The 42,845-nt window shown below is 34.5% G+C and carries 31 protein-coding genes; 22 read left to right on the top strand and 9 right to left on the bottom strand.

Going from position 1 to position 42,845, the window contains the following annotated elements; translation table 11 throughout:
• Both EYY60_RS00800 and EYY60_RS00795 read left to right on the top strand, forming a co-directional pair.
• Positions 1 to 1,588, top strand: a 1,588-nt coding sequence (locus EYY60_RS00800) for an HYR domain-containing protein (protein WP_132987516.1), incomplete at its 5' end; no start/stop codon positions are given.
• A 3-nt stretch (positions 1,589 to 1,591) separates the two neighbouring features.
• Positions 1,592 to 2,509, top strand: coding sequence for a PorP/SprF family type IX secretion system membrane protein (locus EYY60_RS00795; protein ID WP_132987515.1), 918 nt, complete (start codon positions 1,592 to 1,594; stop codon positions 2,507 to 2,509).
• Positions 2,510 to 2,702: 193 nt separating this feature from the next.
• Here EYY60_RS00795 and EYY60_RS00790 read toward each other — a convergent pair whose 3' ends face one another.
• The 4 genes from EYY60_RS00790 to EYY60_RS00775 form a co-directional block, all read right to left on the bottom strand.
• Positions 2,703 to 3,344: a response regulator gene (locus EYY60_RS00790; RefSeq protein ID WP_132987514.1), complete on the bottom strand. Its 642-nt coding sequence runs from the start codon at positions 3,342 to 3,344 to the stop codon at positions 2,703 to 2,705.
• Between the two features lie 30 nt (positions 3,345 to 3,374).
• The gene (locus EYY60_RS00785) at positions 3,375 to 5,558 is read right to left on the bottom strand and encodes a tetratricopeptide repeat protein (RefSeq protein WP_132987513.1); all 2,184 of its coding nucleotides are present in this window, start codon (positions 5,556 to 5,558) and stop codon (positions 3,375 to 3,377) included.
• A gap of 175 nt (positions 5,559 to 5,733) precedes the next feature.
• Positions 5,734 to 6,453 (bottom strand): AAA family ATPase, encoded by a 720-nt coding sequence (locus EYY60_RS00780; RefSeq protein WP_132987512.1) that lies wholly within the window; start codon positions 6,451 to 6,453, stop codon positions 5,734 to 5,736.
• 91 nt (positions 6,454 to 6,544) lie between these two features.
• The gene (locus EYY60_RS00775) at positions 6,545 to 7,438 is read right to left on the bottom strand and encodes a dienelactone hydrolase family protein (RefSeq protein WP_132987511.1); all 894 of its coding nucleotides are present in this window, start codon (positions 7,436 to 7,438) and stop codon (positions 6,545 to 6,547) included.
• A 210-nt stretch (positions 7,439 to 7,648) separates the two neighbouring features.
• Here EYY60_RS00775 and EYY60_RS00770 point away from each other — a divergent pair, with 210 nt between their 5' ends.
• Positions 7,649 to 8,884, top strand: a complete 1,236-nt coding sequence (locus EYY60_RS00770) for a PQQ-dependent sugar dehydrogenase (RefSeq protein WP_132987510.1) — start codon at positions 7,649 to 7,651, stop codon at positions 8,882 to 8,884.
• Between the two features lie 68 nt (positions 8,885 to 8,952).
• Here the strand turns inward: EYY60_RS00770 and EYY60_RS00765 are convergent, their stop codons facing one another.
• Positions 8,953 to 9,723 (bottom strand): DUF2490 domain-containing protein, encoded by a 771-nt coding sequence (locus EYY60_RS00765; protein WP_132987509.1) that lies wholly within the window; start codon positions 9,721 to 9,723, stop codon positions 8,953 to 8,955.
• A gap of 193 nt (positions 9,724 to 9,916) precedes the next feature.
• On the opposite strand from EYY60_RS00765, the gene EYY60_RS00760 reads away from it, so the two are divergent.
• Genes EYY60_RS00760 through EYY60_RS00730 form a run of 7 tightly spaced genes read left to right on the top strand, consistent with a single transcriptional unit; the run spans position 9,917 to position 16,646 of the window.
• Positions 9,917 to 10,546: a TetR/AcrR family transcriptional regulator gene (locus EYY60_RS00760; RefSeq protein WP_132987508.1), complete on the top strand. Its 630-nt coding sequence runs from the start codon at positions 9,917 to 9,919 to the stop codon at positions 10,544 to 10,546.
• 19 nt (positions 10,547 to 10,565) lie between these two features.
• Entirely contained in the window at positions 10,566 to 11,807 is a 1,242-nt protein-coding gene (locus tag EYY60_RS00755; RefSeq protein WP_132987507.1) for a TolC family protein, read from the top strand.
• A gap of 12 nt (positions 11,808 to 11,819) precedes the next feature.
• On the top strand, positions 11,820 to 12,722 hold the full coding sequence (locus tag EYY60_RS00750; RefSeq protein WP_132987506.1) for an HlyD family secretion protein: 903 nt from the start codon (positions 11,820 to 11,822) through the stop codon (positions 12,720 to 12,722).
• Between the two features lie 11 nt (positions 12,723 to 12,733).
• Positions 12,734 to 13,684, top strand: coding sequence for an ABC transporter ATP-binding protein (locus EYY60_RS00745; protein ID WP_132987505.1), 951 nt, complete (start codon positions 12,734 to 12,736; stop codon positions 13,682 to 13,684).
• Positions 13,674 to 14,417: an ABC transporter ATP-binding protein gene (locus EYY60_RS00740; RefSeq protein ID WP_132987504.1), complete on the top strand. Its 744-nt coding sequence runs from the start codon at positions 13,674 to 13,676 to the stop codon at positions 14,415 to 14,417. Before EYY60_RS00745 ends, EYY60_RS00740 begins: the two co-directional genes overlap by 11 nt.
• A gap of 1 nt (position 14,418) precedes the next feature.
• A complete protein-coding gene (locus EYY60_RS00735) occupies positions 14,419 to 15,525 on the top strand; it encodes an ABC transporter permease (protein WP_132987503.1) in 1,107 nt (368 codons plus the stop codon).
• Complete coding sequence (locus tag EYY60_RS00730; protein WP_132987502.1) at positions 15,522 to 16,646, top strand: ABC transporter permease; 1,125 nt, start codon at positions 15,522 to 15,524, stop codon at positions 16,644 to 16,646. The genes EYY60_RS00735 and EYY60_RS00730 overlap by 4 nt, the downstream gene beginning before the upstream one ends.
• A gap of 1 nt (position 16,647) precedes the next feature.
• On the opposite strand, the gene EYY60_RS00725 is transcribed toward EYY60_RS00730, so the two are convergent.
• The gene (locus EYY60_RS00725; protein WP_132987501.1) at positions 16,648 to 17,535 is read right to left on the bottom strand and encodes a DMT family transporter; all 888 of its coding nucleotides are present in this window, start codon (positions 17,533 to 17,535) and stop codon (positions 16,648 to 16,650) included.
• A 15-nt stretch (positions 17,536 to 17,550) separates the two neighbouring features.
• The gene (locus EYY60_RS00720) at positions 17,551 to 18,072 is read right to left on the bottom strand and encodes a GNAT family N-acetyltransferase (protein WP_132987500.1); all 522 of its coding nucleotides are present in this window, start codon (positions 18,070 to 18,072) and stop codon (positions 17,551 to 17,553) included.
• Positions 18,073 to 18,133: 61 nt separating this feature from the next.
• Here EYY60_RS00720 and EYY60_RS00715 point away from each other — a divergent pair, with 61 nt between their 5' ends.
• Positions 18,134 to 18,997, top strand: a complete 864-nt coding sequence (locus EYY60_RS00715) for a LysR family transcriptional regulator (RefSeq protein WP_132987499.1) — start codon at positions 18,134 to 18,136, stop codon at positions 18,995 to 18,997.
• Positions 18,998 to 19,000: 3 nt separating this feature from the next.
• On the opposite strand, the gene EYY60_RS00710 is transcribed toward EYY60_RS00715, so the two are convergent.
• Complete coding sequence (locus EYY60_RS00710; RefSeq protein WP_132987498.1) at positions 19,001 to 19,447, bottom strand: GNAT family N-acetyltransferase; 447 nt, start codon at positions 19,445 to 19,447, stop codon at positions 19,001 to 19,003.
• A gap of 364 nt (positions 19,448 to 19,811) precedes the next feature.
• On the opposite strand from EYY60_RS00710, the gene EYY60_RS00705 reads away from it, so the two are divergent.
• The 11 genes from EYY60_RS00705 to EYY60_RS00655 all read left to right on the top strand — a co-directional run bounded on the left by EYY60_RS00705 (position 19,812) and on the right by EYY60_RS00655 (position 42,240).
• Entirely contained in the window at positions 19,812 to 22,922 is a 3,111-nt protein-coding gene (locus EYY60_RS00705) for a glycoside hydrolase family 2 TIM barrel-domain containing protein (protein ID WP_132987497.1), read from the top strand.
• A gap of 177 nt (positions 22,923 to 23,099) precedes the next feature.
• Entirely contained in the window at positions 23,100 to 27,194 is a 4,095-nt protein-coding gene (locus tag EYY60_RS00700) for a hybrid sensor histidine kinase/response regulator transcription factor (protein ID WP_132987496.1), read from the top strand.
• 86 nt (positions 27,195 to 27,280) lie between these two features.
• Positions 27,281 to 28,522 (top strand): DUF2264 domain-containing protein, encoded by a 1,242-nt coding sequence (locus EYY60_RS00695; RefSeq protein ID WP_132987495.1) that lies wholly within the window; start codon positions 27,281 to 27,283, stop codon positions 28,520 to 28,522.
• Positions 28,523 to 28,547: 25 nt separating this feature from the next.
• The gene (locus EYY60_RS00690) at positions 28,548 to 29,702 is read left to right on the top strand and encodes a glycoside hydrolase family 88/105 protein (RefSeq protein WP_208749441.1); all 1,155 of its coding nucleotides are present in this window, start codon (positions 28,548 to 28,550) and stop codon (positions 29,700 to 29,702) included.
• Positions 29,703 to 30,080: 378 nt separating this feature from the next.
• The gene (locus tag EYY60_RS00685) at positions 30,081 to 33,413 is read left to right on the top strand and encodes a SusC/RagA family TonB-linked outer membrane protein (protein ID WP_132987494.1); all 3,333 of its coding nucleotides are present in this window, start codon (positions 30,081 to 30,083) and stop codon (positions 33,411 to 33,413) included.
• Positions 33,414 to 33,426: 13 nt separating this feature from the next.
• Positions 33,427 to 35,409 (top strand): RagB/SusD family nutrient uptake outer membrane protein, encoded by a 1,983-nt coding sequence (locus EYY60_RS00680; protein ID WP_132987493.1) that lies wholly within the window; start codon positions 33,427 to 33,429, stop codon positions 35,407 to 35,409.
• 290 nt (positions 35,410 to 35,699) lie between these two features.
• A complete protein-coding gene (locus EYY60_RS00675) occupies positions 35,700 to 36,566 on the top strand; it encodes a glycoside hydrolase family 16 protein (RefSeq protein ID WP_132987492.1) in 867 nt (288 codons plus the stop codon).
• Entirely contained in the window at positions 36,563 to 37,690 is a 1,128-nt protein-coding gene (locus EYY60_RS00670; protein WP_132987491.1) for a glycoside hydrolase family 43 protein, read from the top strand. The genes EYY60_RS00675 and EYY60_RS00670 overlap by 4 nt, the downstream gene beginning before the upstream one ends.
• An 80-nt stretch (positions 37,691 to 37,770) precedes the next feature.
• Positions 37,771 to 38,799: a glycoside hydrolase family 43 protein gene (locus EYY60_RS00665; protein ID WP_235832261.1), complete on the top strand. Its 1,029-nt coding sequence runs from the start codon at positions 37,771 to 37,773 to the stop codon at positions 38,797 to 38,799.
• 2 nt (positions 38,800 to 38,801) lie between these two features.
• Positions 38,802 to 40,817, top strand: coding sequence for a DUF2264 domain-containing protein (locus EYY60_RS00660; protein WP_132987490.1), 2,016 nt, complete (start codon positions 38,802 to 38,804; stop codon positions 40,815 to 40,817).
• Positions 40,818 to 40,884: 67 nt separating this feature from the next.
• Complete coding sequence (locus tag EYY60_RS00655) at positions 40,885 to 42,240, top strand: serine hydrolase domain-containing protein (RefSeq protein ID WP_132987489.1); 1,356 nt, start codon at positions 40,885 to 40,887, stop codon at positions 42,238 to 42,240.
• A gap of 8 nt (positions 42,241 to 42,248) precedes the next feature.
• Here the strand turns inward: EYY60_RS00655 and EYY60_RS00650 are convergent, their stop codons facing one another.
• Positions 42,249 to 42,608, bottom strand: coding sequence for a hypothetical protein (locus EYY60_RS00650; RefSeq protein WP_132987488.1), 360 nt, complete (start codon positions 42,606 to 42,608; stop codon positions 42,249 to 42,251).
• Positions 42,609 to 42,845: the final 237 nt, after the last annotated feature.

The raw sequence follows: 42,845 nt of genomic DNA, 5'->3' as shown, positions 1-42,845 counted from the left end.
AGTTCAAAATCCAGTTGCAGGAACCGCCTTTGTTGATGGAATGTCAATAACAATTACAGCAACAGACGCCTCAGGAAATTATTCGGATTGCAGTTTTATAATTAACGCTTCCGCGGATGTTACAAAGCCAATAATTACTTGTATTGGAAATCAGACTTTGGCTTGCAACGCTACAATTCCAGATTATAGAAATTTAATTTCAGTTACAGATAATTGCGATGCTTCGCCAATTCTGATTCAAAATCCAGTTGCAGGAACTGCTTTTGTTGATGGCATGTCGATAACAATTACAGCAACAGACGCCTCAGGAAATTATTCTGATTGCAGTTTTAAAATTAACGCTTCCGCAGATGTGACCAAGCCTGTAATTACGTGTCTTGGCAATCAAGAATTGTCATGTGGTAGTGTAATTCCAGATTATACGCCTTTAGTTACAGCAATTGACAATTGCGATGCCTCGCCAATAATTACACAAAGTCCAGCTGCGGGAAGTGTTTTTACATCGGGAATGACGGTAAAATTAACCGCGACGGATATTTCGGGAAATTATTCAGATTGCAGTTTTGTTATTAACGCTTCCGCAGATGTTGTAGCTCCAATTATAACTTGCATCGGAAACCAAAATCTTAATGTGGGAACTCTTTTGCCAGATTACCGTTCAATGATTACGGTGACCGATAATTGTGATTCAGGTTTGACAGTTACACAAACGCCGAGTCCGGGAATACCAATCACAAACGGAATGAGTGTTGTCATGTCAACAGCAGATAATAGCGGAAATTCTAAAAGCTGTTCATTTATCATTAATGTCGTGCAAGATAATGAAGCGCCAGTTTTCACTTGTCTTTTGGATCAGTTCGTGTCTTGCAATACTAAAGTGATTCCTGATTTCACGAAAATGATTACGGTGACTGATAATTTCGATTCAAATCCGCAAGTGACACAATCTCCCGTTGCGGGAAGCGCTTTCACAGAAGGAATGACGATAGAAATACAAGCGGTTGATAAAAGCAACAATACCAAGAAATGTTCTTTTAAAATCCAATCAAATCCTGTAGTTGTAGACGCGGGAGAAGATAAAGAAACAGCCGAAGGGCAATTAGTGACCTTGGATGCAATGGCGTTAGAATTAGGTTCATATTCTTGGTCGCCTTCAAAAGGACTAAGCAATAGCAAAATCGCAAATCCGTCATTTTTTGCTTCTGAAACAACAACTTATACGGTAACCTTTAAAAATGCACAAGGTTGTGAAGCGACAGATGAGGTTACGATTACAGTAACGCCATTAGATAAAGATGAAACAAAATACGGCTTTTCGCCAAATAACGATGGAATAAATGATTTCTGGGAAATTGATGATATCACACAATATCCGCAGAATCAGGTTTTGATTTACAGCCGTTGGGGAGATTTGGTTTTCCAAATGGATAATTACAACAACTCCACAAACGTATTTGCCGGAATTGCAAACAGAAGCCGAAAATTAGGCGCTAATGAACTTCCAGAAGGAACTTACTTTTTTGAAATCCGTGTCAATCAGCCTAATCATTTTAAGAAAACCAAGGGCTACCTTGTTTTAAAACGTTAATTCATGAAAAATAAACTAAATATATTCATTGCCTTATTCATCATTATTATATTTATAGATGGCGCTTATGGCCAGCAAACTCCAGTTTTTTCAAGTTACAATTATAATGCAGTTTTAATAAATCCGGCGCATGCGGGTTATTATCCAGATACTGATATTGTGATGACAACAAATGGTTATTTCAATTCTGTTGATGGAAGTCCGAAGAATTTTGATCTTTCTTTCAATACACTTTCTTGGAATGAAAAAATAGGATTGGCCGCCGGAATTTCGAACGATCAAATTGGTGTGACAAATACAACCACAATTTTTACTTCGTATTCTTATAAAATCAAATTTGATTCAGATTATAAATATGGAAAATGGTGGGCATATGATCCAAATGTCATTTCGTTTGGAATTACCGCTGGTGCAATGATTTATAATGAAAACCTAACGCAATTGGGCTTAGAAAACGATCGTGAATTTCAGGAAAATGTACATAGTGTTACACCAACACTCGGACTTGGTTTTTTATATAATAAAGATGCAGTCTATTTCGGAATTTCAGCTCCAAATGTGTTGAGCAGTACTTTCAATTCAAAAAACAATACCAATTTACAGAACGCGTATTATAGTTATTTCGGCTACCGATTTTTTACTAATCGTTTTGAAGAAATATTAATAAACCCGAGTTTTTTACTGAAATATATGGAAGGAGCACCTTTTCAAGCCGATTTTAATGTTTTGATAAACTATAAAAACAAATTGGAATTTGGAACCGGTTATCGAACATCAAATACCTTAAATCTTTTGGCGGGTTTTCATTTAAACAAAAATTTCAGGATTATTTGCACTTACAACAAATCTTTTGAAAATGTGGTGATTCCGGATACTTTTGGTTTGGTTTTGAATTACAGATTTGGTGAAGGATTTGAATAAAATTAGTCAATTACTCTAACACATAGAAACATAGACTAAGACCTCTAAAAAAAGGCGTTTCACTTGTTTAAAATAAACATAGCTTACTCTTACTATGTGTTAGAAACTAGTTTCTATCTAATTTCTTTCAGAAAAAATAAAATCTATGCTTCTATGTGTTAAACAAAAACGAATTGTATTTAAGTTATTGAATTTAATCCACCAAACCATTTTCAACCGCATATTTTACAAGTCCAGCAGTATTTTTCGCATTCAATTTTGACAATAAATTTCGACGATGCGTATTTACAGTATTCAGACTGATAAAAGTTTTTTCAGCAATCTCAGCAGTATTGTATTCATGTGCAATCAAAACCAAAATTTCTTTTTCGCGCGAACTCAGTTCAGTCAAAATCGAAACTTGTTTTTCAATTTTTAAATGATTGGCCAAGTGTTTTTCTTCTGTTTCTTCCGAAAAATAATTCTCACCCGAAGCAATTGTTTGAATTGCTTTCAACAATTCCGATTTTTCGGCATTTTTCAATAAATATCCATTTACACCAATTCGGATCAATCTCGAAATTATTTTCACATTGCTGTGTGTGCTGACTACCAAAATCTTTACTTCAGGAAAATCTTTTTTCAAAATTTTGCTCAATTCAATTCCATCCATTTCTGGCATGCTGATATCGAGAATCACTAAATCAGGATTTTCAGTTTTTATTTTTTCCAAAGCTTCAATTCCGTTTACAGCTTTTCCAACAATATTGATTTCAGATTCTTGTTCCAATAAAGAAACAATTCCTTGTAAAAACATCGTGTGGTCATCGGCAATAAGCAGGTTGATTTTTTTCATTTTAAGTGGTATTTTGGTTGGATTTGCCTTTTAATTAATCAGCTGATTTTTTATCTGAATTCCTTGAACTGGATTTTTCTTGGCAGTAGAATGATCTAAAATCGGAATTTCGATATTGGCAATGGTTCCTCTTTTTAGTTTTGAGTCTAAAGCAAAAGTTCCGTTCAGTTTTGCAATTCTAGCTTCTAAATTAATAAAACCAATTCCTTGGGAATAATTCTCAGTATGAAAACCAACGCCATTATCTTCAAATAAAATATTCAAAGATTGATCGATGAGATTAAGCTGTAAGTCAACATTTGAAGCTTTTGCATGTTTTATGGTATTAGTCAAAAGTTCCTGAACAATTTTGAAAGTTTCAATCTGAATGGTTTCATCCATTTGATTTATAGCCGTTTTTGGATAGGAAGTAAACGCTATTTTGATTTTGCTTGCTTCGCTGATATTCGTCAAATAGGATTCTAAAACTTCGCAAAATTTATGATTGCTGAATTTCTTCGGAATCAGATTATGTGCCAAATTACGTACCTGCTGATAGGTTTCATCAAGCTGTGCGCTGAGGTTTTCGATATTTTTTAAATTCGATTGATTCAAGTTATTAAGTTGCAATTTTATGGCCGCAAGATTACCGCCAATGCTGTCATGCAGTTCCTGTGAAATTCGTTCACGTTCTTTATCTTGACCGCTTATCGACGCTTTTATTAATTTCAATTCTTGCTCTTTCAAAATCCCATTAATTCGCTGTGTACTGATTTCAAGCTGTTTTGCATTCAGCAAACGTTGGTTTTTTAAACGGTTTCGGTATTGAAAAGAAAGTCCAGCAATCGGAATTAAAACAATCAGAAAAGCTAAAATCGTAAAAGCTCTATTTTTCTTTTGTTGCGAAATTTCAAGCGCTTTTAATTGTTGATCTTTTTTCAGAAGCGAAATTTCATTACGTTTTTTATCGGCTGAATTTTGAAAAAACAAAATCGTATTTTCGTTGATTTTCTTGGTGATTTCTTCCTTAAGGCTCATGTTTTTGATGGCTTGCGCCTGATTAGCCAAAGTCAGTTTTTTGGTTTCGTTTTCAAATTCCAGTTGTTTTATGGCTTTTTCTTTTTCAGAAGTATGGTATTTGACTTCCAAATCATTAATCTCTTTTATTTTTTGAAGTTTATTGATAGAATCTCTAAGCTGATTTGATTTTTCCAAGTAATTATAACCGTTTTTATAATCATCTTGCGCAATAGCAATTTTTCGGAGTTCATCATAAAAATGAACTTGATCTTGCAATAACCCAAATTGCACGGCTTTCTGAATTCCTTCAGAGAAAATAAGTTTAGCTTCGCTGTATTTTTTCTGATCAATATAAATGTCAGCAATATTTCCTCGGCCAATTACAGCAAGTTGATTCAATTCGCTTTTGTCAGCTATTGCAACTGCATTTTTGTACATTTTCAAAGCCTCGTTTGGATTATTTTGCAATTGATAATTGGCTCCTAAGCTCAATAAAATAACTGCTCGGCCTTGATTATTATTGGTTTTTTCGCAAAGCAATTGTCCTTTTTTGTAATACGAATTAGCATTGTCATATTCCTTCAATTCCGAATAAATATCACCAATATTGATGTAGCTTCCCAGAATGATTTCTTCGTCTTCTTTGTATTCCAAACACTTTTTAAACAATTCAAGCGCTTTTTTGTATTCGCCCAAATCACTGTATGTTTTTGCTAAACCGTGCGTATGAGTGTAATAAAGATTTTTCTCGTTGTATTTTTGTGAAGCTTCAATTCCTTTAATATGCCATTTTTTGCTTTCTTCAAGCAAACCGCGCTTTTTGTAATTGATTGCCATTAAATTATAGCCCAAACTGAAAAGTCTGTTTTTTAGCGAATCATTGACAATTGTATTGAATTTTAAGGCTTGTCGAGTGTAGTAAAGCGAAGAATTTACAAGCGCTCTTTTGTTGAAATAATACGCTAAAAGCAAGTTTGCAGATGCCGCTGAACGATTGCTTGAGGGCGATTTTAATAAAGAATGTGCTTTGAGATATGCCTTTTTTTCGTTGCCTTTATTGTATAAGGCATACAAATCTTTTATGGTTTTTTCTTCCTGGTTTACAACAGTATTTTTATGTACGAATGTTTTCTTTCTATTTTCAAGCTGGGCCAGCACAGAAAATGAAATGAACAAGAACATCCAGATATGAAGCCTTTTATAAGAAACTGCCATAATTTTAATTTGAACTCTGAGAAAATAGAGCAATGTTAAAGTCTTGTAAATTTGGGATTTATAAGAAATTTAAAATTTTAATTAGCGATAAAAGTACTACAAAAGGATTAAAATGGCTTTATTTTAATTCAATTTTTTGGGTTAAATTGTGATATAATTAGATTGGTTAAAATGTCTACACTTTTTGTTTCTTCAAATGTTCTAATTCTGCGATGATCAATCCTTTCATTGTGGTGTTAACATAGTCTTTCGCTTCGGCATATGAAATGGCATATTTTCTCGGAATATCTTGAAAATGAATAGGGAAGATGTTTAGTATTTTATCATAATATAAATCCAATTGCTTGTTACTTGGCATTTCAAATTTTAATTTTATTTGAAACCTTCTTAACAAAGCAGTATCGATACTATTGTAAAAATTAGTCGCACAAATTAACAGACAATTTATTGGAAAATAATCAATTAGCTGAATTATTGTATTGACAAGACGTTTCATTTCGGCAACATCTTTGTCATCATTTTCACGGCTTTTGGCAATTTGGTCAAATTCATCTAAAAACAAAACAGCATTTTCTCTCGCCGCTTTATCAAAAAGAGCTTTTACATTTCGAGAAGTTTCGCCAATTTTTGCATTAATAATTGTGCTGAGGTTTACAATAATAATCTCTTTGTTCAAAGCCGTTGCAATGGCTTTTGCTGTTGTCGTTTTACCACAGCCAGAATGGCCATGAAGCAATATTTTATTATCGACAGGAAGGTTGTATTTTTTTAATTCCTCAATATACTTGTGCTCTTTGATTGTCTGTTCTAAAATAGCTTTATTTTCTTCGCTGAAAAAAAGATTTTCTATCGCAATTTTTTCGGTATCCTGTATGGTAAGCTCGTGTAGACTCATTTCAAAATTATTTGGTGCAAAATTAAAGTTTATTCTGCAATATTTCGCACCAAATTTTCTAGCCTGAAAATTGACTCAGAGACTTTTATAATTACTTTTTCTTAAGTTTTAATTTGAAAAAATCTATAGTTCTTGTCCATGATAAAGTTGCGGCAGCTTCATCATACCTTGGCGTTGTATTATTATGAAAACCATGATTTACACCTGCATAAAAATAAGCCGTATTCTCGACTTTGTTTTTGTTAAGAATTGCTTCAAAAGCGGGCCAACCTTCATTTACGCGTGTATCAAGACCTGCATAATGCAACATTAATGGGGTTCTGACTTTCTCAGCTTCTTCGGCAGTTGGTTGGCCACCATAATAAGGAACCGCAGCTTTCAAATCAGGCAATTTTACTGCCATCATATTCGAAATCCAGCCGCCAAAACAAAATCCGACAACACCAACATAACCATTGCAATCTTTATGTGATTTTAGATATTCAAAAGCAGCGATGAAATCTTCCAACATTTCTTCGCGTGTACGTTTCTTTTGTAATTCTCGCCCTGTATCATCATTGCCGGGATAACCGCCCAAAGGTGATAATGCATCAGGTGCAAGAGTGATGAAACCTTCAAGAGCGGCTCTTCGTCCAACATCTTCAATGTAAGGATTAAGTCCGCGATTTTCGTGAACTACGATAATGCCAGGAAGCTTCTTTTTGGTTTCTGCAGGTTGCGATAAAAGCCCTTTAATGCTTCCGCCACCTTTTGGAGAATCATAATTGATATAGCCGGTTTTTAATCTTGGATCAGTTGGTTGAACCAAAATACTATCCACATAATTTGGCGTCATAAAGCTTAAAAGCGAAGGAAGTGTCAATGTCCCAACCGCAAAAATGGATAATTTCTCAATAAATATTCGGCGGTCAATTTTATTGTGAGCATAATCATCATATAAGTCAAATACTTCTTGGCTTATGTCTTCTTTGGTTAGTTTGTTCATAGCGTTTAATTTTAAAACTAATTTAAAAAAAATTAATTGATTACTTGAAATTAGATTTTTTAATTATTGAAATAGAAAGCACATTTTCAACGTTATATGAGGTAATTTTATAAGTTAAGATGGGAATTATGTAAATGAAATCTGATTTTATTTAGGAAATTTGGATAACATTACCCAAAACTATTTTTTAATTTTAAATAATCTAGTAAGATGAAAAAGATAACCTGCTTATTAGCGCTCTTCACAATATTTTCGATTTCTTTAAGCTGTAACAGTTGTTCCAATGATAAAGACAGTCCTGCAGATCCTGGCACAGTGACTGATCCAGTAGAAACAAATGCCCCAAACAGTGCTTATAAACCTGCTTTTGAAGGGCAAACGAGAATTAATGGAATAAAAACGAATACAAGTTTTCAAGGCGTTGTTGTAACAAGTTCACTCGCAAGTCCGTGGGGCGTAAAAATGCTTCCAGATGGCCGACTTTTAATTACTGAAAAAGCGGGACAAATGCGAATTGTGACAACAGCTGGCGTGGTTAGTAGTCCAATTACTGGAATTCCTGCTGTCAATGCTTCTGGTCAGGGCGGTTTATTAGGTTTATGTCTCGATCCCGAATTTGCATCAAATAAAATGATTTATTGGGTTTTTTCGGAAGCAACTACTGGCGGAAATAATACGGCTGTAGCCAAAGGAAAACTCTCGGCAGATGAAAAAACGATCGAAGGTGCAACGGTGATTTATCGTGCAAAACCTGCAAATTCAAGTAATCTTCATTATGGTGGACGAATTCTTTTTGATAAAACAGGAAATCTTGTTGTAAGTACAGGAGAGCGTTCGGTTTTAGAAACTAGACCATTGGCACAATCAGTTTCTTCTGGTCTTGGAAAAGTGGTTCGATTAACAAAAGAAGGACAACCAGCATCTGGAAATCCTGTTTTTACAGGAAGTGGCGCATTGGCAGAATTATATTCAATAGGACATAGAAATCCGCAAGGTTTGGCGCTTCATCCTGTTACGGGTGAGATTTGGGAAAGCGAGTTTGGTCCTCGTGGCGGCGACGAAATTAACCGATTAAAAGCTGGAGCTAATTTTGGCTGGCCAACAATCACTTACGGCATTGAATACAGCGGTGAGAAAGTAGGAGCGGGAATTCAGCAACAAAGCGGTATGGAACAGCCTGTCTATTATTGGGATCCCGTGGTTTCGCCCAGCGGCATGACTTTCTACACAGGAAATCGTGTTCCAGAATGGGAAAACAATCTTTTTATTGGCGCTTTGAGCGGTATGCACATTGTTAGACTTGCCATTGAAAATAATAAAGTTGTTGGCGAAGAAAGACTTTTGACTTCTGAAAATCAGCGTTTCAGAGATATTACACAAGGTAGTGACGGCGCTCTATATGCTATTACAGATCAAGGCCGACTTTATAAAATCGACAAAAAATAAAATCTTTTAAACGCTATTGAAAAAAGTAATTCAGTAGCGTTTTTTGTTTTTTGTTATTTTTGAATTGATTATTCATCACCCGAATTTTCAGTTGTTGAAGGCACTTTTTTTCGAATGCTGGTATTCAGATAAAAAAACAATCTGATGGTGTGATTCATGTCATATTGGTAACCTGAATATTTTTGTTGATAAACATTCATATATCCAAAATCATAACTCCATTTTGGATTGATTGTTTTTTTGATTCCGATGAAAAACCGGTTTTGGTCAAAAGTATTATAAACGACTTCTTCTCCAAAATGCAAAAGAATCTCATCAGAAAGCACCATTGATGGCCAAGATTTATTATCAGAAATTCTAAAAGTGAAACTCGCCAAATAGCGTATTCTATTTGTAAAACGCCAATCGCCGCTGGGTTTGTCGTCAACTATTTTTTCCTGCCATCGCTGTTCATTTCTTAAACGTTGCAAGATACTCACATTTCCCATTTTTGTATTCAATTGTGCCTGCTGATAAATTCTGTTTTCATCTGCAAATGTGCTCCAGTCTGGATTAGATGGTGCCAGCCACATATGAGCATATCCGGCATTTATCGAAACATTTGAATTTGGAATATAACTAATTCCTCCTCTTATAAAATAAAAACTGGGATCAGAAACAAAGTCGTTTCGTCTAATATGAAAATCTCCAATAATGCCCCAATGATCGGCAAATTTGGTAACGCTGTTTATAGAAACCCAAGTTTGAAGTTGCTGGTTGATTTCTTTTTTTTGACCAGTTTGTCCTAATACAGCAATGGGAAATAAAAGAATAAAGATCCAAGTAAAATTGTTTTTCATATACAGTACGATAGAAATTAGGTTATTGAGTAAATTTCTTTTTAATCGATAAATGGCAATAATTAAAAACAATGTATTGTAAAGATACTCATTTTCAGGATATTTAATGTTAAACAGCTTTTTTAATCAATTGATTAAAAAAGTTGTTTAACATATTTAAAAATGATTTATATTTGCATGTAAATTATTTGAAATGAGTACTTCAGAATCTAAACAGAAGGATATAACTACAGAAGAAAAAATAAAAACTGCAGCAAAAACAGTCTTTTATAAAAAAGGTTTTGCTTCAACACGAACTAGAGATATAGCCGAGGAAGCTGGTCTGAATTTGGCTTTGCTCAATTATTATTTTAGAAGTAAAGCCAAACTTTTTGAACTGATAATGACAGAAACTTTTGCTGGTTTTATTGGCAGTGTGAAAGTTATATTGAATGACGATAAGACTTCATTACAGCAAAAAGTAGAAATTATTGCGGAGCGTTATATCGATTTTATTACTGCTGAACCAGAAATCCCAACATTTATTCTTACCGAAATGCGAAATAATCCTGAGGGATTATTAAAAAAACTGCCCATTAGAGAAATTATAAATGAGTCGGTTTTTATAAAACAGTTTCAGGAATCGGTAGAGAAAAAAGAAATAACAGAACCGAATCCGCTTCATTTTTTGATGAATCTTTTAGGATTAGTGGTTTTTCCATTTATAGCAAAACCTATTATAATGGGAAGTCGAAATCTACAGGCAGAGCAATTTAATAATTTGATGCAGGAACGTAAAAAGAAAATTCCTTTGTGGATTAATCTAATGTTTAGCGCTGTATAAGTTTAATAATTTTTAAAAAATGAGGAAGTTATATTTACTTGCATATTTTGGAATTCTATCCTTTATAAATGTTCAGGCACAAACGCTTACAGTTGATCAAAGTTATAAGCTTGCGGTTGACAATTATCCTTTAATCAAACAATACGAACTGATTGAAAAAAGCAAAGAATATACATTAAGCAATGCCAATAAAGCGTATCTGCCTCAAATAAGCGTTACAGCAATTGAAGGTTATGTTTTTGGTGATTTTCCAACTATGGGAAATTCTGGAAATGACAGTAAATTCAAATTTATTGGACTTGGTCAAGTAAATCAAGTACTTTGGGATGGCGGTGCAACGAAAACACAAAAAAAGATTATTGAAGCTTCTTCAAGTGTTGATAAGTCTTCAGTCGAAGTATCTCTGTATGACTTGCGCTCGCGAGTGAATCAGCTTTATTTTGGCGTATTGCTAATTGAGGAACAGCTGAAACAATTGGAAATACAAAATGCAATTCTTGCCAACAATATTGACAAGGTCAAAAAACTTCATGAAAATGGCTTGGCGTACAAAACCGATGTTGACGAAATGAAAGCCGAACAATTAATTCTCAGCAGACAGAAGAAAGATTTTGAATATACCAAAAATGGTTACCAAACCATGCTTTCGTATTTGATTGGGAAAAACATCAATCAGTCAAAATTTGAAAAACCTATAAATGCTGTAGGTCTAGATACGTTGATTAAACGTCCAGAACAATTGCGTTTTTCGAATCAACGAAACTTGATAAACGCACAATCTGATATGCAAAAAGTAAGCTTAATGCCAAAAGTTGGTTTGCTTGGTGCCGGAGTTGTATTTGCGCCTGGAATTAATTTCGGAACAAATAAAATTTCGACTGTTGGCGTTGCTGGATTAAGCGTTAACTGGGACATAAAAGGTTTGTACAAAAATTCTAATGAAAAGGAATTGACAAAACTGCAATTAAAGCAAATCGACCTTCAAGAAGAAACGTTTTTATTCAATACCAGATTTCAAATGAATCAAAAAACGGCTGATATTGAAAGGCAAACTTCAATTTTGAAAGACGACGATGCTATTGTAAAGCTTCGGCAAACTATCCGCGAAGGATATCAATTAAAATATGACACTGGCGCTGGTCCGTTAATCGATTTGCTGAATGCAACAGAAAAAGAAGGAAATGCACGAGCAGAGAAGGCTTTGCATGAGATTCAGCTTTTAATGAGCGCTTACGAATATCAAACAATCAAAGGAAATTAATACCAATATATTATGAAAGAGATTAAGCTTTTGTGTTTTTTAGCAACGACGTTTTGCTTGTTTTCCTGCACTAAAAATGAAAATGATTTTGATGCATCTGGATCTTTTGAAGCTGTAGAAACTATTTTATCCGCGGAAGCGAATGGACAAATATTAAAATTCAATGTTGAAGAAGGACAGCAATTAGAAGCTGGACAAAAAGTTGGTTTTATTGATAGTACTCAATTATCGATTAGCAAAATGCAATTGCGACAAAATAAAAAAGCAATTTTAAGCGGAAGACCCCAAGAACAGATTCAGACTGAAAGTTTAAAGAAACAACTTGCAAATGCACTTTTAGATCGCAACAGAACTGAAAAGTTGGTAAAAGGAGGCGTGGCTTCGCAGAAACAATTGGATGATGCCAATGCAAAAGTGGCAACGCTGCAATCTCAAATTGCGGCGCAAAAAAATTCTCTGGAAATTACAAACGAAAACTTAACGGAACAAGGAAATACAGTTGGCGTTCAGCTAAAAGGAATTGACGATCAATTGAATAAAAGTGTAATCGTAAATCCGATTAAAGGAACCGTTTTGGCAAAATATGCCGAGCAATATGAAATGGCTGTAGTAGGCAAACCACTTTATAAAATCGCTAATCTTGAAACGCTTGACTTAAGAGCATATATTACAGGAACACAATTGCCACAAATTAAAATTGGACAGCAGGTTAAAGTCAGAATTGATGAAGGCGAGAAAAAATATAAGGAATATCAAGGCACAATAAATTGGATTTCAGACAAATCAGAGTTTTCGCCCAAAACAATTCCGACTAAAGATGAAAGAGCAAATTTAGTTTATGCAATAAAAGTTCGTGTCAAAAATGACGGGTTTTTAAAAATTGGCATGTACGGCGAAGTTCTTTGGTCAAAATAAAAAAAAGTTTTATGCCTGCAGTTGCGCTACATAATATTACTAAAAAATACGGCGATTTTGTTGCTGTTGATAATGTATCTTTTGAGGTTCAGAAAGGCGAGCTTTTTGGACTGATAGGTCCAGATGGAGCTGGAAAAACGTCAATTTTTAGAATTTTGACCACATTGTTGTTAGCAGAAAATGGAACAGCAACTGTTGAAGGTCATGATGTCGTAAAAGAATTTCAGGAAATTAGAAATAAAGTGGGGTACATGCCTGGAAAATTTTCGCTGTATCAAGATTTGACAGTGAAGGAAAATCTGAATTTTTTTGCTACTATTTTCGGGACTACAATCGAGGAAAACTACGAATTGATAAAAGATATTTACGATCAAATAAAACCGTTTAATGATCGACGCGCAGGAAAACTTTCTGGCGGAATGAAGCAAAAACTGGCTTTATGTTGCGCACTGATTCATAAACCTGAAGTTTTATTTTTAGATGAACCGACAACGGGAGTAGATGTAGTTTCTAGAAGCGAATTTTGGGAAATGCTCTACAAACTGAAAAAACAGAAAATCACAATAGTCGTTTCGACTCCTTATATGGATGAAGCAAAATTATGCGATCGCATTGCTTTGATTCAGAATGGAAAAATAATGAAAGTTGATGCGCCACAGCAAATTATAGATGATTTTCCAAAACCGCTTTTTGCCGCTAAAGCAAAAAACATTTACAAGCTTTTGAAGGATTTTCGAAACGATAAAGCAATCGAAAGTTGCGATGCTTTTGGAGAATTTGTTCATCTTACTTTGACATCGGAAATTGCGAATGAGGAAACTATAAAAACAATTGCAGAAAAGTACAATTCGGAGAATTTTGAAGTCAAAAAGATAGAACCAACGATAGAAGATAGTTTTATTCGTTTTATGAGAGAACAAAGCAATTCAGAAGAAACTAAAGAAGTCTTAAATGGAAAATAAAGCAATTGTTTGCAAAGATCTAACCAAACAGTTTGGTGATTTCAAAGCGGTGGATAAAATCAGTTTTGAAGTCAGCGAAGGCGAAATATTTGGCTTTCTCGGTGCAAACGGCGCGGGAAAAACAACGGCAATGCGAATTCTCTGCGGACTTTCTTTTCCTACTTCTGGAGAAGCCAGTGTTGCAGGATTTGACGTTTACAGGCAACAGGAAAAAATCAAGAAGAATATTGGTTATATGAGCCAAAAGTTTTCTTTATATGATAATTTAACCATTCTAGAAAATATTGAATTTTATGGCGGTGTTTATGGGGTTTCTCGGCCAGAAATAAAGGAAAGAAGTCAAGATTTGGTCAAAACTTTAGGTTTGGAAAAAGAAGCTAAAAAACTAGTTGGCGGATTACCTTTAGGCTGGAAACAGAAACTGGCTTTTTCTGTAGCTGTTTTTCATCGTCCAAAGATTGTTTTTTTAGATGAACCAACTGGCGGTGTTGACCCAATTACAAGAAGACAATTTTGGGATATGATTTATGAAGCTTCAGCCAACGGAATTACAGTTTTCGTGACGACGCATTATATGGACGAAGCCGAATATTGCAATAGAATAAGTATTATGGTTGATGGCAGAGTGGAAGCGATAGATTCGCCGACAGGATTGAAAAATCGTTTTAACACCACTTCCATGGATGAAGTTTTTTATGAATTGGCACGAAACGCTAAAAGGGCAGCAGATTAATATGAAAAGATTATTGGCTTTTATTCGAAAAGAATTTTATCATGTATTCAGGGACAAAAGGACTTTGCTGATTCTTTTTGGGCTTCCTGTTGCACAGATTGTTCTTTTTGGATTCGCGTTGAGCAGTGAAGTCAAAAATATCGGAATTGCGATTCAGGATAATGCACATGATGTTCATTCGGAAAAAATTATCAGAAAAATACAATCAAGTGATTACTTTCATGTAGAAAATCCGATTTTGGATTACAAAGACGTTGAGAATCGATTTAAAGATGGAAGCATCAAATGTGCAGTCATTTTTCCGTCAAATTTTGGTTCTGAAATACAGCGTCTTGGTGGCGCAAAAATCCAAGTAATTGCTGATGCTTCAGATCCAAATACGGCAACTATTGTAACGAATTATTTAACGGCAATTGTCGGTGATTACCAAAGAGAATTAAATCCAACGGTTAAATTAAATTATCAAATTGTACCTGAATTAAAGCATCTTTACAACGAACAGCAAAATGGTTCGCTTAATTTTATTCCAGGAGTTATTGCTTTGATTTTTATGATTGTAAGCACTGCACTGACTTCTGTTTCAGTCGTGCGCGAGAAAGAGCTTGGTACTATGGAAATTTTACTTGTATCGCCTTTCAAGCCCATAATGGTTTTGATTGCAAAAGCAATTCCGTATTTAGTGCTTTCGCTGATTAATTTTATGCTGATTTTATTTTTATCGGTATATCTTCTCCATGTCGAAATAAAAGGGAGTTTTTTATTGCTTTTTGCCGAAAGTATTTTGTTTATCATTACTTGCCTTTCTTTAGGTTTGCTGATTTCAAATGTCACAGATTCGCAACAAACGGCAATGTTGATTTCGATGATGGGAATGATGTTGCCAACATTGATACTTACGGGTTTTATGTTTCCGCTAGAAAACATGCCTTGGATTTTTCAGGTTGTTTCGCATATTGTGCCTTCTCGCTATTATTACGCGATTGTAAAAGCGGTAATGCTCAAAGGTTTGGGATTTGAGTTTGTTTGGAAAGAAACTTTGATATTGGCAGGAATGGCAGCATTTTTATTGACTATTGCATTGAAAAAATTTAAGATTCGGTTATCATGAAAGTGCTTCGATTTATATTGCAGAAAGAATTTCGCCAGATATTTAGAGACAAAACCATCTTGGCGATGATGTTTTTTGTTCCCACAATGCAACTCATTATTTTGCCTTTGGCGGCAAACTTTGAAGTGAAAAATGTAAATATCGCTTACGTCGATCACGATCATAGTTCGTATTCACAAAAATTGGCCAATAAAATTGGCTCGTCTGGATATTTCCATATTGTTGGCGCTCCAGCTTCTTATTTAGAGGGATTGGAATTGATTGAAACAGGAGAAGCCGATTTGATTTTGGAAATTCCGTCTGGATTTGAACGAAATTTGGTTAGAGAAGGAAGCCAGAAAGTAAATATCGCAGCAGATGCTATTAACGGAACAAAATCAAATATTGGATCAGCATATCTAAATGTAGTTTTAGCCGATTTTAGCCAAGATCTGGATATCCGATTTAAATTGCCCAAACAATCCGTTTCAAATGCTCCGTCATTAATTACTTTGACAAGTACAAATTGGTACAATCCAAGAGCCGAATACAAGTATTACATGGTTCCTGGAATTTTGGTTTTGCTGCTTACATTAATTGGCGGATTTATCACGGCACTCAATATTGTAAAAGAAAAAGAAATTGGAACGATCGAGCAAATCAATGTAACGCCTATTCAGAAATGGCAATTCATTTTAGGGAAATTAATTCCTTTTTGGATCGTCGGAATGATTGTGTTTACGGTTGGTCTCACAGTAATGTATTTGATATATGGAATATTCCCAAAGGGAAGTCTCGCAGTGATTTATCTTTTCGCAGCCGTTTATTTAATAGCTTTATTAGGTCTCGGGCTTTTGATTTCAACTTTTGCCGATACTCAATTACAGGCGATGTTTATTGCCTTTTTCTTCATGATGATTTTTATGCTCATGAGCGGTTTTTTTACTAGCACTGATAGTATGCCAAATTGGGCTAGGACAATGTCAGAGTTTACTCCGGTAACACATTTTATTAAAGTTGTGCGTTTGATTGTTTTAAAAGGAAGTGGCTTAAAAGAAGTTGGACGAGAACTTTTGTATTTAGGCATTTTTGCTGTGGTTTTAAATGCGCTGGCAATTTACAATTACAGAAAAACGAGTTAGATTAATTCTTTTTCACCAAAAGTTTAAGTTTATCAGTCTTAAAATTAACTTCAGAAATAATAGTTGCAGAAAAAATAAGGGTTCCGCCCAAAAGAAGTCGCCAACCTAGATTTTCACCCAAAATAAAAAATGCTCCAATAGCGCCGAAAACAGGCTCAAACAAATAAATGACAGCGACTCTTTCTGCCGATAAATAACGTTGTGAAATATTAGAAACCGTGTACATATAAGCGGTTGAAAATAACGCACAGTAAACTACGCCAAGCCAAAAAGTATTATTTTTTGGAAGCCAATCTGCATGGCTGTCTGTAAGCGCAATGCAAAAAGTGAAAAGCGCACAAAAGGCAAACATTGGCACAATCGAATACAAAAGATTTTTTAAAGCCGAATGTTTTTCAACCGTAATTAGATAAACCGCAAAGGCAAAAGCTCCCGCAATGGTGTATAAATCGCCAATGTTTATTTCAAATTTTTCTTTGATCGCGATAATAAACAATCCGGTTAAAGCAGTCAGAGCCGCAACCCAAATTTTTAATGAAGTATTGGTTTTATAAATCGCTAATTTTAATAACGGAATAATAATTACGGTTAATCCGGCAATGAAAGAACATTGTGAAGCATTAGTGTGTTTGAGTCCGATAGTCTGTAAATGAATGCCCAAAAACATCGGAATTGCTAGAATAGCTCCGGTTTTTATGGCTTCAAGATTGGTTTCTCTAACGTATTTCCAAAAAATTAGGGTCAAAACAATTACAGCCAATAAAAATCGGTAAAATAAAAATGTTGCAGGAGAATAATCTCCAATCGCCATTTTTGTAATTGAATATGAAATTCCCCAAAAAGCAGTGCCAATGATCAGTAAAATCAATAAAAGTCGTTTTTTTTCCATCTTGAAATTTAGGTTTTAGGATAAGACTTTTTTCATCATAAAATCGGTTTGCTCGTCATCGCCTAACTTGAAAATATGTGTGTCAAATTGCGTAAAACCATTTTTGGTATAAAAACTCACCGCTCTAAAATTCTTTTCCCAGACGCCAAGCCAAATGAATGAAGCATTTATTTCTTCTGCAATTTGCAAAGCTTGAGCATAAAGTTCCTGCGCTACTTTTTTACCATGAAATTCTTTTGCAACATAAATACGTTCAATTTCCAAGGCATTTTTTTCTTGTTTTTCGGTTTGTGCGTCTCCCGTATTTAATTTCAGATAACCAATTATTTTTTCATCCAATTCTGCCAAATAGAAATAAGATGATTCATTTTTAAGTTCCGCAGATAATTTTTCAGCCGCAAAACTTTCTTCGAGATATTTTGCCATATTTTCTTCTGAATTTACTTCTGCAAAAGTTTCAGAAAAAGTTTTTCTGCCAATATCTTGAAGTTTTGCAATATCGTTTAGCGTTGCTTTTGTAATTTTTAGCGTATTCATGTTATTTCTTTTAATGCGTTAAAAGCTATTTTTATTCTTGATAAATGCGTAAATTGCATCAATGGACTTACAGCAAATCAAATATTTTTTGGCTCTTGCCAAAGAACTTCATTTCTGGAACACTGCCGGAAAAATGAATATTACACAATCGGCATTGAGCAGACAAATTCAGTCGTTGGAAAATCAGTTGGGCGTTCAGCTTTTTGAGCGCAACAAACGCAATGTCAAACTTACTGCGGCAGGCCAATTTCTCAAAGAAAAATGGGAAGTTGAGCTCAGCAAGCTTGAATTTATTCACCAGTCGGCGCGCCAGATTCAATTGGGCGAAAGCGGTACCATTACTATTGCGCATCCAGATTCCATTTCGGCTTCAATTATGCCTGATATTTTATCCCGAATTTCAGCCGCTTATCCAAAACTCAAAATCAAATTGGTTCAAGTTCTTTATGAAGACCAGCAGGATTTTCTTCGAAATTATAAAATCGATTTGGCGATTACCAGAGATATAAATAATGCCAAAGATATTACTTCGGAAAAATTCTACACCGATAATTTAGCCATCGTTGTTCCCGAAAATCATCCGTACAAAACGCCCGAAGATTTGACAAAAGAAACACTTGCTTTTCAAAAATTCATCCTTCCAACAAATGATGAAGGCAGCAGTTACAGCGATTTGATTCAGCGATTGTTCAATTCCTTTGAAAATGCTCCTGAAGTCTATCTTCATTCAGAATTCGGATCCGCCATTATAGCTTTGGTTCGAAAAGGAATGGGAATTGCAATTTTGCCAGATTCTTATCTTTTTCACGAAATTCCCGGAATCCGATTTATAAAAATGCCACTTGAAACCGATTTGTTTATTAATTGGCGAACAGAAGATCATAATCCGGTATTGGCCAATGTTTTAAAACTGATTATTCCGTAATTCTTAATTTCTCAACATTTCGATATGCGGAATTCCGTCTTCGTCATATGGTTCTCCTTGCTCCACAAATCCAAGCGATTGATAAAAGTTGGATAAATGATATTGCGCACTAATCCGAATTGGGCTTTTGCCAAATTTTTCCTGACAACCCGCAATCGAAGCTTCCATAATTTTTTTACCTAAACCCAATCCGCGGAAAGTTGGTGCAATTACCACTCTTCCAATGGAAATATCATCATACGATAAACCCTTTGGAAGCAATCGCGTGCAACCAGCCAATTCATCATTTGCATAATATAAAAGATGAAAACTTTTCTGGTCTTTATTATCTAAATCAAGATAGACGCAATTTTGCTCTACCACAAAAACTTCACTTCTTAAACGCAGCATTTCATAAAGTTCCAAATTGGTAAATTCTCCAAATGCTTTAATTGTGTAGCTATAATTCATTAAAAACTATTTTATTTTTTGTCAAAGATAAAATCGAGAGTAATGATATAAAATGCTATTTTTTTATCATGTGATGCTAAAAACGCATTAAATAAGGGGGTAAAATTGTACGAAATGTGTATGAATACCAAATTACCCCTTTTACTATATCGGATTGCCCCTCATGTCTTTTAGGTGAATATCTAAATTTGTGATTCAAGAATTTGTCATTCCAAATTGATTTAAAGCGTACGTTTTTAAGATTTGGTTAGTGTTAGGGCCGTTCCTTTTTTATAAGTTTTTTATAAAGAAATGCTTTAAATCAATTTGGAATGACATTTTTTCTGTTTTAAAAACAAAACCTTAGACAATCAAAAATAGTTAGATGAAGAAAATTTTTTTAGCAGCGTCGCTGTTTTTAAGTGCACAGATTAATTTTGCACAAACCAATGAATGGGAAAATCCGCAAGTACTAGACAGAGGAAAAGAAGCCGGTAGAAGTTCGTTTCTTTTATACAGCAATGCAGAAGAATTAAAAGAAAACAATCCTAAAAAATCGGCATTGTATCAAAGTTTAAACGGAACTTGGAAGTTTGACATTGTAAAAACTCCAGCACAAAGACCAACGAATTTTTTCGAACCAAATCTCGATGTGAGCAAATGGTCAGAAATTCAAGTGCCGTCGAACTGGGAATTGCAAGGATATGATATTCCAATTTACACTAATATTACGTATCCGTTCCCCAAAAATCCTCCTTTTATAGCCGGAGATTATAATCCGGTTGCGAGTTACAGGCGCAATTTTACAGTTTCAGATTCTTGGAACGACAAAGAAATTATTCTTCATTTTGGTTCTATTTCGGGTTATGCGAGAGTATTTTTAAACGGAAAAGAAGTCGGAATGACGAAAGCTTCTAAAACTCCTGCCGAATTTAATATTACTTCATTTTTGAAGAAAGGAGAAAACTTAATTGCCGTTCAAGTTTTTAGATGGCACGACGGAAGTTATCTAGAAGATCAGGATTTCTGGAGATTAAGCGGTATTGAACGTGATGTTTATTTGCAGGCAATGCCTAAAACGGCTGTTTGGGATTATTTTGTAAAAAGCGATTTAGACAATCAATATAAAAACGGGCTTTTTAATCTGGATGTTACTTTGAAATATTTCGAAAATAACAAAGTGAAAAATCCGTCTATTAAAGTTGAATTGTTTGATAAAGAAGGAAAAGCAGTTTATTCTGAAAACAAAAAAGTAAATGCTAAAGAGCAAAATGTTAGCTTTTCAAAAACAATTGAAAATGTAAAACAATGGAATGCTGAAACGCCAAATTTATACCGTTACACTATTTCATTATTAGACAGCAAAGGAAATGTGCTTGAAGCGGTTTCTAAAAAAACAGGTTTCAGAAAAGTAGAAATCAAAGATGCACAGCTTTTGGTTAATGGAAAAGCGGTGATGGTAAAAGGTGTGAACATCCACGAACATGATGATGTAAACGGACACGTGCCAAACGAAGAATTGATGCGAAAAGATCTTCAGTTAATGAAGGAATTCAATATCAATTCGATCAGAATGAGCCATTATCCTCACGATACGAAATTTTATGATTTATGTGATGAATATGGTTTTTATGTAGTTGATGAAGCCAATATCGAATCACATGCAATGGGGGCAGAATGGCAAAATTGGTTTGACCAGAAAAAACATCCTGCGTATTTGCCAGAATGGGCACCAGCGCATTTGGATCGTATTAAAAGAATGTTTGCTTTTGACAAAAACCATCCGTCAATTATTATTTGGTCATTAGGAAATGAGTGCGGAAACGGGCCTGTTTTTTATGATGCTTATGATTGGTTGAAAAAAGTAGATTCTACTCGTCCAGTGCAATTTGAACAAGCTGGAGAAAATAGGAATACAGATATTGTTTGCCCAATGTATCCGGGAATCAAGAGCATGAAAACTTATGCAGCTGCAGATAAAAGTCGTCCATATATTATGTGTGAATATGCACATGCGATGGGAAATAGCGGTGGAAATTTTCAGGAATATTGGGACATTATCAACAGCAGTAAACACATGCAGGGCGGTTTTATTTGGGATTGGGTTGACCAAGGAATAAAAAACAAAGATGCAAACGGAAAAACATTTTGGGCTTATGGTGGTGATTTAGGCGCTTCAAAACTTCAAAACGATGAAAATGGTTGTGCTGATGGTGTGATTTTTTCAAACAGAACGCCAAAACCAGCTTTGAGCGAAATTAAAAAGGTATATCAAAATATTCATTTTCAGCTTAAGGAATCTGATTTAGTGATAACAAACCTTTACAATTTCACGAATCTTTCAGATTTTAATTTCAAATGGGAATTGATTAAGAATGGTGCAAAAATAAAATCAGGAGAATTTAATATAGATGCGGCTCCAACAGAAAGCAAGAAAGTAGCTTTAGATTTAGGTTCCATCGATGGGAATTCTGAATATTTTGTAAATGTTTTTGCGTATTCAAAAGCAGATGCGCCTTTAGTTGCAAAAGGACATGAATTTGCAAGAGAGCAGTTTGCTATTGGAAAAGGTTCCTATTTCAAAAATATAATTGAAAAAAGTGCTTCAAAATTGAAATACACTGTAAAGGGTGATATCCTTTCTTTTGAAGCTGAAAACGTTTCAGGTGAATTTGACATTAAAAAAGGAGAAATTCTGAAATACAATTTGAAAAACGATGCAAATTCAATTTTTGCCAATTTTCCAACTCCATATTTCTGGCGTGCTCCAACCGATAATGATTTTGGAAGCAATATGGAAAATAAATTAGTAGTTTGGAAAGAAGCTTCAAAAAATGCTACAGTTGTAAGTGTCGTTTTAGATAAAAAAGCAACTGATGGATTATTGATAAAAGCGGTTTATAAATTAGCAACAGTTGACGTTCCTTACACAGTAGATTATTTGATTCAGAATAATGGAGCAATAAAAGTTACAGCTTCTATTGATTTAGCTGGAAAAGAATTACCAGAAATGCCACGTTTTGGAATGCGTGCACAATTAAGCGGAACTTTCGATAATCTAAGTTATTACGGAAGAGGCCCGTGGGAAAATTATTCAGATCGAAACTCGGCGGCGTTTATTGGTGAATATTCAGATAAAGTGAGCAATCAATACACTAAAAGTTATATTCGCCCGCAGGAAGGCGGTTACAAAACTGATGTTCGTTGGTTGGCTTTAAAAAATGATAAAGGGCAAGGCGTAAGATTTGAAGGATTACAGACATTAGGTTTTAGCGCCTTGAATATTTCAACAGAAATGTTGGATCCAGGAAAAACAAAAGCACAACGCCATCCTTCGGATTTAGATTTAGATTCTAAAGAAGCGGTTTATCTTCATATAGATTATAAACAAAGAGGTGTGGGCGGTGATGACAGTTGGGGACGTTTGCCACACGATCAATATCGTTTAACAGACAAAAAATATACTTACTCTTATATAATTTCATTGGTTAATTGATAAGAATTGTATGTGTTTTTTTACATGAAAAACCTATGATTTATTTTCATAGGTTTTTTTTAAGATTAATTTAATAATTGTATTTTTCACACGAATAATTTGTGGTCCTGATTTTTTTCATAAAAAATGAAAAAATTAGATTAGAAAAAAAATATACTTAATCTAAAATCCGAAATTTTGAAAACCAAAATTCTATTTTTTTTAGCCTTTTTAGCTTTTTACGCAGCTAATTCTCAGACTGCAGGAAATGCTATTCCCAAATTTGGACAGAAAAAATATGATATTGGCTATCTCGGAATCAAAAATGGCCTTGCCAATAATGCCGTAACTTCTGTTTATAAAGACAAAAGAGGTTTGATGTGGTTTGGGACTTATGACGGAATAAGTCGTTATGATGGCTATAATTTTTTGAATTTCAGAAATGAGCCAAATGATGCTAATTCATTAGTAAATAATAGAGTTGTAAGCATTTGCGGAACTCAAAATGAAATTTGGATTGGAACAAAAGGAGGAATTTCTGTTTATAATTATTTGAGCAATCAGTTTAGTACAAAGAATTATGACAATGAAAAAACGTCTAAAAGTGAAAAGATAGATTTTGTTGTCAATCAAATCAGGGATTATAAGTCAAAAATGTATATCGCTACTGCAGGAAAGGGATTGTTGTATGCTGCAGGAGAAAATGAAAATATTGTTCAAATTCCGCTTTTAGTAAAAGGAAAATTAAAATGGGATTTTCACGTACAAGAATTGGATTTTGATGCTTCGGGCAAATTGTGGTGTTCAGTTGCAGGTGTGGGTTTAGTGGCGATGGAATCTGGGACTAAAAGACTTTCTGTTGTTTTTGAGAGCTCTGTTGGAAGTGGCTGTATTTTATTCGACAAATATTCAAATATTTGGATGGCTACTGAAGAAGGACTTTTGAAATACAATACTAAAAATAAAACACATCATCTTTATGCCAATCAAGAAATTCAGTATCCTATTTCAGATTTAATGTTTAAGGCTTCTGCCAATGAACTTTGGATTGCTACAAACGGAAATGGAGTTGTAAAATACAATTACAATAAAGATTCTTTTTCGCTTTTAAATGCTTGTCTAGATGAGGAGAAACTCAACAGCAATGCTATTTCATCGTTATATTTAGATAATGAAAATCGAGTTTGGATTGGAACTTTGCGTGGAGGAGTAAATACGATTGAAGAGACAAAAAGTCCTTTTGTGACCATTTCTAAAAACGAGCTGACAAAAAACACTTTGCCAAGTGATTTTATTCTTTCGTTATGCGAACAAGATTCTGAAAACCTTTGGATTGGGACAGATGGTGCAGGCGCAAGTCTTTGGAACAGAAAAACGAATACATTTAGCAATTATTCGTATAATTCCAATAATCCAAATTCGCTTAGCAATAATTTCGTTTCTGCCATTTTAAAAGACAGCAAAGGAACTTGGTTTGGAACTTACGGCGGAGGCGTTTGTCTTTTTAATTCGCAAACGCATAATTTTAAAAAATACAATCTTTTAAATCCAAAACTTAAAGCAGTTCAAAAAAACATTTGGGTATTATTCAAATGCAAAAAGAACATTTTGTGGGCGGCTTCTCCAGATGAAGAAGGTTTGTATCGATATAATGAAACGACAGATCAATTTGATTTTGTGAATGCAGGAATTCGCGGTATCATTTCAATGACACAAGATCAGAATAATCTTTGGATTGGGAATTTTTCTAAGTTATTCCGATTCGATCCCAAAACAATGCAACGACGAGAAATCGATGTAAAATATCCTGTTCGTTCTATTGTATCACATTCAGATACTAAAATGCTTGTGGGTACTGAGGGTGGCGGTTTGATGATTTTTAATCCGAAAACTTTCGAAAAGAAATTCTTGACACAGCGAAACGGCCTTCCAAATAATTCCATTTTGAATATTGTTCGTGATAAACAAGGTGCATATTGGTGCAGTACGTATAACGGAATATTTGTCTATAATGTTGACACTGGAAAAATCACTAGCTATCACGATGCTGACGGACTTCAGAGCAATCAATTTAATTACAATGCGGCGTTGCGACTTTCTACAGGAGAAATTGTATTTGGCGGTATCAAAGGATTTAATATTATTGATACCAAAGTAAACAGTCAGGTTCATGCTTTTCCTAAACTGGTTATCATTTCGATTAAAGTAAACAATAAAGTTTATGATCAAGAAGGTTTAGGAGCATTTGGAATTGATAAATTGGAACTTCCGTATGATGAATCCATGCTGAATATCGATTTTGCAGCATTAGAATACAGTTTGCCGGAGAAGATTTCTTATGCTTATTTTTTAGAAGGATGGGATTCGCAGTGGCATTATGTGGACAATATCAGAAGTGCCAATTATTCTAGAATTACAGAAGGCGATTATGTATTGAAAATCAAATCGACAAATGCCGAAGGAGTTTGGAACACAAAAGCTATTTCAATACCAATCACAATATTGCCACCTTGGTACAGAAGTAGTTGGGCTTACTTTTTATATTTTGTTTTGTTTGCACTTGCGATTTATGCCGTAGATAAATACCAGCGTGAACAGGCAAAACTTAAGTACGAAGTTCGTCTTTCTCAAGATTTGGCAAAACAAGAAAAAGAATTGAACGAGAAAAAACTAACTTTTTTTACTAATATTTCTCATGAATTCAGGTCGCCATTGACTATGATCATCAATCCGCTGAAGGATATTATTTATGGAGCAGAACAGCAAATTGATCCCGCAGCAATTGAAATGGTTTACAGCAATTCAAGAAGATTACTGAGTTTGGTGGATCAACTACTTCTTTTTAGAAAAACTGAAACCGAAACCGGAAAACTAAAAGTAGGACAAATAAATATTGTTGAGCTGTGTAAAGAAGTTTTCAGCTGTTTTGTACATCACGCAAAATCAAAAAAAATAGATTATAGTTTTAGTATTTCCGAAGAAAATTTGATGGTGTATGTTGATCGTGAAAAAATTGAAATGGCTTTATTTAATTTGATTTCCAATGCTTTAAAGTTTACCGAAAAAGAAAACGGAAAAGTTGCAGTGAATTTGCGATGCACAGATAATGAAGTAATCATAAATGTGACGGATAACGGCGAAGGAGTTGATGATGCAGACAAAGACAAAATTTTCAATTTGTTTTATCAATCAGGAAAAAACATCAAAAATAACCGCAAAGGATTTGGTATCGGATTGTATTTGGTGAAACAATTTATAACGCAACATCACGGAAAAGTAAGCTGTCGCGACAATGAAAATGGGGGAGCTGTTTTTGAAATTAGATTGCTTCTTGGGAAAGAACATTTTGGTGATATTGAAATCCGAGAAGATTTAAGCGATCGCACATTGTTTCTGGATGAAGCTTTAGAAGAAACTGTAATTCGCGAGAATGTTTTGCAGAAAATAGAAGATGAGCCTGAAAATGTTAAAGATGTTATCAAGGATGCCAAAAGTATTTTGGTTGTCGATGACAATGTCCAAATTCGCAATTATTTAAAAAGAATTTTAACCTCAAAATATCATATTGAAACAGCTGAAAATGCTGAAAATGCATTGCAGATTGTCAAAAATGTACAGCCAGATTTGATTATTTCTGATGTTGTAATGGGAGAAATGAATGGTGTAGCTTTTTGCAAACACATAAAATCTGATCCCGATTTAAAGCATATTCCTGTAATTCTCCTTACGGGCGGAACTTCTGAAGATGTAAAACTGAAAGGAGCAGAAGTTGGAGCTGATGACTACATTACAAAACCATTTGATAACGAGTACTTGTTAGCAAGAATTAACGGAATTCTGACGCGTCGCGACAGTGAACAAAACTATCTGCTTAATTCGGTTACAAAAAATGTTGCTGGACCAAAATTATCAGATGAAGATAAAAAGCTGTTGGATAAAATCATCGAAATCATTGATTCTAATTTAGATGTTGATGATTTTAATATTAAAGATTTGGCCAGCGAATTAGGAATGAGTCATTCATTAGTGTATAAAAAAATCAAAAAAATTACAGGAAAGTCGGTTTTAGAATTTACTCGAAATGTTCGTTTGCGAAAAGTAGCAACTTTATTAATTACTACCGATTTGCAAATTAGTCAGGCTGCGTCAATTGCTGGTTTTGGGGATATTAAATATTTCAGAAAGCATTTTCAGCTGTTTTATAATTTGAATCCTTCAGAGTTTAAAAAGAAATATCAAAATGTGAAGGACAACAAATATATTCTGAACGAAAGCTTTTGGAAATCAACTTAGAAGAAAGAAGAAAGAAGAAAGAAAAAAGATGAAAGAAGAAAGAAGAAAAATATAAAAGAAAAATATAAAAAGATAAAGGAAAATATATGAGTCATTGTTTTAAAAATGTTGTTCTAGCGGTATTTAGTTGTTTTCTAGTTCTGAATGTTCAGGGACAATCAAAGAAACCAGAAAAAGATTCTCCAGAAAAAGTTAGAGCGTTTTTTGTTGCTTCTTTGGTGAAAATTAGTGATCCGGTTTTAACTGCATTAAGCAATAATCAATTAAAAGCATTAATGCCTGTTGAAAGATCGCCAGGCGCTTGGGACGACCGAAAACATGTAACTTATTTGGAAGCTTTTGGAAGAACGCTTTCAGGAATGGCGCCTTGGTTAGAATTAGGAGCAGATGATACTCCCGAAGGAATATTGAGAGCAAAATATATTGCTTTGGCACAAAAATCAATTCATAATGCAACAGATCCCAATGCGGCTGATTTTATGAATTTTGTAAAAGACAAACAGCCTTTGGTTGACGCCGCTTTTTTTGCTCAAGCTTTATTGCGTGCGCCAAAACAGCTTTGGGAACCGCTTGATGCCGTCACAAAAGAAAATGTAATCAAAGCTTTAAAATCAACTCGCGTAATTGAGCCGTATAAAAGCAATTGGCTTCTTTTTGCAGGAATAATCGAAGCTGCAATTATCAAATTTGATAAAGAAGAAGATGCAAACCGATTAAATTATGCTTTATCAGAACACAAAAAATGGTATTTGGGAGATGGAACTTACGGCGACGGGCCCGAATTTCATTGGGATTACTACAATAGTTTTGTAATTCACCCAATGCAAATGGATATTTTAAATGTGCTGAAAGACAAAAATATTGATTACAAAAAAGATTTTGAAACAGAATTGAACAGAGCTAAAAGATATGCTGCCATTCAAGAAAGGCTAATTTCTCCAGATGGAACTTATCCACCTATTGGAAGATCGTTGGCCTATCGTTTTGGTGCTTTTCAGTTGTTGTCTCAAATAGCGCTTTGGAAAGAATTGCCAAAGGAAATTGCTCCGTCACAAGTTCGTTCGGCGCTTTATTTCATGATTAACAATCAAATAAATGCCAAAGAAACTTTTGACAAGAATGGCTGGCTTCAGATTGGTTTATACGGTCATCAGCAAAATATTGGTGAAGGCTATATTTCAACTGGAAGTTTGTATTTGTGTACAGAAGCCTTTTTAGTTCTTGGGCTTCCAGCTTCTGATTCTTTTTGGAGTGATCCTTATCAGCCTTGGACACAAAAGAAAATATGGTCTGGTCAGGAAATTCCAATTGATCATGCTTCAAAATAACTAAACTACTAACCTTATTATAATTATGTATTTAAAAAAATCAATTTTTATGGCGTTTACGGCAGTTTCATTGCTCGCTGTTGGCTGTAAAAGCACTGGTGTAAAACAGGAATCGGGAATAAAAGAATCTAAAAAAGAGGTTATTGCAATTATCGATAAAGTAAATAATCGTTGGCAATCGACGCATTCAGAACCAGGAAATTCGTTTTGGCATGTTTCGGCTTATCATACCGGAAACATGGAGGCTTATAAAGTAACTAAAAACAAAAAATATTTGGATTACTCAATGGCTTGGGCAGAGAAAAATCAGTGGATGGGCGCAAAATCAACCGATAAATCAGAATGGAAATATAATTACGGCGAAACCGATAAACATGTATTGTTTGGCGATTGGCAGATTTGTTTTCAGACTTATATCGATTTATACAATTTTACAGGCAAAAAAGATCCAAAAAAGATTGCTCGCGCACAAGAAGTGATGGAATATGAAATGAGTACGCCAGCAAACGATTATTGGTGGTGGGTTGATGGATTGTATATGGTAATGCCTGTTATGACAAAGTTGTACAAGGTTACTGGAAACGAAATGTATTTAGATAAACTACATTCGTATCTTCAATACGCAGATAGCATTATGTATGATTCGGAATCGAACTTGTATTTCCGAGATGCAAAATATGTTTATCCAAAACATACAAGTGCCAATGGAAAGAAAGATTTTTGGGCGAGAGGAGACGGCTGGATTTTTGCCGGTTATGCAAAAATTATTCAGGATTTGCCCAAAAAGGCTAAATATAGAGCCGAATACATAAAACGTTTTAAAGATATGGCGCAGGCATTGGCATCTGCGCAACAAAAAGAAGGCTATTGGACAAGAAGTATTCTCGATCCAGAACATGCGCCGGGACCTGAAACAAGCGGAACAGCATTTTTCACCTATGGTTTTTTATGGGGAATCAACAACGGAATTTTGGATAAAAAGATCTATTTGCCTGTTGCAGAAAAATCATGGAATTACTTAACCACTTTTGCACTTCAGGCAGATGGAACTGTTGGTTATGTACAGCCTATTGGCGAAAAAGCAATTCCGGGACAAGTAGTTGATAAAAATTCTACAGCCGATTTTGGTGTGGGTGCTTTTTTATTGGCAGCTTCAGAAATGTATCGCTTTGTGAAATAGTTTCAGCAAAATAATAAGAGATGAATCGGCTTAATTTCATGGCGAAGTTAAGCCGATTTTTTGCAAAAAATAGAGATTTTGAAAAATGAATTTCGCTGTTTTTTATATAAAATTTTGTGCATACTGTAAATATTGCTCTTGACGAAAAGAGATTTCATATTTATGGAATTTTGATTTTAGAAGTGATTTTTTTTAAAAATATCTTAAAAACCTAGTGTTTTTGCGGTAAGATACCAATTTGACCCTTGTATATTATCATATTTCCCCCCTCCACAACAATAGTGTTCTGCTAGATTTGTAACTCAAATTGAACGCAGTATTCCTGTACAGCTTCGATTTAACCAAACTAATTATTTAACCAAAATTACAACCAAGAAAATGAAAAACTTTATTAGGAAGATGAAGACTCCTGATTATGGATCTGGATTTGATTTTAAAAAGAAATTGGCCATTTTTTGCGTACTAGCTTCTTTATCTCAAGTTCAGGCATATGATGGAATACCTTCAGGAACAAATGCGCTGGAAAAAATTGAACAGCAAAATGGAATCACCGGACAAGTTAAAGACCAAAACGGAGTACCGCTTCCAGGAGCTACAGTTTCGATTAAAGGAACTAAGATTAGTACGATTACAGATTTTGATGGAAAATTTGATTTAAAAGGAGATCAAAATGCAATATTAGTTGTCTCTTATATTGGGTATGTGACTCAGGAAATTCAAGTAAATAGTAGAACAAATATTGCTGTAAAACTGGTAGAAAATGCAGCATCATTGAGTGAGGTTGTTGTAGTTGGATACGGTAAAATGAAAAAAAGTGATTTAACAGGATCAATTGTTCAGGTTAAACCAGATGCTTTGGCCAATCAAAATCCACAAACAGTTCAAGATTTATTGAGAGGTGTTCCGGGATTAAAAGTTGGTTATTCTGCTGATGCAAAAGGAGGAGGATCTTTGCAGATTCGTGGGCAAACTTCTGTGTACAATCCTGATGGAGCTAATCACAATTCGCCGCTTATTATTTTAGACGGAATGCAGTTTTATGGTGAACTTTCGGAAATCAATCCTGATGATGTTGGCCAAATTGATGTTTTGAAAGATGCATCGGCAACAGCAGTTTACGGATCTAAAGCAGCTGCGGGTGTAATTGTTATTTCTACTAAAAAAGGAAAAACAGGGAAACCGATTATTAATATTACTACAAACATGACGGTTGTTAACGAAAGTGCTTATCGTAATGTATATTCTCCAGAAGGATATGTAAAATATCGTGAAGATTGGGAGACTGCCAAAACATATGGTACAAATACAACAACTGGAAATTATGAGGCATGGGTTACAGGAACAGCTGCAGGTAAACCGGGTTATTACACAAATCCTAGTCAATTAAGTCAGTACGGTATAACAGAGGCGCAGTGGCTAGCTTATCAGCCAGCGGCACAAATTCAAGGAAAAAGTTTGAATGAAGTGTGGGGATTGCGTTTAGGTATTACGGATGCTACGCTTTTGAAAAATTTTGTTGATGGAAAAACACACGATTGGTACGACAGTACTTTTAGAACAGGAATAAATCGTGACAATAATTTAAGTGTTTCTGGGGCAAGCGATAAAGTAAATTATTATATCTCTTTGGGGTATTTAGATTCAGAAGGAGCTATCCAAGGGAATGACTACACAGCAGTTCGTTCCAATATGAAAGTGGATGCTAAAGTTACTGATTGGCTTGAATTTGGAGCAAATGTTAATTTTCAAGATCGTTCAGACGGAGATATTTCGGTTGGTACGGGAACTAATTACTGGGATGCCAATATGTTAAGAAACAGTCCGTTTGCTAACTTTAAAGAAATAAACGGCGACTATGCAAGACAGCCAATGGGACCAACAATTGGTGGATACAATTACTATTATGACCGCCAATATATGGATCTTGACAGAGGCTACACTGTATTGAACACAATTTTTAATACAAAGGTAACTTTGCCTTATGGTATTACATATTCGTTTAATGCTTCGCCACGTTATGAATTCTTTTACAACCGTTATTTTCAATCAGCAGGCAATAAAAACTGGAGTGCCGCAAACATAGGAGTAGACAGAGAAAATGGTAAAAAATTCACTTGGAACATCAACAATACAATAGCTTGGGATCATACATTTAATGGAAAACACCATATTATTGCCACTTTTGTTCAGGAAGCTGAAGATTTAAAAACATGGTCAGATCGTATTGATGCAAATAATATTCAGCCTTCAGATGCTTTAGGATATCACAATATTGCTAATGCGACACTTGCAAATAGTTCATTTACTGCAACAGATACACATCAAACGGCAGATGCATTAATGGGAAGAATTTTCTATTCTTACGATAATCGCTATATGATTACTGGAACAGTACGTCGCGACGGATATTCAGCTTTTGGTGCTTCTTATCCTTATGCAACTTTCCCTTCTGTAGCATTGGGCTGGAGTTTTAATAAAGAAAGTTGGTTTCATTGGGCGCCAATGAGTACGGGTAAACTACGCCTATCTTGGGGTAAAAACGGAAACAGATCGCTTGCAGATCCTTACTTGGCTTTAGCAAACTTAAGTTCTGGTACAGGAGCAACTATGGGGTATCTTGACGCTTCAGGAAATATTGTGGATATGAAATACCTAGGAATTGACCGTATGGCAAATCCAAATTTGCAATGGGAAAAAACGACAGCATCAAACATTGGTCTTGATCTTGGTTTCTTAAATGACAGAATTACAAGTACAATTGATATTTATAGATCTGTTACTCACGATATGATCATGAGTCAGCGTCTGCCTGAGTTTACTGGTTTTTCATCAATCGCAACGAATCTTGGAGAAGTTGAAAACAAAGGTATTGAAATTGCTCTGAATACTTTAAATATAAAAAATCCAAATTTTGAATGGTCTACGATGTTTGCTTTTTCATACAATAAGAATACGATCAACAAGTTGTATGGCAACATGGAAGACGTTAAAGACGCCAACGGAAATGTTATTGGAACTAAAGAAGCAGATGATAAAACGAACGGATGGTTTATTGGAAGACCAATTTCTCAAATCTGGGATTATAAAGTAATCGGAATTTGGCAGAAAGATGAAGCTGTTGAAGCTGCAAAATACGGACAACGTCCCGGTGATCCAAAAATCGAAAACAGTTATACTGCTGATGATGTAAACGGAAAACCAACGTATAATGAAAAAGACAAACAGTTTTTAGGACAAACAGCACCGCCAATCAACTGGTCGCTTCGTAATGAATTTAAATTTTATAAAAATTGGAATTTAGCAATCAATATGTATTCATACACGGGGCACAAATCAATGGATGGACGTTATATGAATAATTATAATGATGGAAGTTTGTATACAAACAACTACAATCCATTTGTAAATCCATACTGGACAATTGACAATCCGACAAATGAATGGGCACGTCTTGATGCAAGAGGTCCTGCTGGCGCTGGAGTTGCAAGATTGTATAATCGCAGTTTTATTCGTTTAGACAATATTTCGCTAGCGTATTCACTTCCTAAAGATTTAATAGACCGCCTGCATGTTAGAAACTTCAAAATTTATGCTTCTGTTCAAAATGCAGCAACATGGTCAGCTTCTAAAGAATGGAAATATTTTGGAGATCCAGAAACAGGAGGGCTTGCTACACGAATGTTTAATTTAGGATTCAACGTTTCACTTTAAAAATTATTCAATAATGAAAAAATATATAAAAAATAAAATTTCAATCCTTGTGCCTTTAGTAGTAGCTTCTGCTCTTTTGGTTTCTTGTTCCGAGGATTTTCTCGAGCCAGATCCGCTTTCGTTTTACGAGCCTGAAACTACATTTAGTACTGAATCTGGATTGCAGGCCGTTTTAGCAAGTGCTGATAAACAGCTTCGTAACAATTATATTCATTATAATAGTGCCAGCAATAGTGTGCCTATTGGTACAGAGTATGTTTTCTCTGATATGGCAAAATATGGAAAAACAGATAACAGTAGTACTATCGCTGATTTTGCCAATACTATGGTGCCAACCATGAGTTATAAAACAGCAACAAATGATGATTTTTATTTCGGATTTTACTGGACAGAAGCTTACACCGGAATAAAACATGCCAATACAGTATTAACATACATTGATAAAGTCACAAGTTTGACAGAAGATGTTAAACGTAAATATATAGGTCAGGCTTATTTTCATAGAGCTTACCGTTATCTTAATTTGGTTTATCAATTTGGAGATATTCCATTGATTACAAAAATTTTGGAAGTTCCAAAGCAGAGTTATTATTCTACTAAAAAAGAAGCTATCATCGAAATGATTACTGCTGATATGGAAAAAGCGGTAGAATGGGTACCAGAACAATCAAAACTACCTTATTTAGGAGTGGTGAACAAAGGAGCTTGCCGCCAATTATTGATCAAATGTTATTTGGCTTCTGGAAGATTTAAGGATGCAGAAAATCAAGCCGATTTATTGATTAATTCATCTGGATATTCGTTAATGAAAAATTCTTTTGGAACTTTTGATCAAGGAGGAAATCCAACTACTTGGACAATCAACAGGAATGTAATCTGGGATTTACACCGACCTGAAAATAAGGTTATTGCTGGAAATACAGAAGCCATTATGGTAATGCCTAATGGTGGAGTACAATCATTTTTGCCATTTGCCTCAATGAGAATTTTTGGACCTAACTGGAATTCAGCTACTGTTACTACTCCTGACGGAAAACAAGCAGCCGGTCGTTTTGCCTCAAACAATGTGAATTACCAAGCAAAATACGATTATGCAAGAGCATTAGGTCGTGGTATTGCTACAATTAGTGCTTCTTATTATTCTCAACATCCTATGTGGGTTGTTAACGGTGTAGAGGACAAACAAGATCTTAGACACAATAGTACAGTTGGAAACTGGGTGAATATGGAAGATCTTAAATACAGTGATAAGACTTCTGCATTCTATCAGCAAAATTTTAGATTGAGAAATGGTACGACTTTATTGTCAAAAGATACACTTCGCGAATGGTTTGATTTTCCATTATACAAAATCTATTTACATGATGTTGTAAATGAAACAAATCCAAACGCTACAGATTTTCAAGGAGCGAGTACAGGAAGTAAAGCGCATTGGTATTTATACCGTTTAGCTGAAACGTATTTATTAAGAGCCGAAGCCCGTTTTTATCAAGGGAATGTTGGTGGAGCTACTCAGGATGTAAACGCAGTTAGAACCAGAGCAGGTGCTTCTCAATTATATACGACAGTAACTATTGGCGATATTTGTGCCGAAAGAGGAAGAGAGCTTTATTTAGAAGAATGGAGAAATGTGGAGTTGAAACGTATTTCGCACTGTCTTGCACTCAGCGGGAAACCGGACGAGTGGGGCCAGACGTACAATAAAACCAATTGGGACAAACAATCAGGAACTGATGCCTCAGGAGGAAGTTATTGGTACCAACGTATTGCACATTATACATTATACAACAAATATCCAAGCGGAATTGTGGTTCCAAATGGTACTAAGTTTTATACCATGGACAAGCGTAATAACTATTGGCCAATTCCAAATAGTGCCATAACTGCAAATATTAAAGGAAAATTAAGTCAGAACTACGGTTATGATGGTTATGATCCAAATATTAAAGTTTGGGATAAATGGCAGGATGCAGTCGCAGATGAAAGTCAGCTTTAATAAAACTTTTTTGCCTATTTAGTTTAGGTATTGTGTTTTGGAATTAAATAATATCTCTGCTGTAACAATGGCAGAGGTATTATTTATAATAATTATTCAAGCACATTGTAAAGATCAGCATTTTGCTTTCATCGCTGATCTATTCACAAACAACAAATGTTATATTGATTTAGAGTGCATTATTATCGTAAATAATAATGCTCTAGATTTTTATTGCATCAAATGAACCAAAATCGAAATGTTCTTTTTTTATTTTAAAGAAGAAAAATTTAGATTAAAATAATAAGAAAATGAAATTTTACCTTCTACGCTTTTTGCTTGTAATCGCAGTTCTGACAGTAATTTATGGATTTGTTTCAAATACAAAAAAAGTACTCAGAGATAAAGAATACAAATTGGTCTGGAGTGATGAATTTACAAAAGACGGAACTCCCGATGAAAAGAATTGGAATTACGAATCTGGTTTTGTTCGAAATGAGGAAAATCAGTGGTACCAAAAAGAAAACGCCTACTGCAAAGATGGTTTTTTGATTATTGAAGCCAGAAAAGAAAATAGAGCAAACCCGAATTTTATTTCTAAAAATCATCCTAACTGGAAAAAACAGAGAGATTCTATAAAAGTCACTTCTTCCTGTTTAATCACGCAGGGAAAGCATTCCTGGCAATATGGCCGATTCGAAATGCGGGCTAAAATTCCTGTTGGAAAAGGAATGTGGCCGGCCTTTTGGACTTTGGGCATAGAAGGAAACTGGCCTGCAAACGGAGAAATTGATATTATGGAATATTACACCGGAAAAATATTAGCAAACGCAGCTTGGAAATCCAATCAGCAAAACACTGCTTGGGATAGCCAAACAAAAAAACTGAGTGATTTTAAAGACAATGCTTGGGCAAATAAATTTCATATCTGGCGAATGGACTGGGATGCAGACTGGATCAAATTATATGTTGACGACCAGTTGCTCAATGAAATTAGTGTAAAAGAAGCCAATCAAAATCCAGATCAAAAAATACTTCCGTTTCAGCAACCACATTATTTATTGGTCAATTTGGCTGTTGGCGGCATAAACGGCGGGGAACTTGCCCCAAACAGTTTCCCGTCAAAATATATAATAGATTACATCAGAGTTTATCAAAAAATAATAATTAAAAAATGAGATTAAAATATTCGATCATCATAAGTTTTATCAGCCTATTAATGTATAGCCAAAACACAGAATTTGTTCCAGGAAAAGAATGGAAAGATACTGATGGCGTTCATATCAATGCACACGGTGGCGGGATTCTATACGACAAAGGAACATATTATTGGTATGGCGAATTTAAAACGGCAGGAAAATCAGGAAATACTTCTTTGGTAGGTTTCAGTTGTTATTCATCTAAAGATTTATACAATTGGAAAAACGAGGGAATTGTATTAAAAGCAGAAGAAAACCCAAATTCTGAAATAACAAAAGGTTGCATAATGGAACGCCCGAAAGTAATTTTCAATAAAAAAACGGGCAAATATGTAATGTGGTTTCATTTAGAGTTGAAAGGACAAGGTTATAGTGCAGCAAAAGCGGCCGTTGCAGTAAGTGATAATCCAAAAGGTCCTTTCAAATATCTTAAATCGTACAATCCAAATAAAGGTGTTTGGCCAATGTATTATAAAAATGAAAATAAAACCGCTTCCGCAAATGAAAGTCAGCTAAAATCATGGAGCCCTGAATGGCTAACGGCTATCGATAACGGAATGTTGGTTCGCAGAGATTTTAGCAAAGGCCAAATGTCTAGAGACATGACAGTTTATGTTAATGATAATGAAAAAGCATATTTGATTCATTCTTCGGAAGAAAACTTGACCCTGCATATTTCAGAACTTACAGATGATTATCTAAATTTTACCGAAAAATGGTCCCGAATGGCGCCTGCAGGTCACAATGAAGCTCCGGCTGTTTTTAAGAAAGACGGCATTTATTATATGATAACTTCAGGCTGTACTGGTTGGGATCCTAATGAAGCGCGTTCTTTTTCGGCAAAATCGATTTTTGGCCCTTGGAAATCACTCGGAAATCCATGCGTAGGCAAAGATGCAGAGCTTACGTTTCATTCGCAAAGTACTTATATTCTCCCAGTTCAAGGAAAAAAAGATCAGTTCATTTTCATGGCCGACCGTTGGAAACCTGAAAATCCAATTGATGGCAGTTATATTTGGTTGCCGATTACAATTGCAAATGAAAAACCTGTTTTGAATTGGTTTGACAAATGGGATTTAACAATTTTTACAAAAAAACAATAAAAATATAGTAGTTGTAAGTGTTAGCAAATTAATAAATTGCAGTTGCTAGCTAATCTTAATTGTTTTAAAAAAATCTGTAAATGAAAACATTCCAAAATTATTTTATACAGAAATCAGGTTGTATTTTTTTTATGGTTCTATGTCTTTTATTTTTTTCGACAGCAAATGCTCAGAAAAAAAGAACAATAAAAGAAGCAATCCCTTTAGACTCAATTAGATTGAGTGATCCCGCTATTTTAGCAGACAAGAAAACCAATATGTATTATATGACTGGTACAGGAGGATTACTCTGGAAAAGCAAAGATTTAAAATCGTGGAGTGGCCCTTATGACATTGTCAAAACAGATCCAAATTCTTGGATGGGACCAAACCCAATGATTTGGGCAGCCGAATTGCATTTGTATAAAAATAAATATTACGATTTTGCCACTTTTACCAATAGAGACAAAAAAATAGGCACAGTTGCTGGCAATGTTATTGAACGACGCGCGAGTCATGTTTTAGTTAGCGATAAGGCAGATGGACCATATTTGCCAATGAAAGATGATATTTATTTGCCAGCCAATAAACCGACACTTGACGGTACATTTTGGGTCGATAAAGATGGAAAACCGTATATGATTTATTGTTACGAATGGCTGCAAAATGGAAATGGAACCATTGAAAAAATAGAGCTTAAACCAGATTTAAGCGGTTCAATCGGAGAAGGGAAACTGCTTTTTAAAGCAAGCGATTCTCCTTGGAGCAGAGAAAAAGATGCTAATGGAAATGACAAACCGAATAAAGTTACAGATGGCCCATATTTGTTCAAAACAGGTTCTGGACGTTTAGGAATGATTTGGACGAGCTGGATTTATGATGTTTACACACAAGGAGTAGCATATTCTAAAAGTGGAACCTTAGACGGCCCATGGATTCAAGAAAAAGATCCTATTACGCCACCAAATTTTGGACATGGCATGTTGTTTCAAACTTTTGAAGGAAAATGGCTGATGTCGGTTCACAGTCATAAAAAAGTAGATGGCAAAACAGTCAGAATTCCGAAACTTTTTGAGGTTGATTTGTCTGGAGATAAATTAGTAGTAGTAAAAGAATTGAAAAGTTTTTAAAAATGAATAAATTAAGAACATTCTTGTTTTTGGCCGTTATTTTCGGCCAGTCTTTATTTTCACAACAAAAGGAAAACAAGGAAAATATATTTCAGATAAAAAATCCTGATTTCAAAAACAGTCCCTATACTGGAATGACCAAACAGCATTGGAGAGATGCAGCAATGTATTTGCTCGAAGGAGCATTTACTTATGTTCATTCAATTGATGATCCAATGAAATTTCCAAAACAGGAAGGGAAAAGTTATCCGGCAAATGAATCTCAAGTTCCAACTGAAAAGCTCGAAGGACTTTGCAGAACTTTATTTATTGCATCACCTTTGTTAAAAGAAAATCCATCTTTAGAGATTAACAATATTAAAGTCGCGGATTATTATCGATATCAAATTGCAAAATTAATTGATCCTACTAGTGCTTCATATATAGAGCCAAGAGGAAAAAACGGAGGCCCAAGTCAAAAATTAGTTGAATTTGGAGCATTGGCACTTTCATTGATGACAAATCCAGATGTTTTGTGGAAACCGCTTCCGCAAAAGCAAAAAGACGATTTGGCAAAAATAATGCTCAGTTATGGCGATGGTCCAACTGTCGATTCGAACTGGAAATTCTTCAATATTTTTGTACTGAGTTTTTTTAAAGATCAAGGTTACAGTGTTAACGAAAAATTGCTTGTTGAATATTTAGAAAAATCACTGAAACATTATCGAAGCAATGGCTGGTATAATGACGCACCAGCTTTTGATTATTATAGTATGTGGGCTTTTCAAATGTATGGAACGATTTGGTCTGAGTTTTTCGGGAAGAAATATTATCCAGAGTTTGCAGCAAAATTAGCAACAAACTTTAGTGATCTAAAAGATAATTATCCGTATTTATTCAGCAAAAATGGAGAAATGATTATGTGGGGAAGAAGCATAAGTTATAGAACTGGTGCTGTTGTTCCTTTTCCGTTAATGGGATTCTATAACGATCCAAATACTAATTATGGATGGATGCGCAGAATTTCGTCTGGAGTAATTAAACAATTTTTGACGCATCCTGATTTTATGAAAGACAATGTGCCAACGCTTGGTTTTTATGGCGCTTTTGAGCCAGCAGTTCAAAATTATAGCTGTCGCGGAAGTGTATTTTGGATGGGAAAAATCTTTTTAGGGTTATTGGTTCCTGATGATAATCCGTTTTGGAACAGCAAAGAAAATAATGGAGATTGGGATACCAAGTTCAAAAAAGATGAAGTTTACAATAAGTATCAAGGAGATTCACAAATCCTAATTACAGATTACCCTAATATTGGTGCTTCTGAAGTAAGAGCTTGGTGTCATGAAAAGGTAAGCAGTGATTGGCAGAAATTCCGTTCCACAGAAAATTATAATAGATTGTCATATAACAGTGCTTTTCCATGGCAAGCCGACGGCGAAAATGGAGAAGTAGCGATGAACTATGTAATTAAAAACAAAAAAGACCAATGGGAAGCTTTTAGATTATACACCTTTCAAAAGTTTGAAAACGGAATTTATTACAGAAATGCAGTTTTAGAAACAGATGAAAATGTCAAGTTTAATCTAGCCGATATTCCGCTTCCAAATGGAATTTTAAGAGTAGACAAAAACAATAGCGATAAACCAATTTCAATTCATTTGGGGCATTATGCGCTTCCAAAATTAGATAAAGAAATTATAGTAACTAAAAAGAAGATAGAAGGGCATGAAGTTGCTATTATTGATAATGGAAAATATCAATTAGCAATGATTCCACTCCTGGGATGGAGTAAAACTGAAATTGTAAACGCAAAAGGATTGCATCCTGAAAGTAACGAAAGTACAGTCATAAATGTAGTAGCAGTTTCTGAACCAAAAAAATCCAATGTTTTTTCTGTTTTGATGCTTTGGAAAAAATCAGGAGAAAAATGGAGCAATAAAGAATTAGTTCCTGCAAAAGTTACTGAGCAGGAAAACGGAAAATTCGTAATTGAATTTAAAAATGGAACTAAGAAGTTGGTTGATTTTAATGAAAAATAGTTTGGTTGTGTGTTGAAAATCAGTAAATTGTCTTGAGTTAATTGCTAATGGCAAAACAATAAGTGATATGAATAAATTATATTTTCTACTTTGTCTTTTATGTTTAGTTTGTACGTATGGACAATCTAAAGAAGAATTGCAATTAGAAAAGAAATTGGATGAATTGCTTTCTTCTAAATTTAGCGCATCTGAGCCCGGTTGTGAAATATTGGCAGCAAAAAAAGGTGAGATCGTTTATAAAAAAGCATTTGGAAGCGCAAACCTTGAATTAAATGTGCCAATGAAGTCTGAAATGGTTTTTAAATTGGGTTCAATAACAAAACAGTTTACAGCCGTCGCAATTTTGCAATTGGTAGAGCAAGGAAAAATTTCTTTACAAGATAGCCTGCAGAAATTCGTTTCAGATTTTCCGTCAAATTCTAAAAAGATAACTATTGAGAATCTTTTGACTCACACCTCAGGAATTAAAGATTATATGCAAATTGACTACAAGGAACCTTATTTGGAAAGAAGAGACTTTGAGCCAAAAGAAATCATCGATCGTTTTAAAAACGTTCCTTTAGAATTTGAGCCAGGCACTAAATATAAGTACAGTAATTCGGGTTATTTTCTCTTGGGGTATATTATTGAAAAAGTATCAGGCAAAAGTTATAAAACCTATCTGGAAGAAAACATCTTAAAACCGTTAGATTTAAATCACATCTATTTTGATACTTCGAATAATCTTATTCCCAACAGAGTTAATGGTTATCGAAAAGAAGGTACAGAATTTAAAAACGCTGATTACTGGAGTATGACTATTGCATATGCAGCAGGTGAATTGATTTCAAATGTAGATGATTTGTTTAAATGGAACAAAGGTTTATATTCTTATAAAATCCTTAAAAAAGAAACCTTAGAAAAAGCATTTGTACCTTTTAAATTAAAAGATGGAACCGCTACAGAATATGGTTATGGCTGGATACTAAAAAATGTAAATGGTATAAAATCAATTGAGCATGGTGGAGCTATAACAGGATTTTTAAGTAATGAAATCTATTTTCCTGAACAGGATGTATTTGTTGTGGCATTATTTAATTGCGAATGTGCTCCTAAAGATGAATTATCAGTTGATATTGCCAGTCTCGCATTGGGGAAAACATTCCAAAATGAAGTAAAAGTTGATGATGCTTTACTAAATGACTACATAGGTACTTATACATTATCAATAGATACTAAAAGAACTATTGTAATTACAAAAGAAAATGGGCATTTACTTGCTAAGATTTCAGGACAAGGAACAGTTCCATTAATTTTTCAATCTGATACAAAATTCCAATTTAAAAATGTTCTGGGAGCAGAATGTGAATTTATAAAAGAGAACGGAAAGGTTACAAAATTTAATGTAAGTCAGAATGGGAATTTTGAATGGAAGAAAAAATGAAAAACCTATTAGTTGAGCGTTTCAGTGCTTTCAATTCTTAAGCAATGTTCTGTCCCGAGATAAAGTGGGTTTCCATGTTTTTCGGACCAAAATCCATCTAGAAAATCTTTTGTAATACAACGGTAAACAGCCACACCTTTATAAATCTGATTATCGTCGCCTTTATATCTAAAATTAATTACCAGAATATTGTCCTTAAAGAAACCAGATCCTTTTTGTTTTTGAGTATCGTTAATAAGCCAGTCCGCAATAATTCGATTGTTCTTATCTAAGGATAAACTCAAAATTCCTTTATAAGTGATTTCGTTATTCTCTTCTTGGTTACTTCCTGAAATAGCATATTTGCCAATTAAATCTTGTATGGTCATTATTTAAAGACAATTTAATAATTGAGGTAAAACAAATTTGAAGCAAATATAGAAACATATACTTATTATATATAGGTAATCATTTGGCAAAAGAAGTAATCGATAGTTTAAATCAAAACGATACCTAATATATAAGTATAAAAGCATACTATAATAAATAGCGGCAATTTCCAACCCGACAGGTTTTCAAAACTTGTCGGGTTTGCTTTTGAGGATATGACTATTATACAAGTAGAG

The sequence above is a fragment of the Flavobacterium zhairuonense genome (assembly GCF_004352915.1).
Classification (GTDB): Bacteria; Bacteroidota; Bacteroidia; order Flavobacteriales; family Flavobacteriaceae; genus Flavobacterium; species Flavobacterium zhairuonense.
Note: the sequence above shows the minus strand (reverse complement) of the source record. Positions and strands in the feature narration are given on the sequence as shown.

Excerpts from the sequence above, each read along its gene's own strand:
- EYY60_RS00765 (WP_132987509.1), bottom strand. The coding sequence starts at position 9,723 with ATGAAAAACAATTTTACTTGGATCTTTATTCTTTTATTTCCCATTGCT.
- EYY60_RS00770 (WP_132987510.1), top strand. The coding sequence starts at position 7,649 with ATGAAAAAGATAACCTGCTTATTAGCGCTCTTCACAATATTTTCGATT.
- EYY60_RS00760 (WP_132987508.1), top strand. The coding sequence starts at position 9,917 with ATGAGTACTTCAGAATCTAAACAGAAGGATATAACTACAGAAGAAAAA.
- EYY60_RS00715 (WP_132987499.1), top strand. The coding sequence starts at position 18,134 with ATGGACTTACAGCAAATCAAATATTTTTTGGCTCTTGCCAAAGAACTT.
- EYY60_RS00735 (WP_132987503.1), top strand. The coding sequence starts at position 14,419 with ATGAAAAGATTATTGGCTTTTATTCGAAAAGAATTTTATCATGTATTC.
- EYY60_RS00655 (WP_132987489.1), top strand. The coding sequence starts at position 40,885 with ATGAATAAATTATATTTTCTACTTTGTCTTTTATGTTTAGTTTGTACG.
- EYY60_RS00795 (WP_132987515.1), top strand. The coding sequence starts at position 1,592 with ATGAAAAATAAACTAAATATATTCATTGCCTTATTCATCATTATTATA.
- EYY60_RS00740 (WP_132987504.1), top strand. The coding sequence starts at position 13,674 with ATGGAAAATAAAGCAATTGTTTGCAAAGATCTAACCAAACAGTTTGGT.
- EYY60_RS00755 (WP_132987507.1), top strand. The coding sequence starts at position 10,566 with ATGAGGAAGTTATATTTACTTGCATATTTTGGAATTCTATCCTTTATA.
- EYY60_RS00720 (WP_132987500.1), bottom strand. The coding sequence starts at position 18,072 with ATGAATACGCTAAAAATTACAAAAGCAACGCTAAACGATATTGCAAAA.
- EYY60_RS00705 (WP_132987497.1), top strand. The coding sequence starts at position 19,812 with ATGAAGAAAATTTTTTTAGCAGCGTCGCTGTTTTTAAGTGCACAGATT.
- EYY60_RS00780 (WP_132987512.1), bottom strand. The coding sequence starts at position 6,453 with ATGAGTCTACACGAGCTTACCATACAGGATACCGAAAAAATTGCGATA.
- EYY60_RS00670 (WP_132987491.1), top strand. The coding sequence starts at position 36,563 with ATGAGATTAAAATATTCGATCATCATAAGTTTTATCAGCCTATTAATG.
- EYY60_RS00650 (WP_132987488.1), bottom strand. The coding sequence starts at position 42,608 with ATGACCATACAAGATTTAATTGGCAAATATGCTATTTCAGGAAGTAAC.
- EYY60_RS00675 (WP_132987492.1), top strand. The coding sequence starts at position 35,700 with ATGAAATTTTACCTTCTACGCTTTTTGCTTGTAATCGCAGTTCTGACA.
- EYY60_RS00790 (WP_132987514.1), bottom strand. The coding sequence starts at position 3,344 with ATGAAAAAAATCAACCTGCTTATTGCCGATGACCACACGATGTTTTTA.
- EYY60_RS00710 (WP_132987498.1), bottom strand. The coding sequence starts at position 19,447 with ATGAATTATAGCTACACAATTAAAGCATTTGGAGAATTTACCAATTTG.
- EYY60_RS00750 (WP_132987506.1), top strand. The coding sequence starts at position 11,820 with ATGAAAGAGATTAAGCTTTTGTGTTTTTTAGCAACGACGTTTTGCTTG.
- EYY60_RS00745 (WP_132987505.1), top strand. The coding sequence starts at position 12,734 with ATGCCTGCAGTTGCGCTACATAATATTACTAAAAAATACGGCGATTTT.
- EYY60_RS00665 (WP_235832261.1), top strand. The coding sequence starts at position 37,771 with ATGAAAACATTCCAAAATTATTTTATACAGAAATCAGGTTGTATTTTT.
- EYY60_RS00695 (WP_132987495.1), top strand. The coding sequence starts at position 27,281 with ATGAGTCATTGTTTTAAAAATGTTGTTCTAGCGGTATTTAGTTGTTTT.
- EYY60_RS00725 (WP_132987501.1), bottom strand. The coding sequence starts at position 17,535 with ATGGAAAAAAAACGACTTTTATTGATTTTACTGATCATTGGCACTGCT.
- EYY60_RS00775 (WP_132987511.1), bottom strand. The coding sequence starts at position 7,438 with ATGAACAAACTAACCAAAGAAGACATAAGCCAAGAAGTATTTGACTTA.
- EYY60_RS00690 (WP_208749441.1), top strand. The coding sequence starts at position 28,548 with ATGTATTTAAAAAAATCAATTTTTATGGCGTTTACGGCAGTTTCATTG.
- EYY60_RS00680 (WP_132987493.1), top strand. The coding sequence starts at position 33,427 with ATGAAAAAATATATAAAAAATAAAATTTCAATCCTTGTGCCTTTAGTA.
- EYY60_RS00685 (WP_132987494.1), top strand. The coding sequence starts at position 30,081 with ATGAAAAACTTTATTAGGAAGATGAAGACTCCTGATTATGGATCTGGA.
- EYY60_RS00660 (WP_132987490.1), top strand. The coding sequence starts at position 38,802 with ATGAATAAATTAAGAACATTCTTGTTTTTGGCCGTTATTTTCGGCCAG.
- EYY60_RS00785 (WP_132987513.1), bottom strand. The coding sequence starts at position 5,558 with ATGGCAGTTTCTTATAAAAGGCTTCATATCTGGATGTTCTTGTTCATT.
- EYY60_RS00730 (WP_132987502.1), top strand. The coding sequence starts at position 15,522 with ATGAAAGTGCTTCGATTTATATTGCAGAAAGAATTTCGCCAGATATTT.